This window comes from Variovorax paradoxus, from assembly GCF_000834655.1.
GTDB lineage: Bacteria > Pseudomonadota > Gammaproteobacteria > Burkholderiales > Burkholderiaceae_C > Variovorax > Variovorax paradoxus_F.
This window is the reverse complement of sequence record NZ_JXQQ01000075.1, coordinates 1-55,899: the sequence shown is the minus strand read 5'-3', so window position 1 is coordinate 55,899 and position 55,899 is coordinate 1. Positions and strand designations below refer to the sequence as shown.

The 55,899-nt window shown below is 68.3% G+C and carries 53 protein-coding genes; 33 read left to right on the top strand and 20 right to left on the bottom strand.

The genetic code is table 11. The annotated features are described in order from the left end of the window. Window positions 1–128 precede the first annotated feature (128 nt). Entirely contained in the window at window positions 129–281 is a 153-nt protein-coding gene (locus RT97_RS33210) for a hypothetical protein (RefSeq protein ID WP_155403887.1), read from the top strand. Window positions 282–309: 28 nt separating this feature from the next. On the opposite strand, the gene RT97_RS32180 is transcribed toward RT97_RS33210, so the two are convergent. After that, on the bottom strand, window positions 310–1,188 hold the full coding sequence (locus RT97_RS32180) for a helix-turn-helix domain-containing protein (RefSeq protein WP_080898429.1): 879 nt from the start codon (window positions 1,186–1,188) through the stop codon (window positions 310–312). Between the two features lie 298 nt (window positions 1,189–1,486). On the opposite strand from RT97_RS32180, the gene RT97_RS25450 reads away from it, so the two are divergent. After that, on the top strand, window positions 1,487–2,431 hold the full coding sequence (locus tag RT97_RS25450; protein ID WP_052810750.1) for a helix-turn-helix transcriptional regulator: 945 nt from the start codon (window positions 1,487–1,489) through the stop codon (window positions 2,429–2,431). A gap of 81 nt (window positions 2,432–2,512) precedes the next feature. Next, entirely contained in the window at window positions 2,513–2,923 is a 411-nt protein-coding gene (locus tag RT97_RS25445; RefSeq protein ID WP_052810749.1) for a PaaI family thioesterase, read from the top strand. On the opposite strand, the gene RT97_RS25440 is transcribed toward RT97_RS25445, so the two are convergent. Together RT97_RS25440 and RT97_RS25435 are read right to left on the bottom strand one after the other, a co-directional pair. After that, complete coding sequence (locus tag RT97_RS25440) at window positions 2,920–3,429, bottom strand: GNAT family N-acetyltransferase (RefSeq protein ID WP_155403886.1); 510 nt, start codon at window positions 3,427–3,429, stop codon at window positions 2,920–2,922. The two genes, RT97_RS25445 and RT97_RS25440, sit on opposite strands and share 4 nt — an antisense overlap. Before the next feature lie 67 nt (window positions 3,430–3,496). Further along, window positions 3,497–4,477 (bottom strand): GlxA family transcriptional regulator, encoded by a 981-nt coding sequence (locus tag RT97_RS25435; RefSeq protein ID WP_042581628.1) that lies wholly within the window; start codon window positions 4,475–4,477, stop codon window positions 3,497–3,499. 102 nt (window positions 4,478–4,579) lie between these two features. On the opposite strand from RT97_RS25435, the gene RT97_RS25430 reads away from it, so the two are divergent. Beyond that, window positions 4,580–5,407 (top strand): dienelactone hydrolase family protein, encoded by an 828-nt coding sequence (locus RT97_RS25430; protein WP_042581627.1) that lies wholly within the window; start codon window positions 4,580–4,582, stop codon window positions 5,405–5,407. Window positions 5,408–5,416: 9 nt separating this feature from the next. On the opposite strand, the gene RT97_RS25425 is transcribed toward RT97_RS25430, so the two are convergent. Then, window positions 5,417–6,607, bottom strand: a complete 1,191-nt coding sequence (locus RT97_RS25425) for an MFS transporter (RefSeq protein ID WP_042581626.1) — start codon at window positions 6,605–6,607, stop codon at window positions 5,417–5,419. 91 nt (window positions 6,608–6,698) lie between these two features. On the opposite strand from RT97_RS25425, the gene RT97_RS25420 reads away from it, so the two are divergent. Further along, complete coding sequence (locus tag RT97_RS25420) at window positions 6,699–7,661, top strand: LysR substrate-binding domain-containing protein (RefSeq protein ID WP_042581625.1); 963 nt, start codon at window positions 6,699–6,701, stop codon at window positions 7,659–7,661. Here RT97_RS25420 and RT97_RS25415 read toward each other — a convergent pair. The 3 genes from RT97_RS25415 to RT97_RS25405 form a co-directional block, all read right to left on the bottom strand. Next, window positions 7,610–8,383 carry a 2-keto-4-pentenoate hydratase gene (locus RT97_RS25415; RefSeq protein ID WP_042581624.1) on the bottom strand — a complete coding sequence of 258 codons (774 nt, stop codon included), beginning with the start codon at window positions 8,381–8,383 and terminating at the stop codon, window positions 7,610–7,612. The genes RT97_RS25420 and RT97_RS25415 overlap by 52 nt on opposite strands. A gap of 32 nt (window positions 8,384–8,415) precedes the next feature. Beyond that, window positions 8,416–9,393 (bottom strand): Bug family tripartite tricarboxylate transporter substrate binding protein, encoded by a 978-nt coding sequence (locus RT97_RS25410; protein WP_042581668.1) that lies wholly within the window; start codon window positions 9,391–9,393, stop codon window positions 8,416–8,418. A gap of 110 nt (window positions 9,394–9,503) precedes the next feature. Continuing rightward, window positions 9,504–10,748 carry a pyridoxal-phosphate-dependent aminotransferase family protein gene (locus RT97_RS25405; protein WP_042581623.1) on the bottom strand — a complete coding sequence of 415 codons (1,245 nt, stop codon included), beginning with the start codon at window positions 10,746–10,748 and terminating at the stop codon, window positions 9,504–9,506. A 121-nt stretch (window positions 10,749–10,869) separates the two neighbouring features. Here RT97_RS25405 and RT97_RS25400 point away from each other — a divergent pair, with 121 nt between their 5' ends. From RT97_RS25400 to RT97_RS25385, 4 genes are all read left to right on the top strand, one after another. After that, window positions 10,870–11,565, top strand: coding sequence for a GntR family transcriptional regulator (locus RT97_RS25400; RefSeq protein ID WP_042581622.1), 696 nt, complete (start codon window positions 10,870–10,872; stop codon window positions 11,563–11,565). Window positions 11,566–11,572: 7 nt separating this feature from the next. Then, window positions 11,573–14,644, top strand: coding sequence for an FAD-binding and (Fe-S)-binding domain-containing protein (locus tag RT97_RS25395; RefSeq protein WP_042581621.1), 3,072 nt, complete (start codon window positions 11,573–11,575; stop codon window positions 14,642–14,644). Between the two features lie 62 nt (window positions 14,645–14,706). Then, window positions 14,707–15,951, top strand: coding sequence for a YbfB/YjiJ family MFS transporter (locus RT97_RS25390; RefSeq protein ID WP_042581667.1), 1,245 nt, complete (start codon window positions 14,707–14,709; stop codon window positions 15,949–15,951). Then, window positions 15,948–16,502 carry a methylated-DNA--[protein]-cysteine S-methyltransferase gene (locus tag RT97_RS25385; protein WP_042581620.1) on the top strand — a complete coding sequence of 185 codons (555 nt, stop codon included), beginning with the start codon at window positions 15,948–15,950 and terminating at the stop codon, window positions 16,500–16,502. Before RT97_RS25390 ends, RT97_RS25385 begins: the two co-directional genes overlap by 4 nt. A 4-nt stretch (window positions 16,503–16,506) precedes the next feature. On the opposite strand, the gene RT97_RS25380 is transcribed toward RT97_RS25385, so the two are convergent. The 3 genes from RT97_RS25380 to RT97_RS25370 form a co-directional block, all read right to left on the bottom strand. Then, a complete protein-coding gene (locus RT97_RS25380) occupies window positions 16,507–17,970 on the bottom strand; it encodes an NAD-dependent succinate-semialdehyde dehydrogenase (RefSeq protein WP_042581619.1) in 1,464 nt (487 codons plus the stop codon). A gap of 182 nt (window positions 17,971–18,152) precedes the next feature. Continuing rightward, complete coding sequence (locus RT97_RS25375; protein WP_042581618.1) at window positions 18,153–19,373, bottom strand: MFS transporter; 1,221 nt, start codon at window positions 19,371–19,373, stop codon at window positions 18,153–18,155. A gap of 81 nt (window positions 19,374–19,454) precedes the next feature. After that, window positions 19,455–20,381, bottom strand: coding sequence for a LysR family transcriptional regulator (locus RT97_RS25370; protein ID WP_042581617.1), 927 nt, complete (start codon window positions 20,379–20,381; stop codon window positions 19,455–19,457). Between the two features lie 119 nt (window positions 20,382–20,500). On the opposite strand from RT97_RS25370, the gene RT97_RS25365 reads away from it, so the two are divergent. Beyond that, a complete protein-coding gene (locus tag RT97_RS25365; RefSeq protein ID WP_042581616.1) occupies window positions 20,501–21,358 on the top strand; it encodes an NmrA family NAD(P)-binding protein in 858 nt (285 codons plus the stop codon). On the opposite strand, the gene RT97_RS25360 is transcribed toward RT97_RS25365, so the two are convergent. Beyond that, complete coding sequence (locus RT97_RS25360; protein ID WP_042581615.1) at window positions 21,336–22,238, bottom strand: LysR substrate-binding domain-containing protein; 903 nt, start codon at window positions 22,236–22,238, stop codon at window positions 21,336–21,338. The genes RT97_RS25365 and RT97_RS25360 overlap by 23 nt on opposite strands. A 78-nt stretch (window positions 22,239–22,316) precedes the next feature. Here RT97_RS25360 and RT97_RS25355 point away from each other — a divergent pair, with 78 nt between their 5' ends. The 6 genes from RT97_RS25355 to RT97_RS25330 all read left to right on the top strand — a co-directional run bounded on the left by RT97_RS25355 (window position 22,317) and on the right by RT97_RS25330 (window position 28,316). Continuing rightward, entirely contained in the window at window positions 22,317–23,498 is a 1,182-nt protein-coding gene (locus tag RT97_RS25355) for an MFS transporter (protein WP_042581614.1), read from the top strand. Then, window positions 23,495–24,115: a pyridoxamine 5'-phosphate oxidase family protein gene (locus RT97_RS25350; protein ID WP_042581613.1), complete on the top strand. Its 621-nt coding sequence runs from the start codon at window positions 23,495–23,497 to the stop codon at window positions 24,113–24,115. Before RT97_RS25355 ends, RT97_RS25350 begins: the two co-directional genes overlap by 4 nt. 144 nt (window positions 24,116–24,259) lie before the next feature. Then, a complete protein-coding gene (locus RT97_RS25345; protein ID WP_042581612.1) occupies window positions 24,260–24,955 on the top strand; it encodes a DUF3348 domain-containing protein in 696 nt (231 codons plus the stop codon). A gap of 10 nt (window positions 24,956–24,965) precedes the next feature. Further along, the gene (locus RT97_RS25340) at window positions 24,966–27,074 is read left to right on the top strand and encodes a DUF802 domain-containing protein (protein ID WP_042581611.1); all 2,109 of its coding nucleotides are present in this window, start codon (window positions 24,966–24,968) and stop codon (window positions 27,072–27,074) included. Next, window positions 27,074–27,721 carry an OmpA family protein gene (locus RT97_RS25335; RefSeq protein WP_042581610.1) on the top strand — a complete coding sequence of 216 codons (648 nt, stop codon included), beginning with the start codon at window positions 27,074–27,076 and terminating at the stop codon, window positions 27,719–27,721. Before RT97_RS25340 ends, RT97_RS25335 begins: the two co-directional genes overlap by 1 nt. Continuing rightward, window positions 27,714–28,316 (top strand): DUF2894 domain-containing protein, encoded by a 603-nt coding sequence (locus tag RT97_RS25330; protein ID WP_437184108.1) that lies wholly within the window; start codon window positions 27,714–27,716, stop codon window positions 28,314–28,316. Before RT97_RS25335 ends, RT97_RS25330 begins: the two co-directional genes overlap by 8 nt. An 18-nt stretch (window positions 28,317–28,334) precedes the next feature. On the opposite strand, the gene RT97_RS25325 is transcribed toward RT97_RS25330, so the two are convergent. Genes RT97_RS25325 through RT97_RS25315 form a run of 3 tightly spaced genes read right to left on the bottom strand, consistent with a single transcriptional unit; the run spans window position 28,335 to window position 31,924 of the window. Then, window positions 28,335–28,688 (bottom strand): hypothetical protein, encoded by a 354-nt coding sequence (locus RT97_RS25325; RefSeq protein WP_155403884.1) that lies wholly within the window; start codon window positions 28,686–28,688, stop codon window positions 28,335–28,337. Between the two features lie 18 nt (window positions 28,689–28,706). Then, complete coding sequence (locus RT97_RS25320) at window positions 28,707–30,002, bottom strand: MFS transporter (RefSeq protein WP_080898425.1); 1,296 nt, start codon at window positions 30,000–30,002, stop codon at window positions 28,707–28,709. 59 nt (window positions 30,003–30,061) lie between these two features. Continuing rightward, window positions 30,062–31,924, bottom strand: coding sequence for a M48 family metallopeptidase (locus RT97_RS25315; protein ID WP_042581608.1), 1,863 nt, complete (start codon window positions 31,922–31,924; stop codon window positions 30,062–30,064). Between the two features lie 200 nt (window positions 31,925–32,124). Between RT97_RS25315 and RT97_RS25310 the strand changes: the two genes are divergently transcribed. The 11 genes from RT97_RS25310 to RT97_RS32175 all read left to right on the top strand — a co-directional run bounded on the left by RT97_RS25310 (window position 32,125) and on the right by RT97_RS32175 (window position 44,932). Further along, window positions 32,125–32,922, top strand: a complete 798-nt coding sequence (locus RT97_RS25310) for an SDR family NAD(P)-dependent oxidoreductase (protein ID WP_042581607.1) — start codon at window positions 32,125–32,127, stop codon at window positions 32,920–32,922. Window positions 32,923–32,935: 13 nt separating this feature from the next. Next, window positions 32,936–33,793, top strand: coding sequence for a CmcJ/NvfI family oxidoreductase (locus tag RT97_RS25305; protein ID WP_042581606.1), 858 nt, complete (start codon window positions 32,936–32,938; stop codon window positions 33,791–33,793). Window positions 33,794–33,797: 4 nt separating this feature from the next. Next, window positions 33,798–35,129, top strand: coding sequence for an LLM class flavin-dependent oxidoreductase (locus RT97_RS25300; protein WP_042581605.1), 1,332 nt, complete (start codon window positions 33,798–33,800; stop codon window positions 35,127–35,129). A 71-nt stretch (window positions 35,130–35,200) separates the two neighbouring features. Next, window positions 35,201–36,415: a multidrug effflux MFS transporter gene (locus tag RT97_RS25295; protein WP_042581604.1), complete on the top strand. Its 1,215-nt coding sequence runs from the start codon at window positions 35,201–35,203 to the stop codon at window positions 36,413–36,415. A gap of 92 nt (window positions 36,416–36,507) precedes the next feature. Further along, a complete protein-coding gene (locus tag RT97_RS25290; RefSeq protein ID WP_437184109.1) occupies window positions 36,508–37,872 on the top strand; it encodes an MFS transporter in 1,365 nt (454 codons plus the stop codon). A gap of 20 nt (window positions 37,873–37,892) precedes the next feature. Continuing rightward, complete coding sequence (locus tag RT97_RS25285) at window positions 37,893–38,528, top strand: paraquat-inducible protein A (protein ID WP_042581603.1); 636 nt, start codon at window positions 37,893–37,895, stop codon at window positions 38,526–38,528. Beyond that, on the top strand, window positions 38,525–39,265 hold the full coding sequence (locus RT97_RS25280; protein ID WP_042581602.1) for a paraquat-inducible protein A: 741 nt from the start codon (window positions 38,525–38,527) through the stop codon (window positions 39,263–39,265). The genes RT97_RS25285 and RT97_RS25280 overlap by 4 nt, the downstream gene beginning before the upstream one ends. Further along, on the top strand, window positions 39,262–40,926 hold the full coding sequence (locus RT97_RS25275; protein ID WP_042581601.1) for an intermembrane transport protein PqiB: 1,665 nt from the start codon (window positions 39,262–39,264) through the stop codon (window positions 40,924–40,926). The genes RT97_RS25280 and RT97_RS25275 overlap by 4 nt, the downstream gene beginning before the upstream one ends. Beyond that, window positions 40,923–41,561, top strand: coding sequence for a PqiC family protein (locus tag RT97_RS25270; RefSeq protein WP_080898423.1), 639 nt, complete (start codon window positions 40,923–40,925; stop codon window positions 41,559–41,561). The genes RT97_RS25275 and RT97_RS25270 overlap by 4 nt, the downstream gene beginning before the upstream one ends. Window positions 41,562–41,716: 155 nt before the next feature. Continuing rightward, window positions 41,717–43,321 carry an MFS transporter gene (locus RT97_RS25265; RefSeq protein WP_042581599.1) on the top strand — a complete coding sequence of 535 codons (1,605 nt, stop codon included), beginning with the start codon at window positions 41,717–41,719 and terminating at the stop codon, window positions 43,319–43,321. Between the two features lie 177 nt (window positions 43,322–43,498). Then, window positions 43,499–44,932: a PAN domain-containing protein gene (locus RT97_RS32175; protein WP_052810748.1), complete on the top strand. Its 1,434-nt coding sequence runs from the start codon at window positions 43,499–43,501 to the stop codon at window positions 44,930–44,932. A 75-nt stretch (window positions 44,933–45,007) separates the two neighbouring features. Here the strand turns inward: RT97_RS32175 and RT97_RS25255 are convergent, their stop codons facing one another. After that, window positions 45,008–45,520 (bottom strand): HD domain-containing protein, encoded by a 513-nt coding sequence (locus RT97_RS25255; protein WP_042581598.1) that lies wholly within the window; start codon window positions 45,518–45,520, stop codon window positions 45,008–45,010. 184 nt (window positions 45,521–45,704) lie between these two features. Between RT97_RS25255 and RT97_RS25250 the strand changes: the two genes are divergently transcribed. The 6 genes from RT97_RS25250 to RT97_RS25225 all read left to right on the top strand — a co-directional run bounded on the left by RT97_RS25250 (window position 45,705) and on the right by RT97_RS25225 (window position 52,327). Further along, window positions 45,705–46,739: a TRAP transporter substrate-binding protein gene (locus tag RT97_RS25250; protein ID WP_042581597.1), complete on the top strand. Its 1,035-nt coding sequence runs from the start codon at window positions 45,705–45,707 to the stop codon at window positions 46,737–46,739. 6 nt (window positions 46,740–46,745) lie between these two features. Then, window positions 46,746–48,635, top strand: coding sequence for a TRAP transporter large permease (locus RT97_RS25245; RefSeq protein WP_042581596.1), 1,890 nt, complete (start codon window positions 46,746–46,748; stop codon window positions 48,633–48,635). Between the two features lie 22 nt (window positions 48,636–48,657). Continuing rightward, window positions 48,658–49,695 carry a LacI family DNA-binding transcriptional regulator gene (locus tag RT97_RS25240; protein ID WP_042581595.1) on the top strand — a complete coding sequence of 346 codons (1,038 nt, stop codon included), beginning with the start codon at window positions 48,658–48,660 and terminating at the stop codon, window positions 49,693–49,695. 138 nt (window positions 49,696–49,833) lie between these two features. Beyond that, entirely contained in the window at window positions 49,834–50,826 is a 993-nt protein-coding gene (locus RT97_RS25235) for a hydroxyacid dehydrogenase (RefSeq protein ID WP_042581594.1), read from the top strand. A 37-nt stretch (window positions 50,827–50,863) separates the two neighbouring features. Beyond that, complete coding sequence (locus tag RT97_RS25230) at window positions 50,864–51,685, top strand: amidohydrolase family protein (protein WP_042581593.1); 822 nt, start codon at window positions 50,864–50,866, stop codon at window positions 51,683–51,685. 162 nt (window positions 51,686–51,847) lie between these two features. Beyond that, window positions 51,848–52,327, top strand: a complete 480-nt coding sequence (locus tag RT97_RS25225) for a VOC family protein (protein WP_042581592.1) — start codon at window positions 51,848–51,850, stop codon at window positions 52,325–52,327. A 19-nt stretch (window positions 52,328–52,346) separates the two neighbouring features. On the opposite strand, the gene RT97_RS25220 is transcribed toward RT97_RS25225, so the two are convergent. The 5 genes from RT97_RS25220 to RT97_RS25200 form a co-directional block, all read right to left on the bottom strand. Continuing rightward, a complete protein-coding gene (locus tag RT97_RS25220) occupies window positions 52,347–53,798 on the bottom strand; it encodes an MATE family efflux transporter (RefSeq protein ID WP_042581591.1) in 1,452 nt (483 codons plus the stop codon). Further along, the gene (locus tag RT97_RS25215; protein WP_042581590.1) at window positions 53,795–54,370 is read right to left on the bottom strand and encodes a DUF2239 family protein; all 576 of its coding nucleotides are present in this window, start codon (window positions 54,368–54,370) and stop codon (window positions 53,795–53,797) included. The genes RT97_RS25220 and RT97_RS25215 overlap by 4 nt, the downstream gene beginning before the upstream one ends. Window positions 54,371–54,452: 82 nt before the next feature. Continuing rightward, the gene (locus RT97_RS25210; RefSeq protein WP_253278317.1) at window positions 54,453–54,905 is read right to left on the bottom strand and encodes an AsnC family transcriptional regulator; all 453 of its coding nucleotides are present in this window, start codon (window positions 54,903–54,905) and stop codon (window positions 54,453–54,455) included. Next, window positions 54,902–55,264, bottom strand: coding sequence for a GIY-YIG nuclease family protein (locus RT97_RS25205; protein ID WP_042581589.1), 363 nt, complete (start codon window positions 55,262–55,264; stop codon window positions 54,902–54,904). Before RT97_RS25205 ends, RT97_RS25210 begins: the two co-directional genes overlap by 4 nt. A gap of 72 nt (window positions 55,265–55,336) precedes the next feature. Continuing rightward, window positions 55,337–55,852, bottom strand: coding sequence for a hypothetical protein (locus tag RT97_RS25200; protein ID WP_042581661.1), 516 nt, complete (start codon window positions 55,850–55,852; stop codon window positions 55,337–55,339). Window positions 55,853–55,899 lie beyond the last annotated feature (47 nt).

Below are 55,899 nucleotides of genomic sequence, written 5' to 3'. Positions count from 1 at the left end.
GCGCCGCGGCCGGTCCGTTCTTCATCGTCGGGCTGGGACTCACGATCACCGGCTTCGTGATCTAGGAGCTCGCCAAGCCCTCGGAGATCGAGACCAACACCAAGTCGCTGCAGGACTACTTCAGGAACATGGAAGACGCCGGTCCCGGCGTGCTCGGCAAGGACTGGGAAAAGCAGGTCAAGGATTGGTCCGACGCGAACCAGACGGGCAGCCCCGTCATCCTTGCGCCCGGCCCCTTCGACGGGCCGCGGCGCGAGCCGGCTTCAGCGGGCGTGGCCTGAGGGCCTTCGGCGGCCGGCCGTGGCAACGCTAGCCGACGATGCCGTTCCTGGCCGAAGGCGGCTGCAATGCATCGAGCGCGGCAAGCCTCCGGTAGTCGCCGGGCAGCACCGCATAGGTGCTGAGAAAGGTCTTGTGCAGATGGCTCTGGTCCGCGAAGCCCGCCGCGTGCGCCGCATAGGTCACGCGCGCGCCGCCGGCGATGAGGTCGCGTGCGTACTCGATGCGATGGCCCACCAGCATCTCGTGCGGCGTGAAACCCCATGCGGCCCGGAACCGCCTGTGCACATGCACCGGATGCCAGCCGACTGCTTCGGCAAGGCTGTCGAGGGTCATGCGCTGGTGAAAGCCCGACGCGATGAGTTCGTAGAGCCGGTCCAGGCGCTCGTCGCCGATCTCGGGCGCCCGCACCGTGGCCGGCGCCAGCGGTGGAATCCATTGCACAAGGCGCCGGCGCAGCAGGTCGCGGCCCGCGGCGATGTCCTCCCGGTTGCCGGTGCTCGTGGGTTCGTAGAGCAGCCGGTGGCATTCGAGGAATTCGAGTCCCGCCGCCGCGTCGAGAAACACCGAGACGCCCGTGTCGTCTTCCACGCGCGCGATCCGTGTCTCGCCGAGCAGGGGGCTGATGCAGCGGGCCACGTCGAAGCTGCAGTACAGGGCCTCTTCGCGCCATGGTGCCGTGCGCGCCTGCACCGAATGCCAGACATGCGGCGCAATGCGCAGCAGCGTGCCCGGCGGCACGACGGTGACGCGGTTGCCGGTTCGCACGCGCAGCTCGACATCGGACACCGAAAGCGTGAAGCCCACGTGCCGGTGCGGTCGCATCTCGCGGTGCAGGAAGCGGTTGGCAGTGAATTGAAGACCTGCGAGGTCAACGTCTCGCCAATAGCGGGAGGCAAGGAGGTCCATCGAAAGACGGGTTGAAGAAAGACTTCAGGTGTCGGGGCCGGGGTGCAAGCAGCATGCCAGCGCCACCGCCCCGTGGGAAGGTTAGATCCTGCATGACCTGATGACCTGCGCGCATGGTTCAGGCGAAGGTATTCAGTTGTCGAGCAAGGTCGCCTCCCATGGCGTTGCCGTGCGTGCGCACTGCGGCTCGAATGCGCGCGAAGCTAAGAATCTACAAGGCGCCGGGGTTGCGCTTTGGTAATTTGCCTGCAAGCCTGCGGCACCGGCCGGTGCATGCGGAACACCTATCGGGCATTCCATGATCCTGTCGACCATGTTGCAACGCGTCGCGGCGGCTTCGCTGCAGAAGACCAATGATTCCGAACCAGTCCCGCCGCCGGGCGCGGACACCCAGCTGCCACCGGGTTGTCCGGCGCCGCAGTTCTATTCGGAGGAGCATCTCTACCTGCCGCCCGGCGTCGACCGCCATGCCGGCGGCGTGCCCAGCATCGTCGGCGACCTGCTCGAAGCACCCGGCATCGAAGCGCGCGCGGAGCTGGTGCGCGGCATGCTGCACACGCTCGACTTCGACTGGCTGGGCTACGGGGCGGTGGCATACATGCGCGGCCGATGGTGGCCCCTGAGCTTCTTCACCGCGTATGCGAACCCCGAATGGACGCGGCGCTACTTCGCGCAGAACTACTGCGGCGCGGACCTGCGCCAGCAGGGCGTGCCCGCATCGAGCCTGCCGCTGGCGTGGGACGTGGCCCAGCTCGAAGCGCTTGCGGCAGAGGCGCCCGAAGACCCCAGCGGGCTGCGGCAGCGTTTTCTCTCCGACCTGCACGCCAGCGATATCCGCAGCGGGCTTCTGTTTCGGCTGGCCTCGCCCACGCATGTGAACCAGCACACGGTGATCAGCCTGCTGTCGCGCAGGCCCGGCAGCCACTGGATCACCGACAGCGTGATCGGGCAGGGCTTGATCCTGGGCCTGAGCGTGCACGAGTACGTCTCGCGCCACACGCGCATCGTCGGCGCGCCGGGCACGGGTCGCATCGAGATCTCGGCGACCCAGCAAGACATCCTGCAGCACCTACTGCAGGGCCGCAGCGACAAGGAAATCGCCAACCGCCTGGACCTGTCGGCGCATACGGTGGACTACCACATGCGCCAGCTGCGCCGCCGCTTCGCTGCGCGCAACCGGGTGCAACTCGTGAATGCGGTGCAGCAGGGCGACAGCGACTTCGGCGTGCTCGGGGAGCCCTGAGCGCAGGCGCCTCCTGACACCACGCTGTCAGGAGCAGCCGCCTAGGATGTTCCGACCCGCCTTGCGGAGCGAAGGATCGTGATGACGTCGGACCCGTTGATGCAGCGTTTTCCCAGTTCCGCAACCGCGCGTTTGTTCGGCCAGCGCATCATCGAATTCGACACGGCCAAGGGCTGGGTCCGCATGAGCTTCGTCGCGACCGATGCCTTTCTGAACCCGGCCGGGTCGGTGCAGGGCGGCATCCTCGGCGCGATGCTCGACGACACGATGGGCCCGGCGCTGTGGCTCATGAACGGCGCGGGCTCGTTCTCGGCAACGATCGATCTCAACGTGTCGCTTCTGGCGGCCGCTTCGCCTGGAGTCTTGTACGGCGAGGGCAGGGTGGTGCAGCTCGGCAAGACCATCTCGTTCCTCGAGGCGCATCTGAGTGATGCGCAAGGGCGGATGCTTGCGCGGTCGACTGCGAGCGCGCGGATGATCCAGCCCCGCTAGCCGCGCTGCGGCCTTGCGAGGACATGGTTTCGGTGCCGGCCTTCGCCAAGGACGAAGTCGGTGCTTCCGCGAACCACGAAACCGTGCTTTTCATAGAAGCGGCAGGCGCGCAGGTTCTGCACGTTGACCAGGAGCCAAAGGCGGTCGTGGCTTTCACTCGCCGTTTGCAGCAGCGTGGACCCCACGCCGCACCGAGTGAACGGCTCCTGCACATACAGCGTGCAGAGCTCCGAATCGGCTTCGGGCACCAGGGGCTGCGGTACGCCGGAGCGCACAAGCGAGTAGCCGACGAGGCGCTCATCGACCTCGGCAATGTGCAGCACGACATCGGACGCATTCAGCAGCGATAGGAATTTCTCGGGCGTGAACTCCGACAGCACATGACGCGCGAACAAGTCGCTCACGCCCTCGGTGTAGGTAGCGAGCCAGACCTGGATCGACAGGGCGGCGAGGGCGTGCGCATCCGCGGTGCGCGCGGGCCGGATGGAGATGGGGGCGTTCGTCACGGCAGCTCTTTCGATGGGTCGGATTCTGTCAGGAACAGCGTTTTCGCAAACGCAGCGCGCCCGGAATCTAAGCCGCCTGAAGGTTCGCGCGGAACTTGCTCGGCGTGGCGCCCGCGGCCTTTCGCATGAGGCGCCTCAAGGCTGTCGCGTCTTCGTAGCCGACCTGCGTGGCCACCTGATCGATCGTCATCCGGCTCGTCTCGATCAACATCCGCGCCCTGGACAAGCGCACGCTCTGCACGAGGGCCAGCGGGCCGAGGCCGGTTGCTGCGCGCACGTGGCGGGCCAGCGTGCGCTGCGACATCGCGAACTCGTCGGCGAGAGCCGTCACGCTCGGTGGCCGCGGCAGCGACGACTCGATGCGCTGCGTGAGCCGTCGGATCAGCTCGCTGCCGTTGGCCATCATCGAGGGCACGACGAACGGCGCCTGCGCCTCGCGCCCGTCGATCAGCAGCACCTTGCCGACGGCATCGGCCAGCGGCGCGCCGAACCGCGTGCGCAGCAGGTGGAGCATGAGGTCCGACTGCGCGAAAGCCGCGCCGGCCGTGCTGACGGGGCCATCGGCGCAGACCATGCGGTGCGCATCGACGTTGCAGCGGGGTTCGACACGCCGGAGTTCCGGCGCTAGCCACCAGGTGGTGGTGGCGCGCCGGCCCTGCAGCACACCGGCGGCCTGCAGCAGGAACACGGCGGAACACGAGGCAGCCACTGCGCCCCCGCGCGCGGCGTGGCGTCGCACGGCGCCAATGGCGCGGGCGGCGCAGTCGTCGGCCAGTCGCTCGGCCAGGTCCGCGGGGCGGTCCACACCCAGGCCGGGCACGATCCATGTGGAGGCATCGGCGCGCGAGCGGCCGGGGACCGCGGTGGTCTCGATCTGCAGGCCGCTGCTCAGCGGCACGAAGCCGCCATCGGGCGACACCACGCGCCACGTCGGGCGGGGCATCTTCAGCGAAGGTGCCAGCGCGGCAGCGGCCTCCAGCACGTCCAGCGTGATGGAGACGCTGGTGGCGAAGGCCCTGGGAAGCACGAGGACGGTGAAATCTCGCATGGCTGAAACCGCTTGATAAACGTCTGAATGGACACTGCCAGTCTAGCGCCGGGCCACGTGTAATAGCCGCTCCGACCCACATGACGACCCGCAGGAGCCACGATGCAGACGACCCGCAACCTGAATGAAGCCGATCCGCTCGAAGACTTCGAGCGGCGCGAGATCACCCTGGACGACGCCACGAAGAAGGTCTATGTCGCAGGTGCCGGGCCGGCCGTGATCGTCATGACCGAGATGCCAGGCATCAGCCCGCACGTCGCGCGTTTTGCACGCTGGGTGCGCGATGCCGGGTTCGCCGTGTACATGCCCTCTCTGTTCGGTCGCGACGGCGCGGTGGCGGATGCACAGGAGGGCAAAGCCGTCCTCCAGCATGCCTGCGTGAGCGCCGAGTTCCGCGCCTTTGCGGGCAACAGGTCGAGCCCGGTGACGCAGTGGCTGCGTTCGCTTGCGAGGCTCGCGCACAAGGAGTGCGGCGGGCCGGGTGTCGGCGCCATCGGGATGTGCTTCACCGGCAACTTCGCGCTCACGATGATGCTGGAGCCTTCGGTGCTGGCGCCGGTGCTGTCGCAGCCCGCATTGCCGCTGGACAACCCGGCCGGCATCGAGATCTCGCCGGAGGAAATCTCCGCGGTGAAGCAACGCCTCGACCGCGAAGACCTGACCGTGATGGCCTACCGCTTCGAGGGGGACAGGTTCTGCACGGCCCAGCGCTTCGCCGCCTATTCCGAAGCGCTCGGCAGCCGCTTCGTCGCGCGGGTTCTGCCCGACAGCGCGGCCAACCGGCAGTCGCTGCCTTCGTTCTTCGAGCAGGTGGTCGCGAGCCCGCACAGCGTGGTGACGGCCCACCTCATCGACGAGGCGGGCCAGCCGACGATCGCGGCGCGCGACGAGATCCTTTCTTTCTTCGCGCGCCGACTGGCCCCGAAGTAGCCGAGGGAATCAGGCCTGCGCCGAAGCGCAATCGGCCAACGGGCGAGCGGTTTCGCGCCGGTCGAGCGAGCGGCTCCAGAGCGCGATCGCCAGGCCCACGAGCGTGAGGAGCGCCGCCACCCAGCCGAGTGCGCGCAGGCCCGGGCCGTGGTCGATCACCACGCCGCCGACCCAGGCGCCCAGGGCGTTGCCGAGGTTGAAGGCGGCGATGTTGAGGCTCGAAGCCAGGTTCTGGCCGGCGCCCGAGGCCTTCTCCAGCACCCGCAACTGCATCGGCGCCACGGTGGCGAACGAGGCCACGCCGAGCAGGCCGACGAAGACCACTGCGGTGAACGGCGTGCCGATGGTGAACTGCATCGCGCCGAGCACCACGGCCAGCGCCACCAGCGTGCCGAGCACGGCGGCCATCGGCGCGCGGTCGGCCAGCTTGCCGCCGAGGATGTTCCCGACGGCCAGGCCGCCGCCGAACACCAGCAGGATCGGCGAAACGGCGGATTCCGAAAGGCCTGTGATCTGCGTCAGCAGCGGCTGGATGTAGGTGAACACCACGAACACGCCGGCAAAGCCGAGCACCGTCATCGCCAGGCCCAGCAGCACCTGCGGGCGGGCCAGCACGGCCAGTTCTTCGCGCAGCGGCGCGGGCTTGGCCTCGCCCTTCACGCGGGGCACGAAAACGGCAAGCACGATGAACGCGAGCATGCCGATCAACGTCACCGCCCAGAACGCCGAGCGCCAGCCGAACTGCAGGCCCAGCCATGCGCCGGCCGGCACGCCGAGCAGCGTGGCGGCGGTCAGCCCGGTGAACATGATCGCGATGGCCGAGGCACGGCGCTCGGGCGCCACCAGGCCGGTGGCCACCACCGAGCCCACGCCGAAGAAGGTGCCGTGCGCGAGCGAGGTGACCACGCGCGCGGCCATCAGCATCTCGTAGTTGGGCGCGAGCGCGCAGGCCAGGTTGCCGAGCGTGAAGATCGCCATCAGCGCGAGCAGCACCGTCTTGCGCGGGAGCTTGCGCGTCGCGATGGTGAGCACGGGCGCGCCGACCGCGACGCCGAGCGCGTAGCCCGAGATCAGGAGGCCGGCCATCGTGATGGAGACATGAAGGTCCGTCGACACCTGCATCAGCAGGCCCATGATGACGAACTCGGTGGTGCCGATCCCGAAGGCACCGGCGGTGAGGGCGAGTAGAGCGATTGGCATGATGCCCTGTACTGTGAGGACATTCGAGGTCTGTGAATAGAATGCCGCCAGTAAACACACTTGTGATTTGAAATCACAGACAGAAAGCCCGATGCCACGCCTCGACGTCAATCGCTCCGGCGAAATGGAAGCCTTCGTGCAGGTGGTCGAATCCGGCGGCTTCTCCGCGGCGGCGCGCCTCCTGGACATGACGCCCTCGGCCATCAGCAAGCTGGTGGCGCGTCTCGAACTGCGGCTGGGCATCCAGCTGGTGCACCGTTCCACCCGCAAGCTGCAGCTCACGCCCGAGGGGCTGCACTTCTACGAGCGCAGCACCCGCGTGCTGGCCGACATGGACGAGGCCGAGCGCTGCGCCGCCGCCGGTGCGGCGCCCCGCGGGCGGGTGAGCATCAATGCGAGCGTGTCGTTCGGGCATCACAAGCTGGTGCCGCTGGTGCCGCGCCTGCTCGAGATGCATCCGCAGATCACGCTCGACATTGCGCTGACCGACCGCATCGTCGACCTGATGGACGAGCGCGCGGACATCGCGATCCGCTGGGGCCAGCTGCCGGCGTCCGACCTGGTCGCGCGGCGCCTGGGCGAGACGAGCCAGGCCATCGTTGCCTCGCCCGGCTACCTGGCGAAATACGGCACGCCGCACACGCCGCAGGAGCTGGAGGCGCACAACCGGCTCGGATGGACCTACCGCCGCAACGTGCCCGACTGGCCGCTGCGCGTCGATGGCCGGACGATCGCGATCCCGGTGGCGGGCCCGGTGCGCGCGAGCGATGGCGAGACGCTGCGCCAACTCGCCATTGCCGGCGCGGGCGTGGCGCGGCTGTCGCTTTATCACATCCAGCACGACATCGATGCGGGGCGGCTGGTGCCGCTGCTGGAGGAATTCAACCCGGGCGAGGCCGAGCCGATCCACGCGGTGTACATCGGCAAGGCCGGCACGCTGCCCGCGCGGGTGCGGGCTGTGCTCGACTTCCTGGTGGCCTGCTCGGGCGTGGGAGACGGGCGTTACACGCGCAAGCTGACCGCGCCGATGCCGGGGAATTCCGCCGTCACCTGATCGCCGCGGCGGCAGGGCAGCACGCCGACCCAGGAGCCGGTCGTCACGACCGTGCCGGCGCGTGCGGTCCGGCCATGCCGCGTGATGTGGCGCAGCCAGGTCGGCAGCAGCCACGCCGGATCGGCCAGCGGATGGGTGCCTTCGCGCACGACGACCTCACCGTCGCCGATGCGCGTTTCGCAGCGCTGCGAAGCCCAGTCGATGGCCCTGTAGGGCTGCCATTCGCCGAGCACGAGCGCGCCGTGGACTTGCGAGTCGGCCAGGCGCAGCAGGGCGGGTGTGGAGGCCAGGTCTTGCCAGCGCGAATCGACGATCTCGATGGAGACGGCCATCGCGTCGATGCGCGAAACCGCGGTGTCGTGGTCGAGCTTCGCGGCTTGTTCGGGCGTCACGTCCTGGCCGAGCCGCAACGCGATCTCGGATTCGATGCCGGGCGTGTGGAACACGAGGTCGTCGAAATTCGCCGGGCTCTGGCGCACGCCCGACGGCGGCAGCGGCGCATGCGTGAGCGTCACGCTGCGCGAGCCGCCACCGGATTTCCAGTGGCCGGGCACGGCGCCGTCGTCACCGAACCAGTCGAGCGCCGCGGCCACGGCGTCCTGCACTTCGTAGGCTTGGGCGGCGTCCTGCAACGCGTCGAGCCAGGGCGCTGCGTCGAGGGTGCGGTTACCGCGGCGTGCGGCGATCAGGGCGTCGGCGAGGGCGGTGATGGATGGGTTCATCCTGCGATTCTGTCAGTTGCGCAACGGCTCACTCAGCTTTCCACGTGCACGTTGCCGTCCTTCACCACCTTCGCCCACTTGGCGATTTCGGTGCTGATGAACTGCTTGAACTTGTCCTGCGAGCCGCCGCCGTCTTCCGCGCCGTAGGTGTCCAGGCGCTCCTGCACGTCGGGCATCGCAAGCACCGTGTTCACATCGCGGTTCACCTTCTGCGCGATCGCGGGCGGCAGCTTGCCCGGGCCCGCAAGGCCGTACCAGGTGGTGGCCTCGAAGCCCGCGAAGCCTTGCTCTTGCATCGTCGGCACGTTCGGGTGGCCTTTGGCGCGCTTGGTGCGCGTCTGGGCGACGGCGATCACGCGGCCGTTCTTCACATGCGGCGTGGCGGCGGTCATCGTCTCGAAGCTGTACTGGATCTGCCCGCCCATCAGGTCGGCCAGCAACGGGCCGCTGCCCTTGTAGGGCACGTGCAGCGCATCGACGCCGCCCTGCAGCTTGAACATCTCCAGCGCCAGATGCTGCGCGGAGCCCGCACCGGCCGAGCCGAAACTGATCGTGCCGGGCGCGGCCTTGCAGGCAGCGACGATGTCTTTCACGCTCAGCGCCTTCTGTCCCGGGTTCGCGATCAGCAGGTTGGGCGTGACGCCCACCAGCACGATCGGCACGAAGTCGCGCTCCACGTTGTAGCGCAGCTTGGGCTGCAGGCTGGGCGCGAGCGCGTGGCTGTTGATGTGCGCCATCAGCAGCGTGCTGCCGTCGGCGGGCTGCTGGCCCACGTAGTCGGCCGCGAGGACGCCCGCGACGCCGCCCTTGTTCTCCACGATGACCTGCTGGCCCCACATGATCGTGAGCTTCTGCGCGACCACGCGGGCGAGCGCATCGGTGCCGCCGCCAGGCGGAAAGCCCACCACGATGCGCACGGGCCCCGAAGGCCACTCCTGCGCGAAGAGCCGGGGCACGCCCAGCGTGGCGGCCGCGGCGCCCGCGGCTTGAATGAGGGAACGTCTTTGCATCATCTTTGTCTCCGTGGTGTTGGGGGTCCGATGCGTGCCGGCCCGAAGGCCGGCAAGGTGGTGGCCGCCGCGTCGTTCGAGCGACGCGTTGCGGCCGGTGTGTCTTGTGCCTAGGCGGCCTTCTGCAGGCCGACGGGCGCTGCCGCGTGGTTGGCGAAATAGTCCATCGCCGCCTGCACGCCGCTGCCCGCGAGCTTGATGCCCGAGAGCTTCATGCCCATCTCGACGCCCGCGACCATGGCCACGAGGGTCAGGTCGTTGCTGTCGCCCAGGTGCCCCATGCGGAACATGCGGCCCTTGAGTTTGCCCAGGCCCGTGCCGAGCGAAAGGTCGAAGCGCTGGTGGATCAGGCGGCGCAATGCGTCGGCATCGACGCCCTCGGGCGTGATCACGCCGGTGAGCACGGGCGAGTACACGGCCGGGTCCGCGCACTGGATCGGCAGGCCCCAGGCGTTGACCGCGGCGCGCACGCCGGCACCCCAGCGCTGGTGGCGTGCGAACACGTTGTCCAGGCCCTCGCCGAGGATCATGTCCAGCGATTCCGAGAGGCCATACAGCAGGTTGGTATTGGGCGTGTAGGGCCAGTAGCCGTCCTTGTTCATCTCGACGATCTCGTCCCAGGCCCAGAAGGCGCGCGGGAGCTTGGCGGTCTTGGAAACTTCGATCGCTCGCGGCGAGAGTGCGTTGAAGCTGATGCCGGGCGGCAGCATCAGGCCCTTCTGCGAGCCGCTGATGGTGACGTCCACACCCCATTCGTCGTGCCGGAAATCGGCGCTCGCGAGGCCCGAGATGCTGTCGACCATCAGGAGGGCGGGGTGGCCGGCCGCATCGATGGCCTTGCGCACGGAAGCGATGTCGGAGGTGACGCCGGTGGAGGTCTCGTTGTGCACCACGCACACGGCCTTGATCTTTTTCTCGGTGTCCTTGCGCAGGCGCGCCTCGATCAGCTCGGCCTGCACGCCGCGGCGCCAGCTCGGCGCATTCGGCAAATGCTCGTCGGTGCCGCCGAGCGCGAGGAACTCGGTCGACAGGCCCAGGCGCGTAGCCATCTTCTGCCAGAGCGAGGCGAAGTGGCCGGTCTCGTACATCAGCACGTGATCGCCCGGGCTCAGCGTGTTGGCGAGCGCGGCCTCCCAGGCGCCAGTGCCGGAAGCGGGGTAGATCGCGACCGGATGCCTGGTCTTGAAGATCTGCTTGATGCCGCCGAGCACCTTCAGGCCAAGCGTGCCGAATTCCGGCCCGCGGTGGTCGATGGTGGGCAGGCTCATGGCCCGCAGGATGCGGTCGGGCACCGGGCTCGGGCCGGGAATCTGGAGGAAATGGCGGCCGGTGGGATGGATGTCGAGTTGCAGCATGGACTGTCCTTTCGCTTTCAGTTTTGCATTCAAAATGCTTTTTTGATTGATGGTTTACCCTTAAACAGCGGGGTTGTAGCGCCTATTTTTTGCATTCAAAATGCATTCAAAGGGAAAACCCATGACTGCTGAAATCATCGAGATCTCCAGGCTCGCGCTGCATGACCAGGTGGCCGCGCGCCTTCGCACCATGCTGGTGGAGGGCCACATCGCCCCCGGCGCCAAGCTCAACGAGCGCGAGCTGTGCCTGCAATTGCGCGTCTCGCGCACGCCGCTGCGGGAGGCCATCAAGCTGCTTGCTGCCGAGGGGCTGGTCGACCTCTTGCCCAACCGCGGCGCAGCGGCGGTGAAGCTCACGGAGGCCGACGTGCTCGACACCTTCGAGGTGCTCGCGATGCTGGAGGGCATGTCGGGCGAGCTCGCTGCCAAGCGCATCACCGACGAAGCACTGGCCGAGGTGCGCGCGCTGCACTACGAAATGCTGGCCTGCTTTTCGCGGCGCGATCTCTCGGGCTACTACCGGCTGAACGCGCGCATCCACACGGCCATCAACGAGGCGGCGGGCAACCCGGTGCTGTCGGGCACCTATCGCTCGATCAACGCGCGCGTGCAGTCGCTGCGCTTTCGCACCAACCAGAACGAGACCAAGTGGAAGCACGCGGTCGACGAGCACGAGCAGATGATCCAGGCGCTGGCCGCGCGCGACGCGCAGGCCATGCGCAAGGTGCTCATCGCGCACGTGCTGCGCAAGCGCGACACCGTGCTGGAGCTGCTGCGCGCCGGCGAGATCTATCCCCAAGCCAACAAAGCGAGCTGACTCCACCATGCGCATCGATCCCGCCAGCCACATGCAGCCAGCCGGAACCGTTCTTCCGCCCAACGACACCTGCGAGTTGCTCGCGCGCAGGCTGCGCGCCGAGACGCAGGGCGAGGTGCTGTTCGACGACGGCTCGCGCGGGCGCTACGCCACCGATGCGTCGATCTACCAGATCACGCCGGTCGGCGCCTTCGTGCCGACGAACGAACGCGACATCGCAACCGCCATCGACATCGCACGCGACCTGAAGGTGCCGGTGCTCGCGCGCGGCGGCGGCACGAGCCAGTGCGGGCAGACCACGGGCGCAGCGCTGGTCATCGACAACAGCAAGCACTTTCGCCGCGTGCTCGACGTGAACGTGGAGGAGGGCACGGCGACCGTCGAGCCCGGCCTCGTGCTCGATCACCTGAACGCGAAACTCAAGCCGCTCGGGCTCTGGTATCCGGTCGATGTGTCGACCAGTGCGCAGGCCACGCTGGGCGGCATGGCGGGCAACAACTCCTGTGGCTCGCGCTCCATCGCCTACGGGAACATGGTGCACAACGTGCTGGGCGCGAACGCATGGCTCTCGAGCGGCGAGCTGGTGGAGTTCGGCCCGGTGGGCACGATGGGCGTGCGCGGGGCGGGCATCGCGCAGTTCGTGCGCGGCCTCGCGCGCCAGCACCGCGATGCGATGGCCGAGCACTGGCCCAAGGTGATGCGCCGCGTGGCCGGCTACAACCTCGACATCTTCGACAACCAGAGCGAGAAGCCGTACACCGCCGATGGCAGCGTGAACCTGGCGCACCTGCTCATCGGTTCGGAAGGCACGCTCGCGTACACCAGGAGCCTGAAGCTCAAGCTCGCGCCGCTGCCGCGGGCGAAGGTGCTGGGCATCGTGAACTTCCCGACCTTCCATGCGGCCATGGATGCGGCGCAGCACATCGTGAAGCTCGGGCCGACGGCGGTGGAGCTGGTCGATCGCACGATGATCGAGCTGAGCCTGGCGAACCCGGCGTTCAAGCCGACTGTGGAGACCGCGCTGATCGGCAAGCCCGCAGCCATCCTGCTGGTGGAGTTCTCCGGCGCCGACAAGGGCGCGCTGCTGCCGCAACTGAAGCAGCTCGTCGAATTGATGGGCGACCTGGGCCTTCCGGGCAGCGTGGTCGAGATGCCCGACGACGCGCGCCAGAAGAACCTGTGGGAAGTGCGCAAGGCGGGCCTGAACATCATGATGAGCCTGAAGGGCGACGGCAAGCCGGTGAGCTTCATCGAGGACTGCGCCGTGCCGCTAGAGCACCTGGCCGAATACACCGACGCGCTGACCGAGGTGTTCGCCAAATACGGCAGCCGCGGCACCTGGTACGCGCATGCCTCGGTGGGCACGCTGCATGTGCGGCCGATCCTCGACATGCGGGCCGATGGCGCCGCCAAGATGCGCGCCATCGCCGAAGAGGCCAGCGCGCTGGTGCGCAAGTACAAGGGCGCGTTCAGCGGCGAGCATGGCGATGGCCTCTGCCGCGGCGAGTGGATCGAATGGCAGTTCGGCCCGGCCATCAACGAGGCCTTCCGCGCGATCAAGAAGAAGCTCGACCCGATCGACCTCTTCAACCCCGGCAAGATCATCGACCCGCCGCGCATGGACGATGGCTCGCTGTTCCGCTTCGCGCCGCCCACGGCGCCCAAGCCCTATCGCCGCATCGAGCTCAAGCCGGTGCTCGACTGGTCGGCCTGGAACGTCAACGCCGACCCGGTGACCGAGGTGACGACCGCGCCCGGCACCGGCGGCGACAGCACCGGCGGCCTCGCCAAGGCCGTGGAGATGTGCAACAACAACGGCCATTGCCGCAAGTTCGACGCCGGCACGATGTGTCCCAGTTACCGCGTGACGCGCGACGAACAGCACCTGACGCGCGGCCGCGCCAACACGCTGCGCCTCGCGCTCTCGGGCCAGCTCGGCGCCGACGCTTTCACCAGCGAAGCCATGCACGAGACCATGGACCTGTGCGTCGGCTGCAAGGGCTGCAAGCGCGACTGCCCCACAGGCGTGGACATGGCGAAGATGAAGATCGAGTTTCTCGATCACTACAAGAAGCGCCAAGGCCATACGCTCAAGGACAAGCTCGTTGCCTACATGCCCGACTACGCGCATAAGGCGAGCCGCATGCCGTGGCTCTTGAACCTGCGCAACACCGTGCCCGGTGCGGCGTGGCTCGGCGAGAAGCTGCTGGGCTTTTCGGCGAAACGTTCGTTGCCCGAATGGCGCAGCGACACCTTCTGGCGCGCGAAGGGCAACGAGCCCGGGCTGTTCGCCGACCGGGCCTCGGCACTGTCGGTGGCGGCGCGCGGCGGCAAGGTGGCGGTGCTCTTCGTCGATACCTTCAACGGCACCTTCGAGAGCGAGAACGCCTTCGCGGCCGCGCGCGTGCTCGAGGCCGCTGGCTACGTGCTGCACACGGTCGAGAAGAGCGGCGGCCATCATTGCTGCGGCCGCACGTTCCTCGCGAGCGGCATGGTGGACGAGGCGAAGGTGCGCGCCGAGGCGCTCATCGATGCGCTGCTGCCGCTCGCACATGCGGGCATTCCCATCGTGGGTCTGGAGCCCTCGTGCCTGCTCACGCTGCGCGACGAGACGCTGGTGATGGGCTTCGGCGACAAGGCCCAGACGGTGGCGAAGCAGGCGCTGCTGTTCGAGGAATTCATCGCCCGCGAGATCAAGGCGGGCCGTTTCGAGCTGGCGCTGAAACCGTCTGCGACGCCGATCCTCCTGCACGGCCATTGCCACCAGAAGGCCTTCGGCGCGGTGAGCCCGATCATGGATGTGCTCAAGCTCATCCCCGGCGCCGAGCCCGAGCTGATTGAAAGCTCCTGCTGCGGCATGGCCGGCAGCTTCGGCTACGAGGCAAGCCATTTCGAGGTCTCGATGCAGATGGCCGAGGCGAGCCTGCTGCCGGCCATCCGCGCGAAGCCCGATGCGGTCGTGGTGGCCGATGGGACGAGCTGCCGCCACCAGATCGGCGACGGGGCGCAGCGCGAGGCGGTGCATGTGGCGGTGCTGCTGGCGCGGCATCTGGCGAAGCCGGAACTGGTCACACGGTAAATCGGCTGGCCCGCGGGGCAGGATCGCGCGGCTGCAGCAGAATGGGCAAGCCACCCGATCCGATGTCTACCGCCTTCACTTCTTCCACCGCGCCCGCGCAGCCCACGCTGCGTCTTGCGTTCGCGCTGTCGATGGGCGCGGCCGTGTCGCTCGGCATCACCCGTTTCGCCTACGCATTGCTGCTGCCGCCGATGCGCGCCGACCTCGGCTGGAGCTACGCGCTGGCCGGCGGCATGAACACCGCCAATGCGGTCGGCTACCTGGCCGGCGCGCTGGTCACGCCGGCGCTGATGCGGCGCTTCGGCGCGACGCGGCTCCTGATCGTCGGTGCCGTGCTGGCCAGCGTGTTCATGGCGGGCAGCGGCTTCGTGACCGACGCGCCGGCCCTGCTCGTGCAGCGCTTGCTGGCCGGCGTGGCCAGCGCCTGGGTGTTCGTGGCGGGCGGCTTGCTGGCCGCACGGCTCGGCGAAGCGGATGCACGAAGCGGGGCCGCGCGCGGCGGGCTGCTGCTGGGCATCTACTACGGCGGCACCGGCTTCGGCATCCTGCTGTCGGCGCTGCTCGTGCCGCAGGTTCTGCGCTGGGCGTCGGACGTGCCGCACGGGTGGACCTGGGCGTGGTGGGCGCTGGCGCTCGCGAGCGGCGCTGCGACCTGCCTGCTGGGCTGGGCCGCACGCGCGATGCCCGATCCATCCGCCGCGGCGACACCAGTTGCCGCGAGCGCGATGCAGTCGGCGGCCGAGCCCGCGGCGTTGCGCCAGTTCGGCTGGGCGCTTTCGGGCTACGCGCTCTTCGGCATGGGCTACATCGGCTACATGACCTTCGTGATCGCGCTGCTGCGGGAGCAGGGCGCCAGCGCCGGCTTCGTTACCCTGTTCTATGCCTTGCTGGGCATCGCCTGCGTGGCCTCGTCGCGCCTGTGGGCCGGGCTGCTCGACCGCTACCGCGGCGGCCAGCCGCAGGCGCTGCTGAACGGGCTGCTCGGCGTGGCCACGCTGCTGCCGGTGCTGAGCCCTTCGGCGCCGGTGGCACTCGTCTCGGGCGTGGTGTTCGGCGGGGTGTTCCTGTCCGTGGTGGCCTCGACCACCGCGCTGGTGCGCCACAACCTGCCGCCGGCGCGCTGGGCGCAGGGCATCAGCCTGTTCACCATCGTCTTCGCGCTCGGGCAGATCGTCGGCCCGACGGTGACGGGCTGGATTTCGGACGGCCCGGGCGGCCTCGCGCGCGGGCTGGTGGCCTCGGCGATCGCGCTATGGCTCGGTGCAGTGCTGGCGTCGCGCCAGCATGCGCTCAAGGAGGCCGTATGACGGAACGAGACGACACCACCGGCTTCGCGCTGTTCGACACCACCATCGGCATGTGCGCGCTGGCCTGGGGGCCGCTCGGCCTGGTCGGCGTGCAACTTCCTGCCGACGAAGGCGAAGCCGCCACGCGGGCGCGCATGCGGCATCGCTTTCCGGACCTGCAGGAAGTTGCGCCCGACGACATGGCGCAGCACGCCATCGCCGCCATCCAGGGCCTGCTGCAGGGCGTGCACGACGACCTGCGCCACATCGTGCTCGACATGCGCGGCGTGTCGGAGTTTCACCAGCGCATCTACGCCATTGCGCGAAGCATTCCGCCGGGGCAGACGCGCACCTATGGCGAGATTGCGCAAGAGCTCGGCGACAAGGGCCTGTCGCGCGCGGTGGGCCAGGCCATGGGCCACAACCCCTTCGCGCCCGTGGTGCCGTGCCACCGCGTGCTCGCGGCGGGCAACAAGCCCGGCGGTTTCTCGGCAGGGGGCGGCGCGTTGACCAAGCTGCGCATGCTCGGCATCGAAGACGCGCGCCCGAACGGGATGGCGTCGCTGTTCTAGCGAGCTACTTGTCCAGCCCCGCGAGGCACACGTACTTCACTTCGAGGAAGTCGTCGAGCCCGTACTTGGAGCCTTCGCGCCCGAGGCCCGATTGCTTCACGCCGCCGAAGGGCGCCTCGGCCGTGGAGACCAGCCCGGTGTTCACGCCCACGATGCCCGACTCCAGGGCCTCGGCCACGCGCATGATGCGGCCGATGTCGCGCGCATAGAAGTACGCGGCCAGGCCGAACTCGGTGTCGTTCGCGGCGGCGATGGCTTCTTCTTCGGTATCGAACGCGAAGATCGGCGCGAGCGGGCCGAAGGTTTCCTCCCGTGCGAACAGCATGTCGGCCGTGGCGCCGCCGATCACCGTGGGTTCGTAGAAGAGGCCCCCGAGCTTGTGGCGCTTGCCGCCCGCCAGCACCTTGCCGCCCTTGGCCAGCGCATCGGCCACGTGCTCCTCGATCTTCTCGACCGCCTTGGCATCGATCAGCGGGCCCTGCGTCACGCCGGGCTCGGTGCCGTCGCCGACCTTGAGCGCATTGACCTTGGCCACCAGCTTCTGCGTGAAGGCTTCGAGCACGCCGCGCTGCACGTAGATGCGGTTCGCGCACACGCAGGTCTGGCCGGTGTTGCGGTACTTGGAGACCATCGCACCCTCGACGGCGGCATCGATGTCCGCATCGTCGAACACGATGAAGGGCGCGTTGCCGCCCAGCTCCAGCGAGAGCTTCTTGATGGTGTCGGCCGACTGCTTCATCAGCGTGCGGCCGACCTCGGTGGAGCCGGTGAAGGTGAGCTTGCGCACGATGGGGCTGCGCGTCATTTCGCCGCCGATCTTGCTGGCCGAGCCGGTGAGCACCGACAGCAGGCCCTTGGGCACGCCGGCGCGTTCGGCCAGCTCGGCGAAGGCGAGCGCGGAGAACGGCGTCTGCGTGGCGGGCTTGACCACCATCGCGCAGCCGGCCGCGAGCGCGGGACCGGCCTTGCGCGTGAGCATGGCCGTCGGGAAGTTCCATGGCGTGATCGCGGCGGTAACGCCCACGGGTTGCTTCAGCGCGAGGATGCGGCGGTCGGCCTGCGGTGCGGGAATGGTGTCGCCGTAGACGCGGCGCGCTTCTTCCGCGAACCATTCGATGAACGAGGCGGCATAGGCGATCTCGCCCTTGCTCTCGGCCATCGGCTTGCCCTGCTCGGTGGTCATGATGAGCGCGAGGTCGTCCACGTTGGCGAGCATCAGGTCGTTGAGCTTGCGCAGGATGGCCGAGCGCTCCTTGGCGGGCACCTTGGCCCAGGCTTTCTGCGCCTTCTCGGCGGCGGCGATGGCGCGCACGGTTTCGTCGGTGCCGCACATGGGCACGGTGCCGATCTGCTCGCCGTTGGCGGGGTTGGTGACTGCCACGGTCGAGCCGTCGTCGGCATTCACCCAGGCGCCAGCAATGTAGGCCTGCTGGCGCAGCAGGGTCGGGTCTTTGAGCTTCAATGGCATTAGGAGTGTCTCGGGATGGAAGGGCTGCAGCGAGGATGCCGAAGCCTTCCTCGATCGCCGCAGCCTCGATGGTGGGCGGCAAGAGGGAGCGGACCACATCGGCCTGCGCGCCGCAAGTCGGCGGCGGCAAACCCGCGTCGCGTGCTCGGGTTTGGACCTGCTTCGCGTCGCGGTGCGGCTGTTCAGGCCGCAGCCATCGGCAACCGGTGCAGCGCCGTGACGCGCGACGCGAAGATGATCACTGCCTGCAACGCGAAGCCGGCGAGCGCGAGCAGCAGGCAGGCCGGCTCGCCCCACGCGGCGCCCACGACGCCGCCCAGCGCGGCGCCGATGGGCCGGGCGCCGGAGTTGATCGTCAAGAACACCGCCGACACGCGGCCCAGCATCGTCGAGGGCACGACGCTTTGCCGCAGCGTGGTCGATGTGATGACCCAGACCATCGGGCCCGCGCCGAAGAGAAAGAACGACAGCGCAGTCAGCGATGCCAGGGGAAAGACGAGCGTGGCCGCCATCACGCCCGCTGCGATGACCGCCACCGCGGGGCCGACCTGGATGGCGCGCCCGAACCGCAGGCGTGCCACGACGCGCGACGTCAGCAGCGCACCCACCACCATCCCGGCGCCGTACATCGCCAGCGTGAGGCCCACTGCCTCCGCACCGAGCCCGAGCACCCGCACCGCATAGGGCACGTACCCGGCTTGCAGCACGAACCACGAGATGTTGAAGACCGCGCCTGTGATCGCCATCGGCCGAAGCAACTCGTGCTGCCAGACGAAGCGGGCACCGTCCTTCACTTCGAGCAACGGATGGCGCGACGCGGCAGAGGGGCGGGGCGCTTCGGTCAGCCGCAGCAGCAACGCCACGGCCGCGACGGACAGCACTGCCGCCAGCACGAACGCCGCCGACGCGCCAGCCCACGCAACCAGCGCACCGGCAAGTGCGGGCCCTGCGGTGAACGCCGCGCTGCGTGCGAGCTCCAGTCTTCCGTTGGCCAATGCCAGCGCTTCGCGCGGCACGAGCGACGGCACCAGCGCCGGCGCCGCGACGCTGAACCCCACCGTGCCCACAGCCCCCAGGAACCCGAGCACCGCCAGCCACGCGATGCTGAACTTCGCCGCGATCACCATGCCAAGGAGCACCACCAGCGACACCGCGCGCAACCCCTCGGCCCACACCATCAGCCGCTGGCGCGACATGCGATCGGCCAGCAGCCCGAGCGGCATCGAGACCAGCAGGAAAGGCAAGGTCTGGACCGCTGCGAGAAAGCCGATCTCACCCGGCCCGGCGCCGAGCATCAGCACCGCGACCAACGGCACGGCGGCCAGGCTCAGTTGCTCGGCGGACTGGGCCGCGAGGTTGGACCACGCGAGATTCTGAAAGGAGCGGGGAAGGGCGGAAGACATGCGATGAAGCTCAGTTGAAAAGCCGATCTTGCGTGCCTGCCCCCTTCGGCGCTGGCCGATTTCGGACCTGAAAGCAGCCCGTCAGCGTGAGGCTTTCGGCTTCGCTTCGGGGGCTATGGCCGCCATCACGAAGTCGATGAAAGCCCGCACCTTTGCCGCCGGCAGATGTCGCGACGGGTACAGCGCGTAGAGCGGAAAGCGCTCGTCGGGCCAGTCGGGAAACAGGTCGACGAATTCGCCGCTGTCCAGCTGCGCCTGGATGCCCACGGCCTTGATCTGCGCCACGCCAACGCCCGCGAGTGCGGTGGCGAGGATGGTGCCCGCATCGGTCAGCAGCAGGCGCCCCGTGGTGGGCACCTTGATGAGCTTGCGGCCGCGCTGGAACTCCCATGCGTAGGGCTGTCCCGTGACGGGATTGCGCACCTGCAGGCACGCGTGGCCGGCGAGGTCCGCCGGCTTCGCGGGACGCCCGTGCCGCTTCAGGTAGCCCGGTGTGGCGACGGTGACGATGCGCGTGTCCATGAGCTTGCGTGCGACGAGCGACGAGGTCGGCGGCTCGCCGAAACGCACGGCGATGTCGAAGCCCTCGGCCACCAGGTCGCCGAGCTGGTCGCGTGCCACGAGTTCGAGCGACAGCTCGGGGTACAGGTCGAGGAAGCGCGGGAGGTGCGGCGCGAGCAGCAGGCGCGAGGTGAAGGCATCGGTGTTCACGCGCAGCCGCCCGCGCACCGCGCCGGAAGCGCCGGCGGCGATGGTCACCGCATCCTCGATGCCGAGCACCAGCGGATTGACGTTGGCGTAGAGCAGCCGGCCTTCGTCCGTGAGGCTGAGCGAGCGCGTCGTGCGGTCGAACAGCCGCACGCCGATGCGCGACTCGAGCCGTGCGATGGCGCGGCTCACGCCCGAGGGCGTGAGGCCCAGCGCGTGGGCCGCACTCGCGAAGCTGCCGCCTTCGACGACGGCGGCGAGCACGCCTACGTTGGAGAGAAGTCTTCCGTCGAGTGCCATGTCTTCATTCGTGATCGGGTGTCATGAATGATATGCCTCAGGGTCGCTTTACTCAAAGACGACGGATTTCTACATTCCTTCCATCGCAATCGATTCACTGGAAGAAAGAAGGAAATCTCATGTACGCAATCACCGGTATCACAGGCAACGTCGGCGGCGCCGTCGCACGCACCTTGCTGGCCCACGGCCACGCCGTTCGCGCGGTCGTTCGCGATGCAGCCAAGGGGAAGGCCTGGTCCGACGCGGGCTGCGAAATCGCCATCGCCGAGATGGAAGATGCCGCTGTGCTCACGCGCGCCTTCACCGGCGCCGAAGGTGTCTTCATCCTGCCGCCGCCCAACTTCGACCCCACGCCCGGATTTCCGGAGGCCAGGGCCGTCATCGATGCGGTGAGCCGGGCATTGGCTGCGGCGCGGCCCGCCCGCGTGGTCTGCCTCTCGACCGTCGGTGCGCAGGCCACGCAGTCGAACCTGCTGAGCCAGCGCACCCTGATGGAAGACGCGCTGGCAGCGTTGCCGCTGCCCGTCACGTTCCTGCGGCCCGCCTGGTTCCTCGACAACCTCGCCTGGGACGTTGCGCAGGCACGCGAGCAGGGCGTTTTCGCGAGCTTCCTGCAGCCGCTCGACAGGCCGGTGCCGATGGTTGCCGCGGCCGACGTCGGCCGGGTCGCGGCCGAATTGCTGGCGAAGGAGGGCGCGATCGAGCGCATCGTCGAACTCGAAGGCCCCGAGCGCGTGAGCCCGAACGCGATCTCGGCGGCGTTCTCGACGGTGCTGGGCCGCCCGGTTCAGGCCGAAGCGGTGCCCCGCGAGACCTGGGGTTCGCTTTTCCGCGCGCAGGGAATGAAGGACCCGATGCCGCGCATCCAGATGCTCGATGGTTTCAACGAGGGATGGATCACCTTCGAGGGCGACCATGCCGCCGTGCGCAAGGGCGAGGTCGGCGTGGTCGAGGTCATCCGGTCGCTGGTTCGCTGAGCGAGGGCAGCATCTCCTCGAACCACACCGCCACGTGCCTCGCCTCCGGCGCCGCCCCGGGGGCGAGGCCGTAGTAGTAGCGCTCGAGCGTCATGCGCAGCGCGGGCAGCGGCGACTGCAGGCGGCCCGAGGCCAGGTCGTGCGCCACGAGCGAGGTGGGCGCGAGCGCGATGCCCAGGCCATCGACCGCCGCCTGCAGCACGAAGTGCAGGTGATCGAACTCGAGCCGGCCCGCCGGCCGGGCGCGCGGCGCGCCGACCTGTTTCTTCCAGGCGTCCCAGTCGTCCTTGCGCGTGCGGGCCGAGAGCTGCACGTGGGAGGCCAGCGCGCGCAGGTCGGTCAGCGGATGCGCCTTGAACAACGCGGGCGCGCCGACCACCAACACTTCGTCTTCGAGGAAGGGATGCAGGTCGATGGAGGAGGGCCAGCCCTCGAGCCCGCGGCGCACCGCGATGTCGAAGCTGCCTGCCGCCTGCTCGGGCATCACCGTGCTCGTGACCACCTGCGGCTCGATGTCGGGGTGGCGCTCGACGAACGCCGGCAGCCGCGGAATCAGCCAGCGCACGGCGAACGACGGCCGCACGTTGATGCGCACCGCGCGGGCCGGGCCTTGCGCCTGCAGCGCCTGCGCGGCGGCGTTGATCTGCGCCAGTGCGGGCCCCGTTTCCGCGAAGAACTGCTGTCCTTCGGCTGTCAATGCCACCTGTCGGATGCGGCGCTCGAACAGCACGACACCCAGGCATTCTTCGAGGCTCTTGATCTGCCGGCTTACCGCGCTGTGCGTGACGTGAAGCTCCTCTGCCGCGCGCGTGAAACTCAGGTGGCGGGCCGCTGCGACAAAGGCGCGCACGGCGTTGAGGGGCGGTTCTCGAAGCGGCATGCGTGCGATTTTCTCACGCATGAGGGGCGTTAATCTCGTTTGTCAGCCCGCGTTGCCGCGGCGCACCATGCGGTTTCGATGTCTTCAACGCCCCTCACTCCTGCCCCCGCTTCCGCGCGCAACGCCACCGACCTGAATTCCCGCCACGCAGCCATCGCGCTCGGGCTTTCGCTGCCGGCCGACGTCGTTCTCTACCTGCTGCTGCCGATGTATGCCGACCAGTTTGGCGTGACGCTGGCCGAGGCCGGGATGCTGCTGGCCGCCAACCGTCTGGTGCGCATCGCAGGCTACCGCTGGGTGGCGCGCTTCTATGCACGCAACGGCGACCGGCCGACCTGCACCATCGCCGTCGTGGCCGCCGCCGTCTGCGGGGTGGGGTACGCAACGCTCTCGGGCTTCTGGGCGCTGCTGCCGCTGCGGCTGACGTGGGGGCTGTGCTTCGCGGCGCTCAACCTCTCGACCCAGGCGCTGGCCACGGCCGACCCGATCGGCGCCGCCCGCCGCAACGGACGCTCGCGCGCGTTCATCGCCATGGGGCCGGTGCTGGCGCTGCCGCTGGGCGCATTGATGGCGCACTGGGTCGGGCCGCGTGCGATCTTCGGCATCCTCGCGGTGTTCTCGCTGCTGGCGGTGTTCGCGGCCCGGCGGTTGCCTTCGGCGCCGCATCGCTCGGAAAAGCCCGCGCGGCGCTTCCAGTGGCCCAACAGCCTGGACGGCTGGTCGTTCATGGAAGGGCTGGCGCTCGACGGACTCTTCATCGTCGGCCTGTCTTACCTCGGCAAGGACCTGTTGCCGGGCAGCGCCGTGATCGTGGCCGGCCTTTTGTTGGCGCTGCGCTACCTTGCGGAGATCTTCCTCAGCCCGGTCGGCGGGCACCTAGCGGACCGCTTCGGCGCGGAGCGGCTGCTGGTGAGCCTCTCGCTCCTGACGGCGGTGGCGCTCGTGGGCTTCGGCCTCGGGTGGCTCTGGAGCTGCGCGGCGCTGATCGTGGTGCTGCGCGCCTTGCAGCTGCCGCTGCTGTCGCCCATCGTGGCGCGCCGCACGCCGGGGCCCGAGCGCGTGCAGGCGCTGGCCGCGCGCTCGGTGTGGCGCGACATCGGTGCCGGCACCGGTCCGCTCATCGCAGGGCTGCTGCTGCCGGTCGCGTCGCCGCCGTGGCTCTACGGCATTGCCGCATTGCTGCTGGCCGTCATGGCGATCGCCTGCGGCCGGAACCCGTCACCCCATCCGACATCCCCCGCCCAGGAGCGAACGTCATGACAACCTCCCACGCCATCGAGACCGTCGCGCAGCTCGAGGCCCTGTTCGGCCAGCCGGGCGAGGCCTCGCTCAGGAAAGAGGTGTCGTACCTGCACCCGGCCTACCGGGCGCTGATCGCCGCATCGCCCTTCGCGGTGCTCGCCACCACCGGCCCCGGCGGCCTGGACGCATCGCCGCGTGGCGATCCGCCGGGCTTCGTGGTGGTCCAGGACGAGAAGACGCTGCTGCTCCCCGAGCGGCGCGGCAACAACCGCATCGACAGCCTGCGCAACATCGTGACCGATCCGCGCGTGGCGCTGCTCTTCCTGATTCCAGGTGTCGGCGAGACGCTGCGCGTGAACGGAAGAGGGCTCATCACCGTTGCGCCCGACGTCATGGCGCGCTTCGCGGTGGAGGGGAAGCTGCCGCAGTGCGTGATCGAGGTCCAGGTGGAGACGGTGTACTTCCAATGCGCCCGCGCGATCCAGCGCTCCAGGCTCTGGGCGCCGGTGGCAGCGGATGCCAGGCGCGAGGTGCCGACGGCCGGGGCCATTCTTTCCGCGCTGACCGATGCGGCATTCGACGGCGCGGCATACGACCGCGAACTGCCGGCGAGGCAACAGGCCACGCTGTATTGAGCCGCGCGAGGGCCGGCGCGGCCCGCCGGCTCGCGCGCGGCGCGGGCTACAAGATGTCACGCAAAAGGCGCTTTCCGCAGGGCACGTGCAGCCGGTACAGAGGGGGCGGCAGTGTAGACTGCCAGGTTTTTCCATCTGGCGGTAATGGTGCAAGTGTCAAGGCGCACAGGCTTCACCGGCTCGGCGCTGACTCGCTTGCTCGCTCGACTGACCGACATCGAAGTCCCCGAGCCCAAACAGGCTTTTGCGGATCGATTGAGTCAATGGCTCGGCTGGACCGATGCCATCTCCCTTTCTGCAGCGTTGAACGGCGGCCTCGCAGCTGCGTCTTCTGGCGCGCGCGCGGCCGGCAATCCCGAAGCACGCGAATGCGAACGCGTGCGCACCGCGATGACCAACGCCGTTGCAGAAGACATGCACAGCGCCTCCCGGGACCAAACGACCGACTTCGCGGCCTACCGCCGGCGCTATCACGCCAGGCAGCAGGCCATGGAGACGAGCATCGGTGCCTTGCGCGGCCGCCTGCGCTCGACGCTGGCGACCCGCTCGCCCGACATGGCGCGGCTGGCGGCGGTGGACGTGGTGATGGAGCAGGTGCTGGGCGCGCAGGAGCATCGGCTGCTGGCGAGCATTCCGGCGATGCTCGAGAAGCACTTCAAGCGCCTGGGCAAGGCCGATGCCATCGCCAACGCCACTGCAGGCGACGAGGGCGCGGCCGAGGCCGAGCCCGGCGCATGGCTGGCGGGATTCCGCAAGGACATGCACGACGTGCTGCTCGCCGAGATGGAAGTCCGATTTCAACCGGTCGAAGGACTGCTCGAAGCCCTTCGCGCGAGGTAACCAGAGTTTCATGACCCAACTTCTTCATCGCATCGTCTTCATCGTCGGCCTGGCCGCGGTCTGCTGGGTCGGCATCGGGTACATCGGGTCGAACCCGCTGGCGCTGGCGATCACCGTGCTCATCGGCGCGTTCTACGTGATCGGCGCGCTGGAGCTGCACCGCTTCGGGCAGGCCACGACCACGCTCGCCAGCGCCGCCGCGGACATGACCGGGCCGCCGGCCAGCCTGGGCGAATGGCTCGACAAGCTGCACCCGTCGCTTCGCAACGCGGTGCGCCTGCGCATCGAGGGCGAGCGCGTCGGCTTGCCCGGCCCGAGCCTCACGCCGTACCTTGCGGGCCTCCTGGTGCTGCTGGGCATGCTGGGCACCTTCCTCGGCATGGTGGTCACCCTGAACGGCACGGGAACGGCGCTGGAGAGCGCGTCCGACCTGCAGGCCATGCGCGCCTCGCTGGCCGCGCCCGTCAAGGGGCTGGGCGTGGCGTTCGGCACCTCGCTCGCGGGCGTGGCAACGTCGGCAACGCTGGGCCTTCTGTCTGCCCTTGCGCGGCGCGACCGGATGCAGGCCGCGCAACTGCTCGACACGCGCATCGCAACCAGCCTGCGCGTGTTCTCGCAGGCCCATCAGCGCGAAGAGTCCTTCAAGCTTCTGCAGCGGCAAGGCGAGGCGATGCCCGCGCTGGTCGACCGGCTGCAACTGATGATGGCGACGATGGAGCGCCAGAGCCAGGCCCTGAACGAGCGCCTCATTTCCGGCCAGGACAGCTTCCACGGCAAGGCCGAGGCGGTGTACGCGGGCTTGGCATCTTCCGTCGGCCAGTCGCTGAAAGAGGGCCTCGCCGACAGCGCACGCATCGCCGGCGCGACGATCCAGCCGGTGGTCGAAGCCACGATGGCCGGCATCGCGCGCGAGACGGCCGCGCTGCACGCCACCGTCGAGCAGAGCGTGCAGCGGCAGCTCGAAGGCCTGTCCACCCGCTTCGAGACCAACACCACCACCGTGGCGGACATCTGGAAGACCGCGCTCGCCGGCCAGCAGCGCACGAGCGAGGCGCAAGCCAACGACCTGCGCGCCACGCTCGACCGGTTCACGCAGACTTTCGAGCAGCGCTCGGCCTCGCTGGTGGACGGCGTATCCGCCCGCCTCGAAACCACGGTAGAGCGCGTCTCCGACAACTGGCGCAGCGCGCTCGCGCAGCACGAACGCGCGAGCGAAACCCTCTCGGGCGACACGCAACGCGCGCTCACCGCTGCGGCCGCCACCTTCGAGCAGCACTCGGCCTCGCTGCTGCACACGGTGGGCCAGGCTCACACCGACCTGCAGGCCGAGATGGCATCGCGCGACCAGCAGCGCCTGTCCACCTGGACCCAGGCACTCGAGGCGATGGCCGTGTCGCTGCAGCAGGAATGGCAGCAGGCCGGCGCCCGCAGCGAGGCCCAGCAACAGGAAATCTGCAAGACGCTCGCGCAGACCGCCAACGACATATCCGCGCAGAGCGAAGCGCATGCGAAGAGCACCATCGCCGAGATCGGCCAGCTCATGCAGGCCGCCTCCGAGGCGCCGCGCGCAGCGGCCGAAGTGATTGCCGAGTTGCGCCAGAAGCTCTCGGACAGCATGGCGCGCGACAACGCGATGCTCGACGAGCGCAGCCGCATCCTCGGCACGCTGGAGACGCTGCTCGACGCGGTGAACCACGCGTCCACGGAGCAGCGCAGCGCCATCGATGCGCTCGTGGCCACGTCGGCGGACCTGCTGGACCGCGTCGGCACGCGCTTCACCGACAAGGTCGATTCGGAAACCGTAAAGATGGCCGACGTGGCCGCGCAGATCACCGGCAGCGCCGTCGAGGTGGCGAGCCTGGGCGAGGCCTTCGGTTTCGCGGTGAAGCTCTTCACCGAATCGAACGACAAGATGAGCGCGCACCTGCAGCGCATCGAAGGCGCGCTCGGCAAGACCATCGCCCGCAGCGACGAGCAACTGGCCTACTACGTGGCGCAGGCGCGCGAGGTCATCGACCTGAGCATCATGTCGCAGAAGCAGATCGTCGAAGACCTGCAGCAACTCGCGGCGCAACGCGATCACCGCGATCAGCGCGCCGTGGCGGGCAGCGAAGCGTGATGACCGAGGACCTCGACGCCGGCACCGAGGCATCGGTCCCGGTATGGGCCGTCTTCGGCGACCTGATGTCGGGCCTGCTCGGCGCCTTCGTGCTGATCCTGGTGTGCGTGATCGGCATGCAGCTCGAACTCGCGACCAAGCTCGAAACCGAGGTCAAGCAGCGCAAGGCCGAGTCCGAGCGGCTGCAGACGCTCGAGCAGGCGCTGGCCGGGCCGCTCGCGGCGGGCCGCGTGACGCTGAACAACGGCCGCATCGGCATCAGCGGCAGCGTGCTGTTCGCGTTGAATTCCGCCGAACTGCAGCCCGAAGGCCGGCAACTGCTCAAGAGCCTGGCCGCGCCGCTCACGGCGTATCTGCAGGCCCGCGACGAGATCCTGATGGTGAGCGGCTTCACCGACGACCGCCAGGTGCGCGGCGGCAACCGGCAGTTCGCGGACAACTGGGAGCTTTCGGCCCAGCGCGCCCTGACGGTGACACGCACGCTGATCGAGGAGGGCATACCGTCGTCCGCGATCTTTGCCGCGGCGTTCGGCGCCGAACAGGCGGTGGCGTCGAATGCCGATGCCGATGGGCGCTCGAAGAACCGGCGCGTGGAGATGGCGCCGACGCCCAAGCGCTCCGACGCGAAGACAAAAACCCGTGAGTAGCAACGAGGAAGGCGGGATGGACACGACGCTCGACGCATGGCGCGAGCGCGGGGCGCATCGCCTCGATCCGGTCCGCTTTCACTTCATCGAAACGCTGGCCCGGCGCGCAGCGGACCACAGCGGCGATGCGCGGCGCATCCTGGACGAGAAAGTCGCCGCGCTGCTTGCAGCCTACGGCGAGGATCTCGAAAAGACGCCGGATGCGAAAGCCGTCGCACTCGAATCACCGGGGCGCGGACCGCTCGCGGAACTGACGGGCCATCTCGCGCAGCACGCATCGTCCGAGCGGATGGACCCGGCGACCAACGAACTCAAGGTGCTTCAGTTCTTCAGGAGCACGTGGTCGAAGCTCAGCGCGGAACGGCGGCTCACGCAATCGCTCGCGAAGCTGCCGCAGAACGCCGGCCCGCTCAACTCGCACAACCTCGTGCACCAGTCGCTCACGCTGATGCGGGAGCTGTCGCCCGAATACCTCAACCGCTTCGTGTCGTATGTCGATGCGTTGCTGTGGGTCGACCATGCGAACGCGCCGGCGAGCACCGATGCGCCGCGCGCCGAGAGCGGCAAGAAGGCTTCGCGCAGCAAATCCGGCTGAGCCGCGGGGCTGCAAGCCCTACCTCTTCTGCGTGACCGGCACGTGCACGCTCCATTTCTTCCGGGTGCCCACGGCGCGCGCGCAGGTGACCATGACGTTGCGGCCCGTCAGCCCTTGGCTCCCGGGCGTCCATCGGGTTTCGAGCGGGACACTGCACCTCGGAACCAGGATCTTCATGTTCGGGTCGAGTGCCACCCATTCGCCGTGATCGCGTGCGTTCTCCTTCGCGACGAAATCGCGCGCCTCCTGCCGTATCTCGAACAGGCCGTGTATGTCGGCCGTGGAGCGGTCGGCTTCGATGCTCCATGAAGCCAGGCAGCGCGCCGATGCAAGAAGCAGCAGGGGGAGCAGCAGGGCGCGGCCGATGGTCATGGCATCCGGGCGACGCGCTCAGGCCCGACCTGCCGACGCCTGCTCCGCCCGCGCGTCGTGCCCGATGACCAGCACCAGCACGAACCCCAGCGCGGCGAGCAGCGCCAGGAAAAGCACAGCGTAGAAATCGTTCCCCATGCGGTCCTTCAGCGCGCCGAAGATCGTGGGGCCGATGTAGCCGCCCAGGTTGCCGATGGAGTTGATCCACGCGATGCCGGCCGCGGCCGCAGTGCCGCTCAGGATGGCGGTGGGCAGCGTCCAGAACATCGGCAGCGCGCTGAAGATGCCGAACGCGGCGAGCGTCACGGCCGCCATCTTGGGCACCGGCGCGCTGGTTTCGGCGGCTGCGACGAGGCCCACGAAGATGCAGGCCAGCGGGATCAGCAGGAACCACTTGCGCTCCTTCTTCGCGTCGGAGGCGCGGGTCCAGAAGACCATCGCGATCGCGCCGATCAGGTAGGGAAAGGCGTTGATGAAGCCGATCTCCACGTTGCCCAGGCCGCCGAAGCCCTTGATGATCTGCGGCAGGAAAAAGCTCAGGCCATAGAGCGGCACCGTGATGCCCATGTAGACGAAGCCCAGGCCGATCACGCGCGGATTCAGCAGCGCCTGCTTCCAAGAAATGGTGTGCAGCGCCTCGCGGTTGCGGCGCTCGCCGTCGAGCGTCCGCTGCAGCCAGTCGCGCTCTTCGCTCGAGAGCCACTTCGCATCCTTCGGGCCGTCGGGCAGGTAGAACAGGATGAAGAAGGTCAGGATCAGCGAGGGAATCGCCTCGAGGATGAAGAGCCACTGCCACCCGTGCATGCCGCCCACGCCGTCCATGTTGAGGATGTAGCCCGAGATGGGCGAGCCGATCACCGTGGAGATCGGGATCGCGAACATGAACCAGCCCACGATGCGTGCCCGGTATGCCGCAGGAAACCACAGCGTGATGTAGAAGATCACGCCCGGGAAGAAGCCGGCCTCGGCAATGCCGAGCAGAAAGCGCACGACGTTGAAGCTGGTCGAGCCGCCCACCCAGGCCTGGGCCGCGGACAGGATGCCCCAGCTGAACATGATCCGGGCGATCCAGCGGCGCGCGCCGAAGCGCTCCAGCGCCATGTTGCTCGGCACCTCGAACAGGAAATACGCCAGGAAGAAGATGCCGGCCGCGCTGCCGAACACGGCCGCGGAGAAGCCCAGGTCCTTGGACATCGCCGAGCCGGCAAAGCCGAGGTTCACGCGGTCCAGGTAGGCGATGAAGTAGCTGATCATCAGGAGCGGCAAGAGCCGCCAGCTGATCTTGGAGATGGTTCTCTGTTCGACGGGGTTCACGGTATGTCTCCTGTTATGTGAAGGTTTTTGTGGAGCCTGTCCGGTGACAGGTGGGATGCTCAGGACGCCTGATCTTCTTCTTTTTGCTGTGCCCTCATGATCTGGTGGCGTTGCCAGTAGTGGCCTACGGCGCCCCTGAAGTTGTCTTTCTGCTTGCCCAGGCCCGCCACCTTGACCTTGGTGGTGCGCGCGCCCAGCATGCCCTTGTCATGGTGCGTGACGATGAGCGTGTCGCCGAAGCTGCCGTCCTTGTAGGTGAGGCCCTTCACCTCGTCCCACGCGATCGTCGAGCCGCCGTCTGCGGTCGGATGCAGGCCGGTGTAGTCGACCACGATGCGCTCGCCGTTCTTCAACGCGAACTCGACCGGCGGAAAGTGCCGCAGCACCACGACGCGCTCTTCCTCGGTGGCCGGTTCGTAGCGGTAGGCGAGGGCCAGGTCGTGGTTCTGCACGAAGCGCTGCTCGTATTCGCTCCACAGGCGCTGCTCGATGGCAGGCGCCGTCTCGATCTCATCGGCCCAGGTGGCCTCCGGCGCGGTCGCGACGATGGTGCCGTACACGCTCTCGGGCACGTGGTGATCGACATTGCGCATGCGTTCGAGCAAGGGCGGATGGCTGTCGTAGGGGTGGGGCACGTCGGCGGTCTTCATCGTCTCGATGAAGGCCTCGGAGCTCGCATAGGGCGGCAGCCCGTCGGCCACGAAGCTCGCGATGCCCAGGGCGCCGTCGTGCTGGCGGTTCTGTGCGAAGAGCTTCGCCTCGACGTCGTTGCGGTAGCTCGCGTAGGCCGAGATCTTGATGAGCGACTGCACGATGGCGCTCGGCGCCGTGAGACTCGCCGACACGCGGTCGGCCTTGTACTCGCGCTCGCGGCTGTCTCGCGCCAGGGCGAACTCGAAGATCATGCGATAGAGGCGCAGCAGGTAGTGCGCCACGATGGTGAGGCCGCCGCTGCGCATCTTCCAGGTGTACTGGTCGAACTGACGCAGCTTCGGGCCGAGCGCCGCGCTGCTGCGGGTGTCGCCGCCACCCAGGTGGGCCAGTTCGTGGGCCAGCACCGCATCGGCCTCCGACTGGTCGAGCACGCGCAAGAGCGGAATGCTCACGAACAGCGTGCGGCCGTTCAACGTGCGGCCGCCGACCTCGATGGGCGCCTCGCTCACGAAGAAGTTGGTATCGATGCCCGCCACGATCTGGTCGGGCGGCGCGGTCTTCACGCGGCCCGCGAGCTGGCGGATGCGCTCCCACAGGCGCGGTGCATCGGCCTCGGCGATGAGCTCGCCGTCGATCGCGTTGACCGAGGGCAGCTTCTTGAAGAGCGTGTACACCGCATAGAACACGGCCGCCGCAGCCGCGACGCCCGCGATGATGATGAGCTTGACGTAATAGCTGTGCCAGAAGAAGGCGGTGAGCCAGAACGAGAGCCACACCAGCATCGCGCTCTGCAGCACGACTTCGACGGCGCTGGACACCGTCATGAGCCGCCAGCCCGCGACGAAACTCGCGTAGCGCAGCCCCCGGTTGGCGAAGGCCAGCGCGCCCAGCACCAGGGCCGCCGCGAGCAGCGCCGCGCCGAGCGCAAGCGTCCAGAGGGCGGCGCGGTCGGCCCAGTGGAACTGCCACTGCATCGAGTAGGGGCTGCACACCTTGTCGTGGAAGTTCTTGTCTTCCGGCGCGGTGGCGTCGCACGCCTTGGAGAGCGGGTGGCTGCGGTAGAACGCGGTGGCTTGCGCCTTGTCGTCGGCGCTGAGTCGGGCATCGGAGCCGATGCGTTTTTCGATCGCCTGCAGGAACTCGGCGTCCTGCGAGCGCAGCGCGTATTCGGTGAAGACCAGCGTCGCCGCCGGGATGGCGAAGAGCGACACGAGAGTCAGAAGAAACACGCGAAGCAGATCGGCATGGATCGTTCGGGCGAAGGCCATGGGTAACTCCTCCTGGATGGCAAATGCTGTGAGTTGTTGTGGAAGCGGTCCGGGAAGCCGATAGCGTATCCGCCGATCGTGTCGCCGTGAAATTCCGTGACACGTCAAGCGCGTGCGGCCGCCGACCAGCCAGCGAATAAGGTTATCGCTTTTGCATCGTTCCAAGCCACTTGGCGCAGGTATAGCCTTCGGCCTCACCTATGCCTCCAGTCACTGCTTCATCCCCTGTCTCTTCGTCCGATTCCGGCCCGTCGCCGGTAGCCTGGATCGCCGGTGTCGGCGCCAGCGCGGGCCTGGGCGCCGCGCTCGCTCGGCGCTTCGCCGCCGAGAGATTCGTCGTTGCGCTGACCGGCCGCACCCAGGCGCAGCTCGCCGCGGTGGCCGCCGAAATCGAAGCGGCCGGCGGGCGCGCCCAGGTGTTCGCCGGCGACGTGGCCAGCGAAGCCGAGATCCACGGCATCGCGCAGCGCGTGAAGGCGTTGGGACCGCTGTCGGTGGCGATCTTCAATGCCGCGAGCGCGGTGCGCGCGCCGACGCTGGAGATCTCGGTCGACCAGTTCACGCAGGCCTGGCGCACGAGCGCGCTGGGCGGTTTCATCTTCGCGCGCGAAGCCTTGCAGGGCCTTCTGGCCAACGGCTTCGAGGCCACCGCACCCAAGGCGCGCGGCAGCCTGCTGTTCACCGGCGCAACGGCCGCCCTGCGCGGCAAGCCGCCGTTCGCAGCGTTCGCCGCGGCCAAGGCCAGCCTGCGCTCGCTCAGCCAGAGCCTGGCGCGCGAATTCGGCCCGCAGGGCATTCATGTGGCGCACGTGGTGATCGATGGCGGCATCGACGGCGAGCGCCTGCGCAGCAACGCACCGCAACGCGTGGCGCAGGCGGGCGACGACGGCCTGCTGCAACTGGATGCCATCGCCGAGAACTACTGGCAGCTGCATGTGCAGCACCGCAGCGCGTGGACGCAGGAACTCGACCTGCGCCCGTTCAAGGAACCCTTCTGAGGAGTCATGCCGCATGGGCACCGCATCGAACGACAACCTGGTGGCCGCCAATCTCCCCTTCGTCGAAGGCGAGGTGAATTACCTGAAGGCGGGGCAGGGCAGGCCGGTGAGCTACACCTTCGAGCCGCCGCCGGGCGTGCCATGGGTGACCGGCGAGCTGGAGCCGCGCCGCGTGAACATCCGCGATGGCCGCCCGCTCGTGGCGCTGCGCGAACTCTCGCTCGACCGCAGCGGCTTCACGCAGATCTCGCACCGCAGCGTGGTCGCCGATTTCTCGCACGACGGGGCGATCCGCGATATCTACTACCGCGAGGCCGAGGCGTTGCTGCGCGACGTGACGGGCGCCGAGAAGATCGTGGTCTTCGACCACACGCTGCGCGACAGCGCGCAGGGCTCGCGCCGCACGGCCGAACTGCGCGAGCCAGTGCGCCGGGTGCACAACGACCAGACCTTCGTCTCCGCACCGCGCCGCGTGCGCGCCCACCTGCCGCCCGACGAAGCCGAGGAGCGCCTGAAGCACCGCTTCGCCATCATCAACCTGTGGCGCCCGCTGGCCACCGTGGAGCGCCTGCCGCTCGCGCTGTGCGATGCGCGCTCCATCGCGTTCGAGGACATGGTGCCCAGCGACCTGGTCTACCCCGACAAGGTGGGCGAGACCTACTCCTTCACCTGGAACCCCAGGCACCAGTGGTACTGGTTCCCGCGCCTGCGGCCCGACGAGGCGCTGCTGCTGAAGATCTACGACTCCCGCGAAGACGGCACCGCGCGCTTCACCGCGCACACCGCGTTCGAAGACCCGACCGGCGCCCGCGAAGCACCGCCGCGCCGCAGCATCGAGTTGCGCGCGCTGGTGTTCTGGCCGGCCGAATGACGCCATGAGCTCGGGCAAGCAGCTGCGGCTGGGCGCGTTCATGCGCCCGGTCAGCATCCACACCGGCGCATGGCGCTATCCGGGCGCCTGGCGCGACGCCAACTTCAACTTCGGGCACCTGAAGCAACTGGCACAGACGCTGGAGCGCGGCCGCTTCGATGCCTTCTTCATGGCCGACCACCTGGCCGTGCTGAACATGCCCATCGAGGCACTGCAGCGCAGCCATACGGTCACCTCGTTCGAGCCGTTCACGCTGCTGTCTGCATTGGCGCAGCACACCAGGCACATCGGGCTGGTGGCCACCGCATCAACCACCTTCGACGAGCCCTTCCACATCGCACGCCGTTTCGCCTCGCTGGACCATTTGAGCGAAGGCCGCGCGGGCTGGAACATCGTGACCACCTCCAACCCCGACGCGGCGCTGAATTTCGGCCGCGACGACCACATGGAACACGACGAGCGCTATGCCCGTGCCCGAGAGTTCTTCGACGTGGTCACGGGCCTGTGGGACAGCTGGGCCGACGACGCCTTCGAGCGCGACGCCGAAAGCGGCCGCTTCTTCGACCCCGCGAAGCTCCATGTGCTCGACCACAAGGGCAAGTACCTCTCGGTGCGCGGTCCGCTGCACATCGCGCGGCCGATGCAGGGTTGGCCGCTGATCGTGCAGGCGGGCGCGTCGGAAGCAGGGCGGCAGCTCGCGGCGGAAACCGCCGAGGCGATCTTCGCGGCGTCGGGTACGCTGGCTGCAGCGCAAAGCTTCTATGCCGACATCAAGGGCCGCATGCGCAGGCTCGGACGCGAGCCGGACCACCTCAAGATACTGCCCGCGGCCTTCGTGGTGGTCGGCGACACGGTCGACGAAGCCCGTGCCATCCGCGCGAGGCTCGACAGCCTGGTGCACTACGACAGCGCCATCGCCTCGCTCTCGATCCAGCTCGGCCACGACGCCTCGAAGTTCGACCCCGATGCGCCGCTGCCCGACGTGCCCGCGACCAACGCCGGCCAGAGCAGCCGCGCCCGCGTGATCGAGCTGGCCCGCAGCGAGGGCCTCACGGTGCGCCAGCTCGCGCAGCGCCTGGGCGGCTACGGCGGCCTTGCCTTCGTCGGCACGCCGCAGACCATCACCGACGAGATGCAGGAGTGGCTGGAGACCGAGGGCTCCGACGGTTTCAACGTGATGTTCCCCTGGCTGCCGGGCGGGCTCGACGTCTTCGTCGACAAGGTGGTGCCCGAGCTGCAGCGCCGGGGCATCTTCCGGCGCGAATACGAAGGTCGTACCCTGCGCGAGAACCTTGGTTTGCCCCGGCCTGCCAACCGATTCTTTCCCCCGAATTAGCACCGGACGGGGCCCGCAGGCAACCGACCCCACGCGGGCGCCGATTGCCGCGCTTGGCGACAATCAGGCCAATGCGTTCTTCCCCCTTCTTCAAGATGGCCCTGCTGCTGGGCCTGCTCTCGGCCATCGGGCCCTTCGCCATCGACATGTACCTGCCCGCGCTGCCCGCCATCGGGCAGAGCCTGCGCGCCGACATCGGTGCGGTGCAGATGAGCCTCACGGCGTTCTTCCTGTCGCTCGGCGCGGGCCAGCTGCTCTACGGGCCGATCTCCGACATGGTCGGGCGCAAGCCGCCGCTGTATGCCGGCCTGGTGCTCTTTGCGCTGGCCAGCGTGGGCTGCGCCCTCGCCACCGACATCCAGACGCTGATCGTGCTGCGGTTCATCCAGGGCCTGGGCGCCGCGGCCGGCATGGCGATTCCCCGCGCCGTGGTGCGCGACCTGCACACCGGCACCGACGCCGCGCGGCTGATGTCGCTGCTGATGCTGGTGTTCAGCGTGTCGCCGATCCTCGCGCCGCTCGCGGGCAGCGCGGTCATCGCAGTGGCGGGCTGGCGCGGCGTGTTCTGGGCGGTGACCATCGCCGCGGTGGCGGGCCTCGCGATGATGGTCAAGCTGCTCGACGAAACCCGGCCGGCCTCGGAGCGCGTCGAGAGCAGCCTGGGCAGCGCGCTCTCGGCCTACTGGCTGCTTCTGCGCGATTCGCATTACCTCGGGCTCGTGTTCATCGGCAGCTTCGCGATGGCGGGCTTCTTCACCTACCTGGCCAATTCGTCGTTCGTGATGATCGACCACTACGGCCTCTCGCCCGCGCTCTACAGCGTGGCCTTCGGCGTGAACGCGGCCGCCTTCATCGGCGCCTCGCAGTTCACCGGCTCGCTCGGCGAGCGCTACGGGCTGGTGAACCTCGTGAAGTTCGGCGTGGTGTGCTGCGGCGCGGCGATGGTCGCGATGTTTGCCTACTTCGCAATGGGCGGCGACAGCATCTGGGTGCTCATCGTCCTGTACTTCATCGCCTCGGGCTTCATGGGCCTTGTGATCCCGACCACGGGCGTGCTGGCGCTCGAGATGCACGGCGCCATCGCCGGCACCGCGTCGGCGCTGCTCGGCACGCTGCAGATGCTGACCGGTGCGCTGGCGATGGCGGTGGTCGGCTTCTTCACCGATGGCCGGCCGCTGCCGATGGTGGCCGGCATGGCCGCCGGCGCACTCATCGCGCTGGTGCTGACATGGCTCACGCTGGGCAGCGTGCGCTCCGAACCCACACGAAGGACGCAGGAAGCGTGAGCTCGATACATCCAGGCGCCGCACTGGCAAGCGCCGAAGAAAACACCCTGAAGCCCATCGACGGCCTGGCCTCGCCCGAGCGCGGCTGGGCCATGCTGGTCATCATCCTCGGGCTGATCGTCGCGGTGCTGGACGGCACCATCGTCAACCTGGCGCTGCCCGGCATCGCGCGCGAACTGCAGGCCAGCCCCTCGCAGGCGATCTGGGTGGTCAACGCCTACCAGATCGCCACGCTGGTCATGCTGCTGCCGCTGGCCTCGCTGGGCGACCTCGTGGGCTACCGGCGCGTGTACCTCGTGGGCATGGCGGTGTTCGCGCTGTCGTCGCTGGCGGCCACCTTCGCCAACTCGCTCGGCACGCTGATCGCGGCGCGTGCCTTCCAGGGCCTGGGCGCGGCCGGGATCATGAGCGTCAACGCGGCGCTGGTGCGGCTCGTGTACCCGTCGTCGCAACTGGGCAAGGGCATGGCCATCAATTCGCTGGTGGTCGCCACGTCTTCGGTGGCCGGGCCCTCGGTGGCGGCCGCGATTCTCTCGGTGGCCTCGTGGCCCTGGCTCTTCGCGATCAACGTGCCGCTGGGCATCGTCACCTTCGCGCTCGGCATGAAGGCGCTGCCGTTCAACCGCGTGGCGCCGGCGGCGGGGCTCAGGTTCTCGCCCGTCGACGTGACGCTGAACGTGCTGATGTTCTCGCTGGTGTTCCTGGGCGTGGACCGGCTGGGCGTGCGCGAAGGCGGCGAAGCAAGCGTGGGGGGCGGCGGAAGCCACTGGTCGGCCTGGGCCATCCTGCTGGCCGGGGTCGCCGTGGGCTTCGTGTACCTGCGGCGCCAGCGCACGCAGGCGGTGCCGCTTTTTCCCATCGACCTCTTGCGCATTCCGGTGTTCGCGCTGTCCATGGGCACCTCGGTGGCCGCGTTCTGCGCGCAGATGCTGGCGTACATCGCGCTGCCGTTCCTGCTGCTGGACGTGTACGGGCGCAGCCACATCGAGGCGGGCCTGCTCATCACCGCGTGGCCGCTGGCCATCGTGGTGATGGCGCCCATCGCGGGGAAGCTGATCGGCAAATATCCCGATGGCCTGCTCGGCGGCATCGGCCTGGGCCTGCTGGCCACGGGCCTTGCGCTGCTGGCCGCGCTGCCGGCACACCCGGGCAATGCCGACATCGCTTGGCGCATGGCGCTGTGCGGCCTGGGCTTCGGGCTCTTCCAGTCGCCCAACAACCACACCATCGTCAGCTCCCCGCCCGCGCACCGAAGCGGTGCGGCCAGCGGCATGCTGGGCACGGCCCGGCTGACGGGCCAGACCTTGGGCGCGGTGGTGCTGGCGGGTGTTTTCAGTGTCTGGAGCCCGCACGGCGGGCACGGCCCTGTGGTGGCGCTGGTGCTGGCCGCCTGCTGCGCAGCGGTGGCGGCGGTCTTCAGCAGTCTGCGATTGAAGACGACAAGCCCGCACCACTGAATAGGGTAGGGTACGGCCCCATGAAGGAAGTACCTGACACAGTGGTCTGCCCGGGTTGCGACGCGGTCTACGCCCGCACGCCCCTCGCGCCGCGCGACGTGGCCCGGTGCCCGCGCTGCGGCACCGAGCTGGACAGGCACCCCGGATCGCAACAGCAGCGCATCCTGCCGCTCACGGTGGCGAGCCTCATCATGTTCGCCATCGCCAACCTGTTTCCCATCGTGGAAATCGAGCTGCGGGGCCTCACCAGCCAGACCACGCTGGCCGGCGCGGTGGTGGTGCTGGGGGCCGAGGGCATGTCGGTGGTGGCGCTGCTGGTGCTGGCCACGACCATACTTTTTCCGCTGCTGCAGCTGTGCATCCTGGCCTACCTCCTGATTCCGCTGCGCCGCGAGCATCGGCCGCTGGGCTTCGCAATCCTGGTGCGGATGATGCAGTCGCTGCGCCCCTGGGGAATGATCGAAGTCTTCTTGCTCGGCGTGCTGGTGGCGATCGTCAAGCTCTCCAGCATGGCGACCGTGGTGCCGGGGCCAGCGCTCTGGGCCTTCATGGCGCTGACGGTCACGCTGACGGCGGTGCTGTCGTTCAACCCGGGCGCCTTCTGGGAGATGACCTTCCGCGCCGCGGGCGACGAGGAGAAAGAGGCTTCCGCATGAAGTTCTTTCCGCGTTCCTTTCCGTTTCGCAAGCCGCGCGAAGCGCAGCCGGCCGCCGAAGAGTCCGCCCACGACCCCGACGCACCGGTCGCCACCGCCGCCTCGCTGGGTCTCCTGGCCTGCCCGCACTGCGCAGCCGTGTGGCAGGGCGGAGAGGAGGGCGATGCCTGCGGCCGCTGCGACACGCACCTGCATACGCGCAAGCCGCAGAGCCTCACGCGTACCTGGGCGTTCCTGATCGCGGCCTGCATCATGTATATCCCGGCGAACCTGCTGCCGGTGATGATCACGCGCACGCTGTTCGGCGCGCAGTACGACACCATCCTGAGCGGGGTGATCTATTTCTGGGTGTCGGGCGCCTACGGGCTGGCCGCCATCGTCTTCATCGCGAGCTTCCTGGTGCCCCTCTTCAAGCTGGCGGTGCTTTTCTTGCTTGTGGTGACGGCCCAGCGCGGGAGCAGCTGGCGCCAGCACGAGCGGGCAAAGCTCTATCACATCATCGAGATCATCGGCCGCTGGTCGATGCTCGACGTGTTCGTGGTGTCGCTCCTGACCGGGCTGGTGCAGATCCAGGGCTTCGCGGTCATCACCGCGGGCGTGGGCATCGCGGCCTTCGGCTCGGTGGTGGTGCTGACCATGCTGGCCTCGCTGAGCTTCGATCCGAAGCTCACCTGGGACAGCAAGGAAGCGCAGGCGGTGCAAGAGAGTTTCGAGAACAGGGAAGAACAAGCAGCATGAGTGAAGAAGATCCGCAACCGCAAGACAAACCGGCGCCCCCCGCGCCCCAGTCCGCGCCACCGTTGCCCAAGCCCCAGGTCAAGCGCCGCCGCGAGTGGCTGCCATCGCTGATCTGGCTGATTCCCATCGTGGCTGCGCTCGTGGGCGTGACGCTGGTGGCGCGCATCCTCCTGGAGCGCGGCCCCGAGATCGTGCTCACCTTCAAGACCGCCGAAGGCCTGGAGGCCGGCAAGACGGCGGTGAAATACAAGGACGTGCAGATCGGCCTCGTGCAGAGCCTGCGCCTGGCGCGCGACCGCTCGCACGTGCGGGTGCTGGTGCAGCTGAACAAGGACGCCGACGCCTTCACCGTGCAGGACTCGCGCTTCTGGGTCGTGCGCCCGCGCCTGGACACCTCGGGCATCTCCGGCCTGGGCACGCTGCTGTCGGGCGCCTACATCGGCGCCGACGCGGGCACCGCGACCGAGACGGCCGGCGAATTCACTGGGCTCGAGACGCCGCCCATCGTCACGCGCGATGCCTCGGGCCAGCAGTTCCTGCTGCGCGCGACCGACATCGGCTCGCTCGACGTGGGCTCGCCCGTGTACTTCCGCCGCATCAAGGTCGGCCAGGTGGCCGCGTACGAGCTCGACGGCGACGGCCGCGGCGTCACGCTGCGCGTGTTCGTCAATGCGCCGTACGACAAGTTCGTGGGCGTCAACACGCGCTTCTGGCAGGCCAGCGGCATCGATGCGCAGCTGAGCGCCAGCGGCTTCACGCTGCGCACGCAGTCGCTCGCGACCATCCTGCTCGGCGGCATCGCCTTCCAGGCGCCCGAGGACGCGATGGGCCCGCTCGCCAAGGAAAACACCGCCTTCATGCTCGCGCAGGACGAAGCCGCGGCCATGAAGGAACCCGACGGGCCTTCGCAGACGCTGCTGATGTACTTCAACCAGTCGCTGCGCGGCCTCGTGCCGGGTGCGCCGGTCGATTTCCGCGGCGTGGTGATCGGCGAGGTCAAGTCGATCGGCGTGGAGTTCGACCGCGCCGAGCGCGAGTTCCGCATGCCGGTGCTGGTGCAGGTGTATCCCGACCGCCTGCGCCGCCGCAGCAACGAGCGCGACGCGAACGAATCGCGCGCCACGCAGCAGGAGCGCCTGCGCTTCCTGGCCGAGAAGGGCCTGCGCGCCCAGCTGCGCAACGGCAACCTGCTGACCGGCTCGGTCTACGTGGCGCTCGACTTCTTCCCGAAGGCGCCGCCCGCCAAGATCGACCTGGCCAAGAGCCCGATCGAGCTGCCCACGATGCCCAACAGCCTCGACGAGATCCAGTCGCAGGTGCAGGAAATCGCGAGCAAGCTCAACAAGGTGCCCTACGAGCAGATCGCAGCCGACCTGCGCACCACGCTGACCACGCTCAACAAGACGCTCACCAGCGCCGAGCAGACCGTCACGCGCATCAACAACGACGTGACGCCCGAGCTGGCCGCGGCCATGAAGGACGTGCGCAAGACGGTGAACACGGCCGAGCGCACGCTGGCCGACGATTCGCCGCTGCAACAGGACATGCGCCAGACGCTGCAGGAGCTGACCCGCGCCGCGGGCTCGGTGCGCGTGCTGACCGACTACCTGGAGCGCCATCCCGAGTCGCTGCTGCGCGGCAAACCGGACGACAAGAAATGATGAAGAACCTCGCCTTCGGAAAACCCGCGCTGGCCGTTGCCGCTGCACTGCTGGCACTCGCCGGCTGCGCGAGCAAGCCCGACAACTACTACACGCTCGCCAGCCCGGTCGCGGCCGCCGATGCGGCACCTTCGACCTTGGGCAGCCCCGCGCCGCTCTACATCGAACTTGCGCCGGTGGCGGTGCCCGAGCGCTTCGCGCGGCCGCAGATGGTAGTGCGCCGGCCGGGCGGCAGCGTGCAGGTCGAGGTGCTGGAGCAGCACCGCTGGGCCTCGTCGTTCGAGAACGAACTGCGCGATGCGCTTTCCAGCAACATCTCGGCGCGGCTGGGCGCGCTCGACGTGACCAAGGGCGGGCGCCAGACCTCGCAACCGGTGTGGCGCATCGCGGTGCAGCTGCGGCAGTTCGACGCGGTCGATGGCGGGCGCATCGATGCGAGCTTCAGCTGGACGCTGCGGCGCTCCGACGAAGCGCGCACGGTGGTGTGCCAGTTGAATGTCGGCGAATCAGCCGGCAATGGCATGGACGCGGTGGCGCAGAGCGCCCAGCGGGTGACGGCGGCCACGGCTGCAGCCATTGCGCGCAGCGTGAGCGCGGCGCGTGCGAACCCGCCCGCCACGGCATGCGCGCTCTGACTCTTTTTCTTTCTTTCTCCCCCGCTGGGGGAGGACGGGGGCGGGGGCACGACGGAGCTCATCGAGGCATGGCGTCCAGTTGGGAGATGCCCCCATCCCAACCTTCCCCCAAAGGGGGAAGGGGCAAGACCGGAATTCGGTAGATCGGCGACACCATGGCACAGATCGGCAAGGCGCCCTGCGACGACACGCTGATCCTGCACGGCGCCCGGGCGGAGGAAAGCACCTGCCCGGATGCCTCCAAGCCGTGGGTGCTGGCCGCGGCCATCGTCGGCTCGAGCATGGCCTTCATCGACGGCACGGTGGTCAACGTCGCGCTGCCGGCCATCCAGGCGGACCTCAAGGCCACGGCCTTCCAGGCGCAGTGGGTGGTCGAGTCCTATGCCTTGCTGCTGGCGGCGCTGTTGCTGGTGGGCGGGGCGCTCGGCGACCACTATGGCCGGCGCCGCATCTTCGCCATCGGCGTGGGCATCTTCGCGTTGTCCTCGGTGGCCTGCGGGCTGGCGGCCGACGTGCACCAGCTCATCGCCGCGCGCGCCGTGCAGGGCATCGGCGGGGCGCTGCTGGTGCCGGGGAGCCTCGCGCTCATCAGCGCGGCGTTTCCAGAAAAAGAGCGCGGCAAGGCCATCGGCACCTGGTCGGGTTTCAGCGGCATCACGGCGGCCGTGGGGCCGGTGCTCGGCGGCTTCCTGGTCGATCACGTTTCCTGGACCTGGGCCTTCTACATCAACGTACCGATGGCGCTGCTCGTGCTGTGGATCACATGGCGCCACGTGCCCGAAAGCCACGGCGCATCGGCCAGCGGCGGGCTCGACGTGTGGGGCGCGCTGCTTGCCACTGCCGGACTGGGCGGCGTGGTCTATGCCTTCATCGAGGCGCCGACGCAGGGCTGGAATTCGCCGTACGTGCTCGCGGCGCTGGGCGTAGGCGCCGTGGGGAGCGCGGGCTTCATCGCGGTGGAGCGCAAGGCGCGCACGCCGATGCTGCCGCTGGGCCTCTTGCGCATCGGCAACTTCAGCGGCGCGAACCTGCTGACGCTGCTGCTCTATGCGGCGCTGGGCGGCGGGCTGTATTTCTTTCCGCTCAACATGATCCAGGTGCAGGGCTACTCGGCCACCGCGGCGGGCGCGGCGCTGCTGCCTTTCATCTTCATCATGTTCGCGCTCTCGGGCTGGGCCGGGCAATTGGTCGACCGCTTCGGACCGCGCCTGCCCCTGGTCATCGGGCCGGCCATCGCGGCGGTGGGGTTCGTGCTGTTCGCGGTGCCGGGCGTCGGCGCGAGCTACTGGAGCGGCTTCCTGCCTGCGGTCGTGGTGCTGGGCCTGGGCATGGCGGTGACGGTCGCGCCGCTCACCACCACCGTCATGAACGCGGTCGGGCCCGATCTCGCGGGGGTGGCCTCGGGCGTCAACAACGCGGTGTCGCGCGCGGCGGCGGTGCTGGCGATCGCGGTGTTCGGCGCCGTCATGGCATGGGCCTTCGATGCCGCGCTTGCGAACGGCTTGCGCGAGATGGGTGCCTCGGCGGAGATCTCCGCATTCCTCGAAGGCGAGCGCAGCAAGCTCGCCGGCGCGGTGATGCCGCCGGGTGTCGATGCGGCCACCGCGGCGTCGGTCAAGCGCGCCGTGGCCGAGTCGTTCGTCGCGGGTTTCCGGTGGGTGATGCTGCTGAGCGCAGGCCTCGCGGTGCTCAGCGCGTTGAGTGCGTGGCTGATGATCGGCAAAGGCCCGGCCACGCAGCCCGTCGATGAAAAACGGTAGTCCAAGCACAAATCGATGACAGCCCGACGTATAGCCCAGGCCTATACGACACCGAAGATTTTTGAATTGGATCGATAGCAGCCGCCAGTGATTTACTCCGCCCGGAGTTGCAGAAGCCACGCGAAGAAGCGGGCAACACGGGATTCATCCAACGTTCACGCGATGAGGAGACATCACATGAAGCCATCGATCCGCGCCGGCCTGGCGTGCCTGTTCACAGCGCTCGCCGGCCATGCCGCCGCAGCATCGCTCGACGCGTTCACGCTCTCGCCGAATGCGGCGATCTCGGGCTACAACGTGGAGAACCTTGCGCAGTCCACGCCCGAGATGTGCGCCACCGCCTGCCTTGCGGCACCGCGCTCGAACTGGTGCGTGTCGTTCGACTTCAACAAGACCAGCCAGAGCTGCGACCTGAGCGACAAGCAGGCCGCCGACGTGGGTGGCCTGAAGACCGACTACCCCGGCAACCCGTACGACCACTACAGCCTGAAGCCGGATCCGCTGAAGGCGTTCACGCGCACGCCCGACGCGGCGATCAGCGGCCACAACACCGAGACCCTGCAGGCGGTGACGCCCGCGGACTGCGCCACCGCCTGCACCGACGCGAGCCGCGCCGCCTGGTGCAAGTCCTTCGACTATCACAAGACTCCGCAACGCTGCGACCTGAGCGACAAGCGCGCGAGCGACGTCGGCGGCCTCAAGACCGACTACGCCGGCAACCCCTACGACCACTACGCGCTGATCGCGGGCGAGGGCGTTCCCAACCCGGTGCCGGGCAACAAGCACGTGCTCTTGATCGGCATCGACGGGCTGCGCGGCGACGCGGTCCAATGCAACGGCTGCGTGCAGACGCCCGCGATGTCGGCGCTGATCGCGGGCGGCGCCTTCCACGGCAACGTGCTGGCGGGCGGCACCAAGCAGGCGACCGTGAGCGGTCCCGGCTGGTCGTCGGTGTTCACCGGCTTCTGGGCCGACAAGCACGGCGTGACCTCGAACGACACCGGCCTCGTGATGAAGAAGACCCACGTGTTCGACCTCATCAAAGCGGCCTGGCCCACGGCCACGACGGCGGTGGTGGGCGACTGGTTCAACATCACCCACAACCTGCGCCCCGCGAAGGCCGACTTCGTCGTTGCCAACGCGGCCAAGAATTCGCAGCAGGCCACCGATGCCGTGAAGGGCTGGCTCGGCTGGAAGAACCCGCCGACGGCCATCTTCTATTACCTGCACAACGTCGACATCCACGCGCCGAGCTACGACCCGCTGAACGCCAACTACCGCAGCAAGATCGCAGGCGAAGACCAGCAGATCGCCCAGGTGCTCGACGCGCTCACCGCACGGCCGAACTACGCGAACGAGGAGTGGCTGATCGTCGTGACGTCCGACCACGGCGGCACCGGCAGCGGCCACGGCGGGCAGACGGCCGCGGAGCGCGACACCTTGCTCATCCTGAACAACAACTATGCGAATCCGCTGAAGGCCAGCTACTGCCTGGGCAACCTCGGCGCGACCGCGATGCTGCAGGTGGACGGCGCGACCCCGCACATCCTGGACTTCATGGGCTTGCCCAACGCCACCGAAGGCCACAAGCACCCGAGCTGCGGGCAATAGTCGGGGCAATCAGCGCACTGGTCGATCGCCCGATCACCAGCAGCGTGCCCTGTGCACGCCGCCCCGAACAGCGTCTTACGACGCCCGCCACTCCAGCAGGAGCTCATCGAGCTCGCCCCACAGCGGATCGCACTGCCCCTTGCGAAACGCAGCTGCCCTGAAGGTCGCTTGCTCCCCTCGATAGGTGTCCCAAAGCTGCCGATGACCATCGGCCACGCAGGCCCGCACGTTGGCAAGCCGGTCCGCCGCCTTCACCACGAGCGCGAGTTCCTCGTCGCCCGTCACCTGCGCCATCGCCGCATAGGTCTTGGCCTTGCGCTCCTTGCGGTTGGCGCCCGGAGCATCGGTCAATAGCGACACGCACCGGGCCACGAGATCGCCGAAGCGCTCCTGCACGTCCGACACCGTGGCATCGGTGTCTTCCACCACGTCGTGCAGATAGCCGACGACCCGCGCCGTCTCTCCATAGGGCTGCAGCAGTGCGACGACCGCATCGAGGTGGTGAACGTAGGGATGCGTGCCGTATGTCTGGTCGCCATGCATGGCGATGGCGTAGTCGCGCGCGGCTTCGGGTGTCGATGTGGTCATGAGGGCGTCCGTGCGTTGGTTGGCCCATTCTGCCTACGCGGCTGTCTGCTTTATCTCGTTTACGAAGGAAAACACCTATCGGAACCGCATTGCCGCCATTCTTGTGTATCGATACAGTAAATCGTTCCACCAAAGAGCCAGACCGAACAACCGAATGGGCAATCGACCCACAGGAGACAACACCATGACCTCGATTTCACGCCGCCAGTTCGTCCAGTCTTCCTCTGCGCTGTCGCTCGCGATGGCGACCGCGGGCCTCCAGCAGGGCGCCTCGGCGCAGGAGAAAACCGTGGTGCTGCGCCTGTCGTCGTCCCACGTGGCCGACCTCAATTCGTCGCACTTCGCCTGGTCGCAACTGATGCAGGCCAACTTGAAGAAGGCGGTGGGCGAGCAGATCCGCATCGACTACTTCCCGAACAACCAACTCGGCAAGGAGAGCGACGTGGTGCAGCAGGTGAAGGTGGGCTCCATCGACATGATGCTCACCGGCTCCTCGATCTGGGCCACGGTGACGCCGCAGCTGGGCATGCTCGACCTGGGCTACGTGTTCGACAGCTACGAGCACGCCGCGCGTGCGCTGGACAGCGGCGTCGGCGGCAAGCTCAACGACATGCTGGTGAAAAGCACCGGCTGCCAGGTCATCACCTGGGGGGCGCACTACGGCGCGCGCAACGTCTACACCAAGCAGCCGGTGAAGTCGCTGGCCGACGTGAAGAACGTCAAGCTGCGCGTGCTGCCCACGCCGGCCTTCATCGAGACCTTCAAGATCATGGGCGCGATCCCCACGCCCATCTCCTTCGGCGAGCTCTACATGGCCGCGCAGACCGGCGTGGTCGACGGCTTCGAGCACGACGCGGCCACGGTGCTCGCGAGCAAGCTCAACGAGGTCGTCAAGTACTGCTGGATGACCGAGCACCTGTTCAGCCCGATGGTGTGCGTGGCCGGCAAGCGCGCGATGGACAAGATCCCCGCCGCGCTGCGCCCCGCGTTCCTGAAGGCCGCCGCCGACTCCACGCTGCAGCAGCGCGAGATCGGCACCCAGAAGGGCCTGCAGGCGATCGAGGAACTCAAGAAGCTGGGCATCGTCTTCACGCCGATGGCCAGGAGCGAGCGCGACTTCGTGCGCAAGGAGATGGAAACGCGCCTGTGGTCCGGCTTCGCAAAGCAATACCCGGAGACGGGGCCGCTCTTCGCCGCCATCACCGCCGCGCGCGCTTGAGCGGCCATGTCGAGCCTCTCGATTTCGCCCACGGCGATGGAGCCGGCACTGGGCTTCGACGTCAACCACGCGTCGGGCCGGTGGCTCGCCTGGCTGATGCGCATGACCGAGTACGTCGCCGGCGTGGTGCTGGCCGTCGACGTGATCGTGGTCTTCATCTCGGTGGTGTTCCGCTACTTCCTGCACGACCCGTTCGACTGGGCGGAGGAGGTGGCGCGCGCGCTCATGATCATCCAGGTGTTCTTCGGCGCGGCCACGGTGCTCGCGCGCAGCCAGCACGTGGGCGTGGACCTGTTCCGCGGCCTGCTGCCCGCGCGCTGGCAACCGGCGCTCATCCAGTTCGGCAGCTGGATCGTCGTGGGCGTGTCGGCGAGCCTCTTCGCCTCGTCGTGCGAGCTGCTGCTCGACTCGTACAACATGACCACGCCCATCGGCATGCCGCAGTGGATCTACGTGTACCCGGTGACCATCGGCAGCCTGTTCATGACGCTGTTCGGGCTGGCCAATGCGGTCAACGGGCCTTCGCGCATGGTGTGGTCGACGCTGGGCGTGGGCGTCGCGCTGACGGCCGCGGTCGTCGCATGGAACACGCTGGTGCCCGGCCACGCGATCCCGCCGTGGGCGCTGCTCACCGCGGGCTTTCTCGGCGGCATGGCGCTGGGCATGCCGATCGCGTTCGTGCTGGCGCTCTCGTCGCTGGTGTTCTTCATGGCCGACCCGTCGCTGCCGATGCTCGTTTATTCGCAGCAGGTGATGGCCGGTACCGACCACTACGTGCTGCTCGCGATTCCGTTCTTCGTGCTGGCGGGGCTGTTGATGGAAGCCAACGGCATGTCGTCGCGGCTCATCGAGCTCCTGCTGCGCATGTTCGGGCGGCTGCGCGGCGGGCTGGGGCTCATCACCATCACGGCCACGGCGTTCTTCTCGGGCGTCTCGGGCTCCAAGCTCGCGGACGTCGCGGCGGTGGGCGGCATCATCATGCCGGCCGTGCGCAAGACCAGGCAGGACCCGAACGAGACGGCGGGCCTGCTGGCCTGCACCGCGGTGATGGCCGAGACGATCCCGCCCTGCATCAACATGATCATCATGGGGTTCGTCGCCAACATCTCGATCGCCGGGCTCTTCATGGCGGGGCTGGTGCCCGCGGTGGTGCTGGCGCTGTCGCTGGCCGCGGTCACGATCTACGTGGGCACCAGGATCGACCCCGACGAAGCCTTCGACGTTCGCACGCCGATGTTCCGGCTGCTGGGCGGCGCCTTCGTCGCGCTCCTTATGGTCGCGATGATCGGCAAAGGCGTGACCTCGGGCATCGCGACATCGACCGAGGTGTCGTCTTTCGCAGTGATCTATGCGCTGGTGGTGGGCTGGCTGGCGTTTCGCGAGCTCACGGTGAAGTCGGTGGCGCGGCTCTTCGTGCGCTCGGCGTCGATGGCCGGGGGCATTCTCTTCATCGTGGCGGCGGCGTCGAGCCTGTCGTTCGCGCTCACGATCCAGCAGATTCCGCAGTACCTGTCGGAGTTCATGATCGGCTTTGCACATTCGTACGGGAGCACCATGTTCGTGATGCTGTCGGTGCTGATCATGATCGTGTTCGGCGCCATCCTCGAGGGCGCGCCGGCGCTCATCATCTTCGGGCCGCTGCTCACGCCCATCGCCTCGCAGCTCGGGGTGAACCCGCTGCACTTCGGCACGGTGATGGTGATTGCCATGGGATTCGGCCTCTTCGCGCCGCCCGTGGGCCTGGGCCTTTTCGCCACCTGCGCGATCACCGGCACGCAGGTGAAGGACGTGGCCCGGCCGATGCTGAAGTACCTGGCCATTTTGTTCGTTACCCTCGTGGTCCTGGTGCTCGTGCCGGCGTTCTCCACCTGGCTGCCGGCGCGCATGGGCTTGTGACGATGAAAACAGGAAGGACTCCGTGAGCAGAATCACCGATGTGGCCCAGAAGGCCGGGGTGTCGACCAGCACCGTGTCGAACGTGTTGAACGGCCGCAGCGACCGCATGGCCGCAGAGACGCTGGCCCGCGTGGAGGCCGCGATCCGCGAACTCAAGTACCGCCCCAACACCTCGGCGCGGCAGCTCAAGACGGGGTACACGCCGCTGCTGGGCCTGCTGGTGCCGTCGATGGCCAATCCGATGTACGGCTTCATCGCGCGCGAGGTCGAGACGCTGGCGCAGGAGCGCTACGGCTTTCGCATCATGATCGGCAACACCTACCGCGATGCCGAGAAGGAAAAGCACTTCTTCGAGGACCTGATGGCGCACGGCGTGCGCGGCGTGATCATCATCTCGTCGCTGGTCGACGAGCAGCATGTGGAGGCCGCGGCAGAACGCGGGCTGGTGGTGGTGAGCTACGACCGCCGCGCCACGCCGGGCATGCCCTCGGTCATCGACCACGTGACGGTCGACAGCTTCGAGTCGTCTCGCATAGCGACCGCGCACCTCATCGAACAAGGGCACCGGCGCCTCGCCTTTGTCACCCCCTCGGGCCGCACGATGAGCCGGAACGAGAAGATCAACGGCTTTCTTGCCGCCGCGAAAAGCGCGGGCCTCGAAGCAAGCGCGCAGGTCATCGAGGGCCTGCCGGTCGACGAGTACGGCGACTCGATGATGAGCGAGCTGGGCCGCATGCAGGCCAGCCTGCTCGCCAAGTCCCCCGACCATCCCACGGGCGTGATCGGCGTGAACGACCTGCTGGCCTTCGGCCTCATGGCGGGGTTTCGCGATGCGGGGCTGTCGGTGCCGCAGGACGTGTCGGTCATCGGCATCGACAACGTGTTTCTCTCCACGCTCATGTACCCCGCGATGACCTCGGTGCGCGTGCCGGTGCCCGAGATGGCGCAGGTGATGGTCGAGCGGGTGATGAGCCGGCTGGCCGATGCATCGCTGCCGACGCAGGAGTTCGTCTTTGCGCCCACGCTGGTGGCACGCGATTCGGTGGCGCCGCCGCGCTGAAATGAACCTACCCCCGAATCTCCGCGCACTTCGTGTCGCTTCGGATCCCCCGTCGAGCGGGCGCACCCCATGGCCCGGCGAAGCCGGTTGCATGGGTGCCTCGGCATGGCCTGTTTTCCCCTTCTTCTTCGCTTTCAAATGACCACGGTTTTCGTCAGCCATCCGCAAAGCAAGCTCGCCCACTATTTCGGTGACCGGGCCACCGCGGCCCTCGAGGCCATCGCACAGGTGCGCTTCAACCCGACGGACAACGACCTCTCGTCCGCCGAACTGGCCGAGCTGGCGCAGGGCTGCGACGCGATCGTCTCTTACCGGCAGACGGTGGGCGACGAAGCGCTGTTTGCTGCGCTGCCCGAGCTCAAGGCGTTCGTGCGCTGCGCCATCGACATCCGCAACATCGACGTGGCTTCGGCGAGCCGGCATGGCGTGCTGGTGACGCAGGCGAGCGCGGGTTTCATTGCGTCGGTGTCGGAGTGGATCGTGGGTGTGATGATCGACCTGGGCCGGCACATCAGCGCATCGACCGCGCTGTACCACGCGGGCCGGCCGGTCGTGCCGGCGATGGGGCGCGAGCTGCGCGGCAGCACGCTGGGCGTGATCGGCTACGGGCAAATCGGCCGCTACCTCTGCGACGTGGCGATGGCGCTGGGCATGCGCATCGTGGTGCACGACCCGCATGCCTCGACCGGACGGGCCGAGCTCGAACAGGTCGCGCTCGATGCGCTGTTGGCGCGATCGGACTTCGTGGTGTGCCTGGCGCCCGCCAACGAGGCCACCGAGAACCTGATGGACGCCTCCGCCTTCGCCGCGATGCAGCCGCACGCCTTCTTCATCAATGCCTCGCGCGGCAACCTCGTGGACGAAGGCGCGCTCATCGCCGCGCTCGATGCCGGCACCATCGCCGGCTGCGCGCTCGACGTGGGCCGCGCACCCGACCAGATGCCGTCGCCGCGCGTGGCCGCGCATCCGCGCGTGATCGCCACGCCGCACATCGGCGGGCTCACGCCACCGGCCGTGGAGCACCAGGCGATGGAGACGGTCGCGCAACTGGGCGAGATCTTCCAGGGGCGGGCGCCGAAGGGCGCGGTCAACGCGACCGAGGCCTGGCGCTGGCAGAAGGCCTTCGGCTGACCGTTCCGTTCATCACAACCACGCAAAGAGACGCCCCATGGAACCCACCCGCAACACGCGCTACCCCGGCGCCTGCGACTGCCACGTCCACATCTACGAAGACCGCTTTCCGCTGATCCCCAACGTGGCGTGGGTACCGCCGCATTCGCCGGTGTCGGCCTACCGCGCCGAGGTGCAGGAGCCGCTGGGCATCGACCGCGCGATCGTCGTGCAGCCGACCGGCTACGGCTTCGACAACAGCTGCACCCTCGATGCGCTCGCGCAGTTCGGCGATGCGGCGCGCGGTATCGCGCTGGTCGCGCCCGAGGTGAGCGACGGGGAGATCGCGCGCCTGCACGCAGGCGGCATGCGCGGCGTGCGCTACATGATGATCGGCGGTGTGCTGAGCTGGGCCTCGCTCGAGCCGATGGCCGCGCGGCTCGCGAACGCCGAATGGATGGTCAACCTTCAGCTGGACGGCCGCACGATCCCCGCGCACGAAGAGGTGCTCAAGCGCCTGCCGTGCCGGCTGGTGCTCGACCACAACGGCAAGTTCCTGGAGCCGGTGGCGCCGGAGCATCCGTCGTTCCAGTCGCTGCTGCGCGTGCTCGATTCGGGGCGCGTGTGGATCAAGCTCTCCGCGCCCTACGAGACCTCGAAGGTGGGCGCGCCCGGCTACGACGACGTGAGCCTGCTCGCGCGCACGCTGGCCGAGAAGTTTCCCGAGCGCTGCCTCTGGGCGAGCAACTGGCCGCACCCGGGGCGCGATCCGCGGCCGGATGCGGTGCCGCTGTACGACCTGCTGTTTTCATGGGCCACGAGCGACGACACGCGGCGCCGCATCCTGGTGGACAACCCGGGTGCGCTCTACGGGTTCTAGCCAGAACGGCTCGTGGAGGGGAGGGTAGCCAGCGGGGGATGCGCAACGGCAGGCGAAATGCCTACCCTGCGAAAGCTCGGCTTGACAGGGCCGTTTCGGGCTTGAATACTGAACTCTCTGGTTCATCGAGGACCGTGGCTCAACCCCCCAAGGAGACGCTTCATGCAACGGATCATTCCGTGCCTCTGGTTCGACGGCAACGGCGAAGAGGTGCTCGATTTCTACACCGGCATCTTCCCGAACTCCCGCGTGACCGACCGGCTGAAATGGCCCGCCAACGGCCCGGGCCCCAAGGACGGCAGCCTCTTGACCGCGACCTTCGAGCTCGGCGGCCAGGCGTTCATGGTGCTCAACGGCGGGCCCGACTACAAGTTCACCCCGGCGCTCTCGCTGTACGTGCCGTGCGAGACGCAGGCCGAGGTCGACAATTACTGGGACAAGCTGCTCGAAGGCGGCGGCAAGCCCGTGAAATGCGGCTGGCTCACCGACCGCTACGGCGTCTCGTGGCAGGTGGCGCCCACGGCCATGATCCGCATGTTCCAGGACAAGGACCCCGAGAAGGCCGGCCGCGCGATGCGGGCCATGATGGAGATGACCAAGCTCGACCTGGCCACCGTGCAGAAGGCCTACGAGGGCCGCTGACCCCCGCCGGCGCGCTGCATCAGACCAGCTTGTGGATGGCCTTCTTGCGCCACACGAGCTGGTAGTACGCGGTCTGCAGCAGCAGCATCGCGCCGAAGGTCACGGGGTAGGCGATCCAGATGCCGTCCAGCCCGATGCGGTGGCTCATGACCCAGGCCACCGGCACCTCGACGCCCAGGATGCAGACGATCGAGATCAGCGTCGGCACCAGCACCGAGCCGCTCGCGCGCATGACCCCCGACGTGGCCGCGGCCATGCCGAAGATCACCAGGCTCCACAGCATGATGTGCAGCAGCGTCTGCGCGATCTCGATCACCGGCGGGCTGGTGATGAAAAAGCCCATGAGCGGCCGCGAGAACAGGTAGCCCAGCAGCACGAGGCTGCCGGTGAGCACGAGGTTCATCATCAGCGCCGTCCTGGTGATCGCGCCGAGCCGGTCGGCGCGGCCCGCACCGATGGCCTGCGCGCCGAGGATCGAGGCGGCAATGGCGATCGAGATGGCCGGGAACTGGACGTACGCCACCACCTGGTTCACCGCGCCGTAGGCGGCCGTGGCATTGGAGCCGTAGCTGTTGACCATCGACAGCAGCACCACTTCGGCCAGCGCCACCACGATCATCTGCACGCCCGTGGGCACGCCGATGCGCAGCACCGCCTTGAGCAGTTGCGGCTGGATGCGCAGGTAGCGGAAGAACTCCGCATCGGGCGCGAGCGGGCTCCTTTTCTGGCGCAGCCGAAAGCCCAGCCAGGTGGTCGCCACCACGAACGAGAGCACCGAGGCCCATGCGCCACTGGCCACGCCCATCTGCGGCAGGCCGCCCCAGCCGCGGATGAGCGCGGGCGTGACCACCAGGCCGATCAGCGTGGAGATCACCAGCGTGAGCAGCGGCGTGACGGTGTCGCCCACGCCGCGCAGCATGGCCGTGGCGAGCAGGAACACGAACACGCCCGGCATCGCGACCAGCATGATGCGGGCGTAGCGTGTGGAGTCGGCCAGCACGTCGGGCGGGGTGCCCAGCGCGGCCAGCATCGGCGTGGTGAAGGCGCCGCCGAACACCGCGATCACCAGGCCCATCAGCACGCCCACGGTGAGCGTGGTGCCGGCCACGGCCTTGGCCTTGGCCGCATCGCGCGCGCCCCAGGCCTGCCCGATGAGCACCGAGGCGCCGGCGCCCAGGCCGATGATGAAGGCGATGAAGAAGAACATCACCGGAAAGAAGCTCGACACCGCGGCCAGCGCGCCCACGCCGAGCATCTGCCCCACGTAGACGTTGTTGAGCGTGCCCGAGAGCGATTGCAGGATGTTGCTGAGCAACATCGGCGCGAGGAAGAAGAGAAACACCTTCCATAGCGGCCGCGGCGCACCGACGGGCGACACGGGCACACCTTTGAGGCCGCTCGGGCCGGCTGCGGGAGGCGGTGGATTTTCTGGGGGCGTCGAGGTCGTGGAAGTCGCGGGGGTGGCGCTCATGCAGGGGTGCTCCAGCCGGCGGCTGACAGTTCTTGGAGATGGGTGCGCAGGTCCGCGGGCCAGGCGTCGATGAGGCCCTCGAAGCGGTTGCGCTCGCCGGCGAACAGCGCGCGCGTGGCTTCCTCGAAACCGGGCAGGGCGCCGGCGATCGCGGTCATGAAGCGGTAGGTGGCCTCGCGCGAGGCGCGCACGGCATCGCGGTCGGCATTCACGCGGCTGGCCTCCTGCACCAGCCGCCGCAACGCGACCGAGGCGCCGCCCGGCTGGCGGTTGAGCCAGTCCCAGTGGCGCGGCAGCAGCGTGACTTCGCGTGCGACCACGCCCAGCTTCGGGCGCCCCACGCCGCGCGGCGCGTCGTCATGGGTCTCGGTGCTGGCTGCGTGCGGCACGACACCGGCCTGGTTGTGCACGTCGAAGTCCAGCGACTCGCCGGTCTGTGCGTCGAAGACGAGATAGGGCGTGTCGTCCTTGCGTTCGCGCAACTGCGCGAGCACGTCGGCGGTGCTGCCTTTGGCGATGCGCTTGAAGCCGGCGAAAACGATGAGTTGGATGGGTTGCGTGTCGGATGGCATGTCGAATGGCTGTTCTTTCTTCCGGTCCGTTCGAGGCGAGGCAAGGTGCGTCGCGAGGTGCGTAATCTACCCGCTGAACGGCTCAGGCGTTGGGTGTGTCGGCAAGGCAGAGCGCAAGGAGCGCGGCATGGATCTGCGGCAGGCTTTCGGGCGCCAGCGGTTTCACCGCATCGGCGCAGATCGCCTCGGCGGTCGTGACCGCAGCTTGCATCAGTTTGCGGCCGCCGGGTCGGATGGCTGCAAGGCGATGGTCGTGGGATTGGTCTTCGTTGGCGCCGGCCCTGCGTTCGGCCAAGCCTGTTTTTTCGAGCAGGACCATTTTGCGAAGCAGCGCCGACATCGGCAACCCCAAGGCGCGCGAAAGATCGGGCATCGCCATGCGGCCGCCTTCGGCGCGCAGCAGCAAGTGGAGCAGCGTGAAGTCTTCGTAGTCCAGGCCGTGGAAGGCGCCTAGGTCTTCACGCAATTTCAGGTTGAGGCTGGCATGGGCGCGACCGATGGCCAGGCAGAAGTCAAGGGCGTCGACGCTGATCATGGCGTGTCGTAGCCCTGGTCCCCGACGCATTGGAGTTCTTCCCGCCAGAGTTCGAGCAGCTTCTGGAGCTCGGCGGCCCGGTCGAACGCAGGGTCGTCGCGCTCCTTCACGCGATCGATCACCTCGAAGCTGAAGTGTCCGGCGCCATGCGCGATCCAGTCGCGCACCAGCGCCTTGTTGCGGTGCGAGCGCAGGCCCAGTTCGAAGCGGGCCCGGTTCATCGCGCCCTCCACGTCGAGGCTCCCGGCCACATAGACGCGCCCGTTCAGCGTGTTGCGGATGACGAAGACGCCCGCGGGGAGCACCGTTTCCTTGTATTTCCTGACGAGGGCGCGCCGCGTCTCTTGAGGCATGTTCATGCCACTGATATTACCCGGGTGAAATAGGAAATGCAATATAACCCGGGTAAAACTAGAGGATCAGCCTTTCCCTCAGCTTTCCCTCAGACGCCGCCATCCCCGGTAGATCCCGCGGTTGAACACCCGGACGACGCGCCACGCCCGGCTGTGGCGGACCAGGTCCAGCCCCCGGTCCTTCCAGGCCTTCCAGCGCGGATACCAGCGGGCAAACCAGGGAATGCGCATCAGCGGCCCCTCGACCAGCTGGAAGATCCGCGCCACGACGGCCGTGCCCGCCAGCTTGGCCAGCACCAGCACGGTCACGCCGGTGGCTGCATGGCCGCGGCTGAAGAGAAAGAGCGCCAGTACCTTGACCGGTAAAAGCAGCACTACCGGCACCAAGAACGCGAGCAGCGCGCCCCACGGCGGCAGGCGGCGCAGGCGCTCCTCCAGGCGCGCCCAGACGGGCAGGCGCGCGAGCCGCCCCACGATCGCAGCGAGCGGCTCCCAGCCCCACTCCTCGAAGAGGAGGAAGGGAACGAGCAGAACGGTGGCAACCGCGCGAAGCACGGAGCGCAGGGCGCGTGGTGCGCCCGAGGGGGAGGTCATGCGCGAAGGGTACGGCATGGCGCGGCCGGGTGGTCCGGCCGCGCCTG

Coding starts and splice junctions, on each gene's coding strand:
- RT97_RS33210 (WP_155403887.1), top strand. CDS start 129: ATGGAAGACGCCGGTCCCGGCGTGCTCGGCAAGGACTGGGAAAAGCAG.
- RT97_RS32180 (WP_080898429.1), bottom strand. CDS start 1,188: ATGGACCTCCTTGCCTCCCGCTATTGGCGAGACGTTGACCTCGCAGGT.
- RT97_RS25450 (WP_052810750.1), top strand. CDS start 1,487: ATGATCCTGTCGACCATGTTGCAACGCGTCGCGGCGGCTTCGCTGCAG.
- RT97_RS25445 (WP_052810749.1), top strand. CDS start 2,513: ATGACGTCGGACCCGTTGATGCAGCGTTTTCCCAGTTCCGCAACCGCG.
- RT97_RS25435 (WP_042581628.1), bottom strand. CDS start 4,477: ATGCGAGATTTCACCGTCCTCGTGCTTCCCAGGGCCTTCGCCACCAGC.
- RT97_RS25430 (WP_042581627.1), top strand. CDS start 4,580: ATGCAGACGACCCGCAACCTGAATGAAGCCGATCCGCTCGAAGACTTC.
- RT97_RS25425 (WP_042581626.1), bottom strand. CDS start 6,607: ATGCCAATCGCTCTACTCGCCCTCACCGCCGGTGCCTTCGGGATCGGC.
- RT97_RS25420 (WP_042581625.1), top strand. CDS start 6,699: ATGCCACGCCTCGACGTCAATCGCTCCGGCGAAATGGAAGCCTTCGTG.
- RT97_RS25415 (WP_042581624.1), bottom strand. CDS start 8,383: ATGAACCCATCCATCACCGCCCTCGCCGACGCCCTGATCGCCGCACGC.
- RT97_RS25410 (WP_042581668.1), bottom strand. CDS start 9,393: ATGCAAAGACGTTCCCTCATTCAAGCCGCGGGCGCCGCGGCCGCCACG.
- RT97_RS25405 (WP_042581623.1), bottom strand. CDS start 10,748: ATGCTGCAACTCGACATCCATCCCACCGGCCGCCATTTCCTCCAGATT.
- RT97_RS25400 (WP_042581622.1), top strand. CDS start 10,870: ATGACTGCTGAAATCATCGAGATCTCCAGGCTCGCGCTGCATGACCAG.
- RT97_RS25395 (WP_042581621.1), top strand. CDS start 11,573: ATGCGCATCGATCCCGCCAGCCACATGCAGCCAGCCGGAACCGTTCTT.
- RT97_RS25390 (WP_042581667.1), top strand. CDS start 14,707: ATGTCTACCGCCTTCACTTCTTCCACCGCGCCCGCGCAGCCCACGCTG.
- RT97_RS25385 (WP_042581620.1), top strand. CDS start 15,948: ATGACGGAACGAGACGACACCACCGGCTTCGCGCTGTTCGACACCACC.
- RT97_RS25380 (WP_042581619.1), bottom strand. CDS start 17,970: ATGCCATTGAAGCTCAAAGACCCGACCCTGCTGCGCCAGCAGGCCTAC.
- RT97_RS25375 (WP_042581618.1), bottom strand. CDS start 19,373: ATGTCTTCCGCCCTTCCCCGCTCCTTTCAGAATCTCGCGTGGTCCAAC.
- RT97_RS25370 (WP_042581617.1), bottom strand. CDS start 20,381: ATGGCACTCGACGGAAGACTTCTCTCCAACGTAGGCGTGCTCGCCGCC.
- RT97_RS25365 (WP_042581616.1), top strand. CDS start 20,501: ATGTACGCAATCACCGGTATCACAGGCAACGTCGGCGGCGCCGTCGCA.
- RT97_RS25360 (WP_042581615.1), bottom strand. CDS start 22,238: ATGCCGCTTCGAGAACCGCCCCTCAACGCCGTGCGCGCCTTTGTCGCA.
- RT97_RS25355 (WP_042581614.1), top strand. CDS start 22,317: ATGTCTTCAACGCCCCTCACTCCTGCCCCCGCTTCCGCGCGCAACGCC.
- RT97_RS25350 (WP_042581613.1), top strand. CDS start 23,495: ATGACAACCTCCCACGCCATCGAGACCGTCGCGCAGCTCGAGGCCCTG.
- RT97_RS25345 (WP_042581612.1), top strand. CDS start 24,260: ATGGTGCAAGTGTCAAGGCGCACAGGCTTCACCGGCTCGGCGCTGACT.
- RT97_RS25340 (WP_042581611.1), top strand. CDS start 24,966: ATGACCCAACTTCTTCATCGCATCGTCTTCATCGTCGGCCTGGCCGCG.
- RT97_RS25335 (WP_042581610.1), top strand. CDS start 27,074: ATGACCGAGGACCTCGACGCCGGCACCGAGGCATCGGTCCCGGTATGG.
- RT97_RS25325 (WP_155403884.1), bottom strand. CDS start 28,688: ATGACCATCGGCCGCGCCCTGCTGCTCCCCCTGCTGCTTCTTGCATCG.
- RT97_RS25315 (WP_042581608.1), bottom strand. CDS start 31,924: ATGGCCTTCGCCCGAACGATCCATGCCGATCTGCTTCGCGTGTTTCTT.
- RT97_RS25310 (WP_042581607.1), top strand. CDS start 32,125: ATGCCTCCAGTCACTGCTTCATCCCCTGTCTCTTCGTCCGATTCCGGC.
- RT97_RS25305 (WP_042581606.1), top strand. CDS start 32,936: ATGGGCACCGCATCGAACGACAACCTGGTGGCCGCCAATCTCCCCTTC.
- RT97_RS25300 (WP_042581605.1), top strand. CDS start 33,798: ATGAGCTCGGGCAAGCAGCTGCGGCTGGGCGCGTTCATGCGCCCGGTC.
- RT97_RS25295 (WP_042581604.1), top strand. CDS start 35,201: ATGCGTTCTTCCCCCTTCTTCAAGATGGCCCTGCTGCTGGGCCTGCTC.
- RT97_RS25290 (WP_437184109.1), top strand. CDS start 36,508: ATGCTGGTCATCATCCTCGGGCTGATCGTCGCGGTGCTGGACGGCACC.
- RT97_RS25285 (WP_042581603.1), top strand. CDS start 37,893: ATGAAGGAAGTACCTGACACAGTGGTCTGCCCGGGTTGCGACGCGGTC.
- RT97_RS25280 (WP_042581602.1), top strand. CDS start 38,525: ATGAAGTTCTTTCCGCGTTCCTTTCCGTTTCGCAAGCCGCGCGAAGCG.
- RT97_RS25275 (WP_042581601.1), top strand. CDS start 39,262: ATGAGTGAAGAAGATCCGCAACCGCAAGACAAACCGGCGCCCCCCGCG.
- RT97_RS25270 (WP_080898423.1), top strand. CDS start 40,923: ATGATGAAGAACCTCGCCTTCGGAAAACCCGCGCTGGCCGTTGCCGCT.
- RT97_RS25265 (WP_042581599.1), top strand. CDS start 41,717: ATGGCACAGATCGGCAAGGCGCCCTGCGACGACACGCTGATCCTGCAC.
- RT97_RS32175 (WP_052810748.1), top strand. CDS start 43,499: ATGAAGCCATCGATCCGCGCCGGCCTGGCGTGCCTGTTCACAGCGCTC.
- RT97_RS25255 (WP_042581598.1), bottom strand. CDS start 45,520: ATGACCACATCGACACCCGAAGCCGCGCGCGACTACGCCATCGCCATG.
- RT97_RS25250 (WP_042581597.1), top strand. CDS start 45,705: ATGACCTCGATTTCACGCCGCCAGTTCGTCCAGTCTTCCTCTGCGCTG.
- RT97_RS25245 (WP_042581596.1), top strand. CDS start 46,746: ATGTCGAGCCTCTCGATTTCGCCCACGGCGATGGAGCCGGCACTGGGC.
- RT97_RS25235 (WP_042581594.1), top strand. CDS start 49,834: ATGACCACGGTTTTCGTCAGCCATCCGCAAAGCAAGCTCGCCCACTAT.
- RT97_RS25230 (WP_042581593.1), top strand. CDS start 50,864: ATGGAACCCACCCGCAACACGCGCTACCCCGGCGCCTGCGACTGCCAC.
- RT97_RS25225 (WP_042581592.1), top strand. CDS start 51,848: ATGCAACGGATCATTCCGTGCCTCTGGTTCGACGGCAACGGCGAAGAG.
- RT97_RS25220 (WP_042581591.1), bottom strand. CDS start 53,798: ATGAGCGCCACCCCCGCGACTTCCACGACCTCGACGCCCCCAGAAAAT.
- RT97_RS25215 (WP_042581590.1), bottom strand. CDS start 54,370: ATGCCATCCGACACGCAACCCATCCAACTCATCGTTTTCGCCGGCTTC.
- RT97_RS25210 (WP_253278317.1), bottom strand. CDS start 54,905: ATGATCAGCGTCGACGCCCTTGACTTCTGCCTGGCCATCGGTCGCGCC.
- RT97_RS25205 (WP_042581589.1), bottom strand. CDS start 55,264: ATGAACATGCCTCAAGAGACGCGGCGCGCCCTCGTCAGGAAATACAAG.
- RT97_RS25200 (WP_042581661.1), bottom strand. CDS start 55,852: ATGACCTCCCCCTCGGGCGCACCACGCGCCCTGCGCTCCGTGCTTCGC.